Source organism: Streptomyces curacoi, from assembly GCF_001513975.1.
Lineage (GTDB): Bacteria > Actinomycetota > Actinomycetes > Streptomycetales > Streptomycetaceae > Streptomyces > Streptomyces curacoi.
The window spans coordinates 568,442-624,800 of the sequence record NZ_KQ947984.1; the positions used below are offsets into that span (position 1 = coordinate 568,442).

Consider the following 56,359-nt stretch of genomic DNA (forward strand, 5'->3'; position numbering starts at 1 on the left):
GGGCCCGATGCCCAAGGGCATGAAGCTGCCGAAGGGCGGGCCGAAGGCCCGCTGACTCTCCTCGTACGAGAAGGGGGGCGCCCGGTTCACTCCGGGCGCCCCCTTCGTCGTACGACCGTCAGAGGTCGTCGTGCGACCGCCGGCTGCCGTCGTACGACCGCTAGATGCGCACTTCCACGGTGCGGGCAAGCCGGTCGTGCAGGCCGCGGCCGTCGCGGTCCCAGATCAGGGCCGGGACGGCGAGGCACAGCAGGGCCGTGCGCAGCAGGGCGCGCAGCGGGTTGACCGTGCCGGTCTCCAGGGCCACCACGCGGAGGCCGAAGAGGCGCTTGCCCGGGGTGAAGCCGACCGTGCCGACGGTCAGGACGCTCATCACGAAGAAGAGGAGCAGGGCCCAGTTGCTGGTCGCCTGGCCGTAGCCGTCGGTGATGAGACCGTATGCGATCAAGAGGCAGACACCCCAGTCGACGGCGAGTGCGCCGAGCCTCCGCCCCGGGCGGGCGATCGACCCCGGCCCCTCCTCCGGCAGGCCGAGCTGCCGGCCCCGGTATCCGAAGTCGACACCGGCTTCCTCGGCGGCCGCGCGGGGGCCCGAGAGCCAGGATCCGATTGCTTGCCTCTTGTCCACGAGCCCACCGTACTGTGCCCGTTTTGCGATGTGGACAGGTGGGGTGAGGTACGGGATGTCCGGTTAACGTGTGCGAAACAAATGGGTCACGCCCGAGAAACCACCCGTCCCTAGGGTCGAGGTCAGCGTGTGCCACCGCACTGGCCGCACGAACGAACTACCACCCCGGCACGGACGGTCGGGAGTAGGAGGAGCTGGATGTTCCAGAACGCCGACGAGGCCAAGAAGTTCATCGCGGACGAGGACGTCAAGTTCGTCGACGTCCGCTTCTGCGACCTGCCGGGCGTCATGCAGCACTTCACGGTGCCCGTCGAGGCGTTCGACCCGGACGAGGAGCTCGCCTTCGACGGATCGTCGATCCGTGGTTTCCAGGCCATTCACGAGTCCGACATGGCGCTGCGCGCGGACCTGTCGACCGCCCGGGTCGACCCGTTCCGCCGTGACAAGACCCTCAACATCAACTTCTTCATCCACGACCCGATCACGGGCGAGCAGTACTCCCGTGACCCGCGCAACGTGGCCAAGAAGGCCGAGGCCTACCTCGCCTCCACCGGTATCGCGGACACCGCGTACTTCGGTCCGGAGGCCGAGTTCTACGTCTTCGACAGCGTGCGCTTCAAGACGTCCGAGAACGAGTCCTTCTACCACATCGACTCCGAGGCGGGCGCCTGGAACACCGGTGCGCTGGAGGACAACCGCGGTTACAAGGTCCGCTACAAGGGCGGTTACTTCCCGACCCCGCCGGTCGACCACTTCGCCGACCTGCGTGCCGAGATCTCCCTGGAGCTGGGGCGGGCCGGTCTGCAGGTCGAGCGTCAGCACCACGAGGTGGGCACCGCCGGCCAGGCCGAGATCAACTACAAGTTCAACACGCTGCTCGCCGCCGCCGACGACCTTCAGCTGTTCAAGTACATCGTGAAGAACGTCGCCTGGCGCAACGGCAAGACGGCGACCTTCATGCCGAAGCCGATCTTCGGTGACAACGGCTCGGGCATGCACGTGCACCAGTCGCTGTGGTCGGGCGGCTCCCCGCTCTTCTACGACGAGGCCGGTTACGCGGGCCTGTCGGACACCGCCCGCTACTACATCGGCGGCATCCTCAAGCACGCCCCGTCGCTGCTGGCCTTCACCAACCCCACGGTGAACTCGTACCACCGTCTGGTGCCGGGCTTCGAGGCGCCGGTCAACCTGGTGTACTCGCAGCGCAACCGCTCCGCGGCCATGCGTATCCCGATCACGGGTTCGAACCCGAAGGCCAAGCGCGTCGAGTTCCGCGCGCCCGACTCCTCCGGCAACCCGTACCTGGCCTTCTCGGCCCTGCTGCTCGCGGGCCTGGACGGCATCAAGAACAAGATCGAGCCGGCCGAGCCGATCGACAAGGACCTGTACGAGCTCGCTCCCGAGGAGCACGCGGGTGTCCCGCAGGTCCCGACCTCGCTCCCGGCCGTCCTCGACTCCCTTGAGGCCGACCACGAGTTCCTCCTCCAGGGCGACGTGTTCACGCCGGACCTGATCGAGACGTGGATCGACTACAAGCGCACGAACGAGATCGCGCCGCTGCAGCTGCGTCCGCACCCGCACGAGTTCGAGCTCTACTTCGACGTGTGAGCCGAAGCTCGCTCTGCCCCGCGGTGACGCCGGTCGGACTGCGCTCTGACCGAACCGAGGCCACCGGCCATGCGGAAACGCATGGCCGGTGGCCTTCGTCGTGCGGTGGTCACGCCAGGTCGGCCACCGTGTCCACGACGACCCCGTACCGGTCGGAGATCGTGGCGAGCGCAACGTCGTGCACATCGCGCGCCCTGATCACGCCGGTGACCGTACGGATGTCACGCGTGGCCGAAGCGCCCGCGACGACCACGGTGTGGTAGCCCTTCAGGGAGGCGTCCGCGGCGGTGTACTGCACGCACATATGGGTCATGAAGCCGGCGACCACGACGTTCTTCTTCCCGGTCCTCCTCAGCACCTCGCCGAGGTTCGTGCCCAGGAAGGCGCTGGGGGCCTCGGTCTTGGTCACCACGGTCTCGCCGGCGACCGGAGCGACGTCGGCGTGGATGCGGCCGATCTCGGCGTTCACGTCGTAGGGCGTGCCCTCGCCGCCGTCGTGCTGGACGTGGATGACCGGGGCGCCGGCCTCGCGGGCGGCCCGGAGCAGCTTCTCGGCCTCGGCCAGCGCCTCCTTCCAGCCCTCAAGCTCCAGGGCACCCCGGGTGTAGGTGTTCTGGAGGTCGACCAGCACCACGGCGGAGTCGGCGAGGGCGGGCGCGGAGGTGTTCAGGCCGAACATCTCGCGGAGGGTCGTGCCGGACATGTGGGTTCCTTTCGGAGGTGATCGCGTGCTCTCGACGCTACGTACCGTCCGGCGATGTCGGCAACGACGACTAACATGCAGATTCCGACATCCACAGAGTCAGGCGGGAGAGGCGCATGCTGCGGCGACTGGCGGTGATCGTCCTGTTCGACGGCGTCGACCTGCTCGACGTCACCGGGCCGCCCGAGGTCTTCGCGCTGCTCGACCGTGAACTCGGCCAGGAGTCCGGCTACCGCGTCCGGCTCGCCGCCGAGACCCTCGAACCGGTCCGCACGTTCGCCGGGGTCAGGGTCGTACCCGACACCACCTTCGACGACCTGGCCGGGCAGGACATCGACACCCTGCTGGTCCCCGGCTCCGTCGAGGTCGACCACCAGGGCCGCGTGCGCGCCCTGGCCGACCCGGACGTGGTCGACCGCGTCAAGCAGCTCGCCTCCACCGCCCGCCGGGTCGCCTCCGTCTGCGTCGGCGCCCACGTCCTGGCCGCCGCCGGGCTCCTGGACGGCAAGCGCGCCACCACCCACTGGTCGACCGCCGCCCAGCTCGCCGCCGACCACCCCGAAGTCACCGTCGACGCCGACCCGATCTTCATCCAGGACGGCGACATCTGGACCGGCGCCGGCATCAGCTCCTGCCTCGATCTCTCCCTGGCCCTGGTGGCCGCCGACTTCGGCGAGACCATCGCCCTGCGCGTGGCCCGCCAGCTGGTCATGTACCTCAAGCGGCCCAGCGGCCAGAGCCAGTTCTCCGTCCCCCTCCGACCGCTGTCCACCGCCCCCCGCATCGGCGAACTGCGCCACTACATCGCCGAGCACCTGGCCGGCCCGCTCACCGTCACCGACCTCGCCCGCCACGCCCGCATGGGCGAGCGGCAGCTCACCCGCGTCTTCAAGAGCGAACTCGGCACCACTCCCGCCGTCTACATCGAGTCGGCCCGGGTGGAGGTCGCCCGCCACCAGCTGGAGACCACCGACGCCACCCTGGACCGCATCGCCACCACCTGCGGCTTCGGCACCACCGACACCCTCGTCCGCGCCTTCCGCAGGCAGCTGGGCGTCACCCCGACCGAATACCGCAACCGGTTCCGCCACTGAGTCGGCCCCTCGGCCTCCGTCCGGACCCCCTGCTCCGGGAGAGCGTCGGCACTCCCGCCCGACCGTCGGCGGGGCGCGGGCGTATGTTCTATTCTGCCGATGGGACGACACGGGGGTGAACGGAATGCCGGAGCACGAACACGACGACCAGGAGCGCGAGTTCGACCTGAAGTGGGCGGACAACGCCGAGCACAAGGAGCCCTCGGCCCGGGCCCGTATGCTCGCCGCGCGCTGGAAGCACAACCCGCCCGGCCCGGTGCCGTTCCGGGCCGACCCCGATCATGTGGCACGGCGGCATCGCCGGTCGGGCTGGATGTCCACGGTCATCGTGCTCGGCTGCGTCGTCGGGGTGATCCTGCTGCTCGGCTACCTCAACTCCCGCGGGTCCTACTAGCCGCCCGCCGCACTGCGAGCCCCGGGCCTTTGCTGGTCCTGGGGCTGATCACGACCCTTTCATGGGCGTGGCCGGGTGCACACTGGGCAGTGGGACGAGTGCCTGAGTGCGCGGGGTGATGCGAGATGCAGAGCCGCTTCCGAAGTGATCGGCGGTTGACCGCCCGTATGGGGGTCACGCTGTTTCTGCTCGGGTTGTTGTATGTGGGCTTCGTCGCCGCGTTGATCGTGCTGCTGAAGTCCTGGGTGCTGGTCGTGGTCGTGGCGGCGGGGCTGCTGGGGGCTCAGTACTGGTTCTCCGACCGGGTCGCGCTGTTCGCGATGCGCGGGCGGGTCGTGGAGCGGGAGGAGTTTCCCGAGCTGCACGGGGTCGTCGACCGCTTGTGTGCCATCGCCGACATGCCCAAGCCGGTCGTCGCCGTGTCGGACATGGAGATGCCGAACGCGTTCGCCACCGGACGCAATCCCGATCACGCCGTGGTCTGTGTGACGACGGGGCTGCTGCGGCGGCTGGAGCCGGACGAGCTGGAGGGTGTGCTCGCGCACGAGTTGTCGCATGTCGCGCACAAGGACGTCGCCGTGATCACGGTGGCCTCGTTCCTCGGCGTGATCGCGGGGCTGATCGTGCGGTTCGCCTTCTACTCGCAGGTGTTCGGCGGCGGGCGCCGGGATCAGAACACCGCTGTCATCTTCGCCGCCGTGATGGGGGTGTCGGCGGCCGTGTACGCGATCAGCTTCCTGCTCATCCGGGCCCTGTCCCGGTACCGGGAGCTGGCCGCCGACCGGGCCGCCGCCCTGCTCACGGGGCGGCCCTCGGTGCTGGCCTCCGCGCTCACCAAGGTCTCCGGCGACATCGCCCGGATCCCGACCAGGGACCTGCGGACGGCGCAGGCCTTCAACGCCTTCTACTTCACGCCGGCCCTGGGCCGGGAGCCGAGCGTCGCGCGGCTGTTCTCGACGCATCCGAGCCTGGAGCAGCGGCTCGACCAACTGGCGCGGATCTCCGCGGAGTTGGGTGAGGCGGCGGCTCCCGGAGGAGGGTGAGCATGGGGCTGCTGGACATTCTGCTCGGTCGTACGAAGCCGGTCGCGCCCGATCTCGACCAGCTCTTCGGGCTGCCGTCGGCGGCCGTGACCCTTGAGGCCGCGGCGGGCTTCCGGCCGACCGGGAGCGGGGCGGTGTGTTTCGCGACGGTCGAGGGCGGCGCCTTCGAGCAGACCCACCGCGAGGTCCAGGCGCTGCTGGACGCGGACGCCGAGCGCGAGGGACCGCCGGTGCGGCTGTCGAGGGACGGGTACGGCTACTCCTGGCTGGTGTCCGAGCGCACCCCCGACCAGCTGCCGGAGCTGGTCAACGACCTGCACGCGGTGAACAGCGCGATGGAGGTCAACGGCTTCGGGCCGCAGCTGCTGTGCTCGCTCGCCGGGTTCGAGAACCTTGAAGGCCGCCGGCTGGCGCTGGTCTACCTCTACAAGCGCGGCACCTTCTACCCGTTCGCGCCGCTGCCCGGTGCGCAGCAGCGGCGCGACAACCCGCTGGAGCTGCGGGTGAAGGCGGCCCTCGGCGACGACCTGCGGATCGAGCAGGACCTGAACCGCTGGTTCCCGCTGTGGGGTGCCCCCGGCCTGTGACCGGGAGCACCTGGGGTCACCAGCAGATGTGGTCTCACTTGCTCTTCTCGCGCTCCTGACGACGGGCCTCGAAGGGGCGCTCGCGACGGTAGCGGCGCTCCCACTTGGCCTGCATGTCACGGCGCTCGCGGTAGGCGCGGTAGTCCGCGGGCGCGGCTGCTCCGGACGAGGCCCCTCCCCCGGCTCCTCCGCCCGACGCGGAGGAGCTCCGGCCGTACCGCAGGTAGAGGAAGAGCACGGCGACGGCGGCCAGCCAGTAGACGTGGTTTCCGAATCCCAGGATCACCAGGACGACTGTCCCGGACATGACGATGGTGCCCATCACGGGCCTCCGTGGGCGTGGGTTGGATCTGAGCGGTGATCGAATGTCCCCGACGGGCGCTGGGGGAAGGCGGCCGTCCGTCGGTGCGTAGAGAGTAGCCCCCAGTCCGCAGGGTGACGCCTGCCCTGCGGAAAGCGGCGGGGACAGCTCCGCAACGCGTGTCCAGCGTAGGGACACGGTCACTCGGGGTGCATCTCCTTTTCCCGCGGGCCCGAGTGGGGCCGGTGCCGTCCATGCGTGAATGGGGCGCATGACCGAGCTCTCCTCATTCACATGCGCCTACGACGGTGAACTGCTCAGCGGTGTGTACGGCGGTGCCGCCGACGGCCCGGAACCGGCCACCGCCGTTCTGCTGCACGGCGCGGGCAACGGCAGCAAGGAACGGCTGCTTTCGCTGCTCGCCGAGTTCGTGTCCCGTGGCTGCCGCGGGCTCGCCTTCGACTTCTCGGGGCACGGCGAGAGCACGGGCGCACTGCGGGAGTTGAGCCTGCGGCGGCGCTTCGAGCAGGCGGTCGCCGTCATCGACGCGCGGGTGCCGGACGGCGGCCCGCTGATCCTGGTCGGGTTCAGCATGAGCGGGCAGACGGTGGCGGACCTGGCCGGGCACTACGGGGAGCGTGTGGCGGCCGTGGGGCTGTGCGCGCCCGCGGTGTACGCGGCCGAGGCGTGGGATGTGCCGTTCGGCGAGGGGAACGGGCGGTTCAGCGAGATCATCCGCACACCGGACGGCTGGCGTACGGCACCCGCGCTCGATGTGCTGCGGGCGTACGAGGGACGGGCGGTGCTCGCGGTGCCGGGCACGGACGCGGTCATCCCGCCGGCCGTGACGGAGGCGGTGCAGCACGCGCTGGCCACCCGCGCGCGGTTCACCCGGTTCGAGGTGCCGGACGCGGAGCACGGGCTGGGGCTGTGGTTCCAGGAACACGCCGGGGACCGGCGGGAGTTCGTGACCGCGGTGCTGACCGGCCTGGGCGACCCGGGGTGGACGGCGACCCGGTGTACGGCGTTCGAGGGACGGGAGTGAACGGGCCTGCGGGGGCTGTCGGGTGAGCCAGGGCCCTTGGGCGGGGGCCGGGGGCGGGGGCCGGTGGGGAGGGCTGGCGGGGACCGTTGGGCGAGGGCTGTCGGGCGGGGCCGGTGTGGGCGGAGACCGGTGCGCGAGAACCAGTGGGCGAGAACCAGTGCGCGAGAACCAGTGCGCGAGAACCGGCGGGCAAGAACCGGCGGGCGACGACCAGTGCCCGGAGACCGTTGCGCGGAGACCGGTGCGTCAGGAGCGGTGGGCGAGGGCTGTTGGGCGGGCCGTTGTCAGTGGGGGCGGGGAAGATGCAGTCACGGGCGGTGTGACGGCATGACGTGGAGGCCGGGATGGGTGACGGGCTGCGGTACATCGGGGTGGCGGAGCGGCGGGCTCGGCTGGCGCTGCGGCACCGGCTGGCCGGATCGGCGCGGGCGGCGGGCCCGGCCGAGGTCGCCGAGTCGCTGGTCGCGTTGCACGGCACCGATCCGGCGACCGTGTACCTGGCCGTGGGCGCGCGGCTGACGGACCCGGCGAAGACCGTCGCGGAGACCGAGCGGGCGCTGTACGAGGACCGGGCGCTGGTCAGGATGCACGGCATGCGGCACACCGTGTTCGTGTTCCCCGTCGGGCTGACGGCCGTCGTGCACGCCTCGACCGGCCTCGCGGTCGCCGCGCGGGAGCGGGCGGCGCTGGTCAAGGACATGGCGAAGGCGGGGGCTCCGGACGCGGCCTGGCTGGCCGAGGTCGAGCAGTCGGCGCTGGCCGCGCTGGCGCGGCGCGGGCAGGCGACGGCGGCCGAACTCGCCGAGGACGAGCCGCGGTTGCGCGAGCAGTTCGTCTACGCGGCCGGGAAGAGCTACGAGGGGGTGCATACCGTCTCGACGCGGCTGCTGCGGGTGCTGGGAGTCGAGGGGAAGGTGGTGCGCGGACGGCCGCTGGGCTCCTGGACGTCCTCGCAGTTCCGGTGGGCGGTGGCGCCCGAGCATCCCGAGCTGGACGTGGCCGGGGCGCAGACGGAGCTGCTGCGGCGCTGGCTGGCGGTGTGCGGGCCGGCGACCGAGGCCGACCTCAAGTGGTGGACGGGGTGGCGGGTGACCGACGTACGCCGGGCGCTGGCGGCGATCGGGGCGCGGGCCGTCTCCCTCGACGAGGGGACGGGGTACGTCGTCGACGGCGACGTGGACCCGGTGGCCGAGCCCACCGAGCCGTGGGCGGCGCTGCTGCCCGGGCTCGACCCCACGGCGATGGGCTGGCAGCGGCGGGAGTGGTATCTGGCGCCGGAGCTGTGGCCGTCGCTGTTCGACCGGAGCGGCAACGTGGGGCCGACGGTGTGGTGGAACGGCCGTGTGGTGGGCGGGTGGGCGCAGCGCGCGGACGGGGAGATCGCCTGGCGGTTGCTGGAGGACTTGGGGGGCGTGGAGCGGCAGGCTGCGGAGGCGGCGATCTCGTGGGAGGCGGAGCGGTTGCGGGGATGGGTGGGGGCGGCTCGGGTGACGCCGCGCTTTCGGACGCCGTTGGAGCGGGAGTTGTCGGCGTAGGGCGCGCCGGGTGCGGCGCGGTGCCGGGTGCCCTCGACCACCGAGGGCACCCGGTGTCGCGGCTTACCTCGAATACCTCATGAGCGCCCGCACCATGTGACAGGTCGTCTCGGACGGCGGGTGCACGCCGATCATTTCCGCGGTGCTCCGGATCGTCTCGTTGCGGGCCTGGTTGGGCATGTAGACGCCCGAGTCCAGGAGGGCGATCGCGAGGCGCATGGCCTTCAGACGGCGGTTGTGCGTGATGTACCACTCGCGCGGACGGCCCGGCGGCAGCGGCCGCTTCTCCAGGGGCGCGTACGGCAGCTCCAGCAGGACCGGGTGCTGGGCGGTGGACTGGGTGGGCAGCGGCTTGCGGGTCGGCTTCGGCTTCAGTGCGGCAGCGGGCACAGGCATCCTCCTGTCGCGTACGAGCGCCGGCCGGGCTCCCCGGTGACGCTCTCGAACACTGCTTACATTCTAGTGCCCGGCACTGACATTCAAGGGGTCCAGGACGTCCATGAAATCCCCTGGTCAGGAAGGAAACTGTCGCTGTGTCACACACGATCCGGCAGGTGTGTCCGAGGCGGCATCAAATTCGAACACAGCCTCCTCCGTGGACACGACAGGACCCCGGCCGACAGGGGCCCGCCAGGTGCCGCGGGATACCGTGGGCCGCATGGAGATCTGGATCAATCCGGCCTGTTCCAAGTGCCGCAGCGCCCTCAGCCTGCTCGACGCCGAGGGGGCCGACTACACCGTCCGCCGCTATCTGGAGGACGTGCCGACCGAGGACGAGATCCGGGAGGTGCTCGACCGGCTGGGCCTCGAACCCTGGGACATCACCCGGACCCAGGAGGCCGTCGCCAAGGAGCTCGGCCTCAAGGAGTGGGCGCGGGACGCGAGTACGCGGGAGCGGTGGGTGAAGGCCCTGGCCGAGCACCCCAAGCTGATGCAGCGGCCGATCATCACCGCGGACGACGGTACGGCCGTGGTGGCCCGCACCGACGAGGCCGTACGGGGCGCCCTGTCCCGGTGATGTGACGCACGTTACTACGGTGACTCCTGTAAACCGCTGAGTAGCTTCGTTCGGTATCTCGTACATAGCGGCGTACGCTCCCCTATCTCTCAGGAGGCGCGCATGTCGCGCAGGAGAACGCTCAGCACGAAGAAGAAGCTCGCGCTGCTGGTGAGTGCGGCGACCGTGGCGGGAGGCGGTGCCTTCGTCATGGCGAGCACCTCGAACGCCGCGCCGCCGAAAACGGCCGCGGAGTCGAGTGTCTGCCAGGGCCTGGCCACCGCCCTCGGCAACAACCAGCGGTTCATCGAGGGGCAACGGGCCAATGCCGACGCGCAGTCGGAGGCACGGATCGCCAATCGCGAGGCCGTCATCGAGCAGATCAAGCGCCAGCAGGAGGCGTCCGGGTGCGTCGTCGGGGAGTCGGCTCAGGGCTCCCAGGCTTCACAGCCGGCGCAGGGCGGGCAGGATGGCGGCCAGCAGGCCGGACAGCAGGGTGGCGGCCAGCAGGGTGGCGGTCAGCAGGCGGGGGGTGCCGCGCCGTCGCAGAGTGCTCCTGTGGGGAACGGCGGCGGTGCCGCGGCCTCCGGCCGGCAGGTCTGCAACGGCTCCACCGTCACGCTCTCGGGTGAGGGCGGCGCCCCGGCCGCTTCCAGCAACCAGTTCCCGGCGGGCACGAAGCTGAAGGTCACCAACCTGGACAACAACAAGTCCACGACGGTGGAGGTCACTTCGGTCTCCGGCAGCTGTGCCCTGCTCAACAACGCGGCTTTCGAACAGGTCCGCGAGCCCGGCAAGTTCCTGATCCGCCGGGCCCTGATCGAGAAGGTGGGGTGATCCTCAGGAACCGAGGAAAGCGGTGAGGCGGCGGCCCGCCCCGGTCGCCACCTCGCACGTGAGGGAGGGTCCTGCTGTTCGCGGCCACGAGCAGCAGGACCGGCAGGGCATGCAGCAGGTACGCCGCCTTGTACCCGGCGAGGCACTGGGCCGGGTCCAGGAGGAACAGGCGGCGTACGCGGGCGGGGGTGGCGGCCGGCCTGGGCGTACCAGGACGCGGAGGTCGCTCCCCCGCCGCCCGGCAGCAGGGGCAGCGGGTGCCCGGCGCGCACCCTCCCCGTCACCGTCCTCATTCCCATCGCATACGAGCCGCCGGACCGGCCTGCCCGGCGGCACCGGATGTTTCCCTGTCGACTTTGTACGGCCGCTCACAGCGTGAGTCGCGCCACATCGCCCCCAGGTAACACGGGGTTCACATTCGAGCAATGACCGGGAAATCGCCTGTTGACAGGCTCGCGAGCAACAAAGGCGGCGCCCCAGTGCCGCAGCGCCGCAGCACCCGCAAACGCGCCTAGACCCACCCCCGAAGGATGTGGCCCGTGACCTTCAAGGCTGAGTACATCTGGATCGACGGCACCGAGCCGACGGCCAAGCTGCGATCGAAGACGAAGATCATCGCGGGCTCCCCCGCCGGTCTCGACGCGCTGCCGATCTGGGGCTTCGACGGGTCCTCCACCAACCAGGCCGAGGGCCACGCCTCGGACTGCGTGCTCAAGCCGGTCTTCACCTGCCCGGACCCGATCCGCGGCGGCGACGACATCCTGGTGCTGTGCGAGGTCCTGAACATCGACCTCACCCCGCACGTCACCAACACCCGCGCCGCGCTCGTCGAGGTCGCCGAGAAGTTCGCCGCTCAGGAGCCGATCTTCGGCATCGAGCAGGAGTACACCTTCTTCAAGGACGGCTACCCGCTCGGCTTCCCCAAGGGCGGCTTCCCGGCCCCGCAGGGCGGCTACTACTGCGGTGTCGGCGCGGACGAGATCTTCGGCCGTGACGTCGTCGAGGCCCACCTCGACAACTGCCTGAAGGCGGGCCTGGGCCTCTCCGGCATCAACGCCGAGGTCATGCCCGGCCAGTGGGAGTTCCAGGTCGGCCCGCTGGCCCCGCTGGAGGTCTCCGACCAGCTGTGGGTGGCCCGCTGGCTGCTCTACCGCACCGCCGAGGACTTCGACATCGCCGCGACGCTGGACCCGAAGCCGGTGAAGGGCGACTGGAACGGTGCCGGTGCGCACACCAACTTCTCCACGAAGGCGATGCGCGAGGGTTACGACGCGATCATCACCGCGTGCGAGGCGCTCGGTGAGGGCTCCAAGCCGCTCGACCACGTCAAGAACTACGGCGCCGGCATCGACGACCGTCTGACCGGCCTGCACGAGACCGCCCCGTGGGACAAGTACTCCTACGGCGTCTCCAACCGCGGCGCGTCCGTCCGCATCCCGTGGCAGGTCGAGAAGGACGGCAAGGGCTACATCGAGGACCGCCGTCCGAACGCCAACGTCGACCCGTACGTGGTGACCCGCCTGCTCGTCGACACCTGCTGCTCCGCGCTGGAGAAGGCCGGCCAGGTCTGATCCGCCCAGTAGCTCCCGAAGGGGCGCCCACCAGGACGGTGGGCGCCCCTTCGCGTTGCCGGTGATCGCGGTGGTCGGTGCTCGCGGTGGTCGGTGCTCGCGGTGGTCGGTGCCGGCGGTGGTCGGTGCCGGCGGTGGTCGGTGCCGGCGGTGGTCGGTGCTCGCGTCTGCCGCTGATCGCGTTGTCAGTGGGGCGTGCCATGGTGGGGGCATGGAGATCGACGGGGGGCATCTCGACATCAAGGTCGAGACCGAGAACTGGCAGACGCATGCGCGGATTCCGGCGGCGCGGCTGCGGGAACTGGTGGAGCGGATCGGGGGTGCCGGAGACCGGTTCCTGGTCGTCCAGCGGATACCGGACATCCCTGATGTGTTCGCTCAGGTGTGGCACGAGGAGGACGGGGACTACCGGCTGGAGCACCGGCTGGGCGAGGACGGGTTCTACGGCACGAATCTCGCCGCCGCCGGACAGGTGGCGGACCTCATGACCGGCTGGGCACGGCAGGACGCCGGCTGGGACGCGGGTGTGGTGTGGGAGCCGATCGACCTGGGGCCCCGGGATGAGGTGCCCGAGCTGCCGGACGCGGTGCGGGAGAAGGTCGAGGGGCGCGTCCGGGCGCGGCTGCGCTGCGGGTACGACAGCCGCAGGACGCTCGTCGAGATCGCCGAGGACTTTCTCGTCGACGGTGACGAGCGGCCGGTGTCCAGGGCCCAGGCGTGGCGGCTGGTGGACCGGCTGTGGCTGGAGCGGCTCACCGAGCAGGAGGCGTGGGAGGGCGTCACCGACCCGGAGCGGCTCACCGGAGCCTTCCGGGCGCTGGAGGCGAGCGGCATCACCGCCAGGGAGAACTTCGCGTGCTGCCGGGGCTGCGGGATGGCGGAGATCGGCGCCGAGCGGGAGGGCGCGCGGGGTTTCGTCTTCTTCCATCAACAGGTCACCGAGCAGGCGGCCGAGGGCTACGGGCTGAGCCTCTACTACGGCGGGTTCGACGGCTCGGAGGAGACCACCGCCGGCGTCGGACACGAGGTCGTCGCCGCGCTCCGTGCCGTCGGGCTGTCCGCGCAGTGGGACGGCTCCCCGGAGAAGGCGATCACCATCACACCCCTGACCTGGCACAGACGGCTGGAGGGATGACCAGCGGGGTCCCGCACCGGACAGGCGTCTGCTTCAATGGGGACATGGCCAGCTTCCAGAAGCACGACGCGACAGGTCGCCATGACCTTGAGCCCTTCTGGCCTTCCCGTCAGCACCACGACTTCGACCGGGTGTGTTGCCGCGCGGTGAACGCGCGGGCCCTGTAAAGCCGTATCCCCGGCCTTCGGCCAGCGCGAAAACGACGTACGTCCTCCACGTCCGACGGACCTCTCGCGCGAAAGAGCTGACCTCTCATGGCGACCACTCGTCCTCTGTCCACCGCCGCCACGCTCAACTCCCCTGCTCCGACCGGTTCACGGCATCATCTGCGTGCCGTGGACCGGGACGGGACGATCGACGTGGCCGACCTGCTGCCGCCGGGCGCCACCTGGCTGCCCGCACCGCAGCACTCCCTGCCCGCGCTGCCGGGGCAGCCGCCGATGATCGGCTACCTGGTGCTCGTCCCGGCCGACCAGCAGCCGCCGGTCCCGGGCCCGGCCCGGGGCGGCGACGGCGACCCGCTCGTCACCGTCGACACCGTGCGGCGCACCGCCTCGGTCGACGGACGTGAACTCGACCTCACCTACCTGGAGTTCGAGCTCCTCGCCCACCTGGTGGCCCACCCGCACCGCGTGCACACCCGTGACCAGCTGGTCACCACGGTGTGGGGGTACGGCCATGTGGGAGACGGCCGTACCGTCGACGTCCATATCGCCCGGCTGCGCCGCAAGCTGGGCGCCGAGCACCGGGACGCGATCCGGACGGTGCGGCGGGTGGGGTACAAGTACGCCCCGCCGGCCGGACGCTGATCCTCCGCAGGGGTTCGCCGCTCCCCCGGTCTTCTGCTGACGGCAGAGTCCTGTTCCGCGCCGCGCCCGCACCGGGCAGAGTCGACGGCATGAGACTTCTGGTGCTGGGTGGTACGGAGTTCGCGGGACGGGCCGTCGTGGAGGCGGCCCTCGGGCGCGGCTGGGAGGTGACCGTCTTCCACCGGGGACGGCACGAACCGCCGGCCGGGGTGCGGTCGCTGCACGGCGACCGCACCGCGCCCGACGGGCTCGCCGCCCTCGCCGAGCACACCGGCGAGTGGGACGCCGTCGTCGACACCTGGTCGGCGGCGCCCCGCGCGGTGCGGGACACGGCGCGGCTGCTGCGGGGCCGCGCCGGGCGGTACGTGTATGTGTCGAGCTGCTCGGTGTACGCGTGGGCCCCGCCCGCCGGGTACACCGAGGACGCGCCGCTGGTCGAGGGCGCCGCGGCCGACGCGGAGCACACCGACTACCCGCGCGACAAGCTGGGCGGCGAGCTGGCCGCCGCCGAGGCCTTCGGGGTGGACCGTTCCGTGCTGGTGCGGGCGGGCCTGCTTCTCGGACCGCACGAGAACGTCGGCCGGCTGCCCTGGTGGCTTGGCCGGATCGCGCGCGGTGGTCCGGTGCTGGCGCCGGGGCCACGGGACCTTCCCCTTGAGTACGTCGACGTCCGGGACCTCGCGGAGTGGATCCTGGGGGCGGTGGAACAGGAGCTGAGCGGGCCGTACAACCTGATGAGTCCGCAAGGGCACGCCACCATGGGTGAGTTGCTCGACGCCTGTGTGGCCACCGTCGGCGGCACCGCCGAACTGCGCTGGACCGAGCCCCAGGTGATCCTGGACGCGGGCATCGAGCCGTGGACCCAGCTGCCGGTGTGGGTGCCGCCGGGCAGCGACATGCACGACGCCCTGCACTCCGCGGACGTGTCCAGGGCCGTCGCGACGGGGCTGCGGTGCCGTCCCGTCACCGAGACCGTCGCCGACACCTGGCGTTGGCTCCAGGACATCGGCGGTACGGCGCCCATGCGGCCGGACCGGACCGCGAAGGGCCTCGATCCGGAGGTGGAGGCGAAGGTCCTCGCGGGCGCCGGGGGTGTATCCGGCACCACCTCCTGATCGGGGGCCTCGCCCCAGTGACCATCGCCGTGCCCTCGGCCAGACTGCCGCCATGACCAACGACACGACAAGCGGCCGCAGTCCGAGGACACGGGGCATGGGAGTCGCCGCGCTGCGGGGGCTGGCGCTGGCACTGGTGTCCCTGCCGGGGTCGGTCCTCTGCTTCGTCCTCTCCCTCGTGTCCATCGCGCTCATCCCGATCGGCGTGGGCATCGTCACCACGCCGTGGGTGCTGACGGGGGTACGGGCGTTCGCCGACTGGCGGCGGGTCCTGGCCGCCGAGTGGGGCGGGGTGCGGATACCGCCGGCGTACCGGCCGCTGCCGAAGGACACCAATCCGTGGACCCGCACCTTCGGGATGCTGGGCGATCCGGCGACGTGGCGGGATCTGCGGTGGCTGCCGGTGGACATGACCGCGGGGTTCGTCACCGCGCTGCTGCCGGCCGCGCTGCTGCTCTATCCGCTGGAGGGCTTCGCGATCGCGGCCGGACTGTGGCGGGTCTTCCCCGACGGGTACTGGTACGGCTTCCTGCCGGTCACCGGACTGGCGTCCGCGCTCGGCGCCGGTGCCCTGGCCCTCGTCCTGCTCTTCTTCGCGCACTTCTTCACCGCGCCCCTGCTCCAGGCCCACTTCCGGCTCACCAGGGCCGTCCTCGGCTCCGACCAGGGTGAACTCGCCGAGCGGGTACGCGTGCTGACCGAGACCCGACGGGACGCCGTCGACACCTCCGCCGCCGAGCTGCGCCGTATCGAGCGCGATCTGCACGACGGGGCGCAGGCCAGGCTGGTCGCGATGGGCATGGACCTGGGCACCGTCGAGATGCTGCTCGACAAGGACCCCGAGCGGGCCAGGCAGCTGCTCGCACAGGCCCGCAGGTCCTCCGCCGACGCACTCGCCGAGCTGCGCGACCTGGTGCGCGGCATTCACCCGCCCGTGCTCGCCGAGCGCGGACTCGGCGACGCGGTAAGGGCGCTGGCGCTGCGGCTGCCGGTCGCGACCGAGGTGAACGTGGAGCTGCCCGGCCGGGCGGAGGCGCCCGTGGAGTCGGCGGCGTACTTCGCGGTCAGCGAGGTGCTCACCAACGCCGTCAAGCACGCGGACGCCGAGCGGATCTGGATCGACCTGCATCACCTGGACGACGGCGCCGGCATGCTGCGCATCACCGTCACCGACAACGGCAAGGGCGGCGCGGTGATCGGAGCCGGTTCGGGACTCTCGGGTGTGGAGCGGCGACTGGGTACATTCGACGGCGTCCTGGCCGTCAGCAGTCCCGTGGGCGGTCCCACCATGGTCACCATGGAGATTCCTTGCGCGTTGTCCTAGCCGAAGACCTGTTCCTGCTGCGCGACGGGCTCGTCCGGCTCCTTCAGGCCTACGACTTCGAGATCGCGGCGGCCGTGGAGACGGGCCCCGAGCTGGCCCGGGCGCTGGCCGAGCTGGAGCCGGACGTCGCCGTCGTCGACGTACGTCTGCCGCCGACGCACACCGACGAGGGGCTGCAGTGCGCGCTTCAGGCCCGCCGCAGGAAGCCGGGGCTGCCGGTGCTGGTCCTGTCCCAGCACGTGGAGCAGCTGTACGCGCGGGAGCTGCTCGCCGACGGCAGCGGCGGGGTGGGGTATCTGCTGAAGGACCGGGTGTTCGACGCGGACCAGTTCGTGGATGCCGTACGGCGGGTCGCCGCGGGCGGGACCGCGATGGACCCGCAGGTGATCCAGCAGCTGCTGACCCGGCGCGCGGCCGACGACCAGCCGCTGGCGCGGCTCACGCCCCGCGAGACGGAGGTGCTGGAGCTGATGGCGCAGGGGCGGTCGAACGTGGCGATCGCCGAACGGCTCGTCGTCACGGAACGGGCGATCGCGAAGCACACCGCCAATATCTTCGCCAAACTGGGCCTTGAGGTCTCGGACGACGACAACCGTCGCGTGCTGGCGGTTCTCGCGTATCTCGACCACGGCCGCTGAAACCGGACCCGTCCGTTCACCCGCCGTGGGCGATCAACAACTCCTGGTGTTTCAGAGGCTGTTGAGAACACAGCGCGCTCACGAATCTCTCAACAATCTCCGAGACGGCTGAACACCCCTGGGACGCCCTCCGTATGAGAGGGAGCCGCTTCACTCCTGTCGGGCGCCTCGATGCCCCGAAAAAGGAAGTCAGAGGAGTTCCATGGGACGCAACACACGAAAACGCCGTACGCCGCTGGCCACCAAGGCCATAGCCGCATCGGCGGCCCTAGCGCTCGGTGGGGGCGGGCTTGTCTGGGCCAACTTCTATGCTTCGGCACACGAGGACAACTCTGGGTGGAACCAGACGAAGTCCACGAACGCCCAGGTCGCGACGATCAACTGCCCGGACGTCGGCCAGCAGCTGACGAGCGTGCCGGAACGCGCGCGCCAGGGCGTCGCCAAGGAGCTGGCGCTGCTCGACAGGCAGATCACGGACGCCTACACGCGTCTGGCGGAGACACGCCAGGCCCAGGCGGGGGATCCCGGCTTCGTCAACAACGCCATCCTCGGTCCGCTGAAGTCCAAGCGCGTGGCCACCCTCGACCGGATCGGCATCAACATCAACCGCGTCGGCGGCAAGGCTCCGCGCGGGCTGCAGGAGCTCGCCGAGTGCCAGGGCGTCCCGGCCGAGCAGCCGCAGACCAACGACGGCGGTGGTCAGGACCAGAACAACGACGGCCAGGACAACGACGGCCAGAACAACGACGGCCAGGACCAGAACAACGACGGTCAGGACCAGGGCCAGGACAACGGTCTCGACCCGGTTCCCGAGGGCAACGGGGGCCAGGCCGGCAACGGCCCGGTGGCCGACGACTTCATCAACATCGAGGACGTCCAGCCGGGCTCCCGCAACCTCCCGAACGGTCTGGCCGCCAACGGGGACACCGGTTCCACCGGTTCCTTCACCACGCAGTGCGGTGTGAACGAGAACAACGTGTTCAACACCGACAACCTGATCGTGGCCCCGGGTGTCGACAACGGCGCGCACCACACGCACGACTACGTCGGCAACCAGGACAACGACGCCTTCTCCAGCGACGAGGACCTCGCCAACGCGGACACGTCGTGCCAGAACCAGGCCGACAAGTCCACGTACTACTGGCCGGTGCTCAGGCTCCAGGACGGCACCGACGAGTTCGACGCCAACCAGGCCGGCGGTGGCGCCGAGGGCAACGTCGGCAAGATCCTGAAGGCCAGCCAGGCGGAGATCAAGTTCGTCGGCAGCCGCCAGGGCGACGTCGTCGCCATGCCGAAGTTCCTGCGCATCATCACCGGTGACGCCAAGGCGTTCACCAACGGCCTCGCCAACGCCAACACCTCGTTCAGCTGCACCGGCTTCGAGGACCGGCAGGTGACGGACAAGTACGTGATCTGCCCCGAGGGCAGCTCGGTGGTGCGGACGTCCAACTTCCAGAGCTGCTGGGACGGCCAGAACATCGACAGCGCCAACCACCGCACCCACGTGGCGTTCGTCCAGGCCGACGGCACCTGCCCGAACGGCTTCCAGGCCATTCCGCAGCTCCAGGTCCGCCTGGTGTACGACGTGCCGGCCCCGACCATCGAGAACGGTCAGGTGCAGAACCCGTACGCCGTGGACGGCTTCCCGGAGCAGCTGCACAAGCCGATCACCGATCACAACGACTTCATCAACGTGATGGACGAGAACCTGATGAACCAGGTGGTCCAGTGCATCAACAGCGGCCAGGACTGCCAGTGACACACTAGGCGTCAAGCCATGAAAGAGCCGGCGGTGGGATCTCCACCGCCGGCTCTCTCGTTTAGTGACCGGAGTGGTCGGTCCCCACCTCCAGAGTGCCGCCGAGCGTGTCGCGCAGCCCCGTCACGACGTCCTCGTGGCCCACGGCGACCCACTTGCGGCCGACGAGGTAGTACCCGCCGTAGTCCTTGGCCGTATTGATCCACTCGCGCTGGCCCCGGTCGGTGGCGAAGGTGGCGAGGATGTACTTCTCGTCGCCCTTCTTGCAGATGGCCTGGCGGATCTCGTCGGCGTCGGTCTGCATGTTCGGCCTGCACTTCGCCTCGGCGGCCAGCTTCTCCAGGCTGCCCGTCGCCGTCTTCGGCACCGCCGCCTCGCCGTCCCCCTCGGATCCGCAGCCCGCCAGTGCCAGGATCGCCGCCGCGCCGGCCAGCGCGAGCCTCGGTCGGGTCAACCTCATCTGTTCCTCCGGTCCCTTCCGGCGACATGCCGTACGGAGCCCCGGCGAGGGGCCCTCGTGTTCGATACGGCTCCGGCGCCCGGAGCGCTCAAAATACCGCTGCGATCCCGGACGGGGGTGTGCGAGGGTGAGCCGGTGAACCAGGACTGGGAAGAGCGCGTCACCGCCGCGTGGGCCACCTTCGACGGCTACGCGGAGACCGAGGCGGCCGAGTTCCGGGCGGTGATCGACGCCCTCGTCGCCGAACTGCCCGACGACAGCCCCCTGGGCCCCTTCGAGCAGGCCTGCGCCTGGGACTCCACGGGCCACTCGGACAAGGCGGTGCCGCTGTACCGGGAGGCCCTCGCCCGAGGGCTGACCGGCTACCAGGGACGGCGGGCCAAGATCCAGCTGTCCAGCTCGCTCAGGAACATCGGGCAGGCCGAGGAGGGCGTCAAGCTGCTGACGCCCGAACTGGACGCGCCCTCCGACGAACTCGACGACGCGGTACGGGCGACACTCGCCCTGTGCCTGTCGAGCCTCGGGCGGGACCGCGAGGGCCTCTCCCTCGTGCTGGGCGCCCTCGCGCCCCATCTGCCCCGCTACCAGCGCTCTATGGCGAACTACGCCCGAGCGCTGGTGGAGCCCGGCACCTGAGCCACCCCGCCGTACCGCCCCCGACCCCGTTCGGGCGCTGCCGAACCCAGCTGTCCTCGCTGGGGCCGCCGGCGGTCCCAGGGCTGGGTCCGCCCGGAAACGCCGCCGGGCGCTCCGGGTGACGGTGACCAACCGACGATTCGCTCGTTCTGCTGAACGTGCAGTCACAGGATGTAGCCCCGCGCCCCGCACCCGCCTCGGCCGATCCGGTCGTCGACGTCGAGCGGGCCGAGGCCGCTCTCGTCGAGCACTACCCGCGTCTCGTCCGGCTCGCCTACCTGGTGCTGCCGCCGAGCCTCGGCCGCAACCGGCGGGTCCTGACCGCGCACTCCCTCACCCAGCGCGCCCTGCCCCGGGGCCGGGCGGCGACTCCCGTGATCCCGGCCCAGTCGACCGGCCGTGACGGCGACCCGGGGTACGCCTTCCTGCGGCTGCGCATCCTGCGTGCGGCGCTGGAGGCGGGCCTGCCGCTCAGGCGCCTGGCCTGGCCCAAGCGCTCCCAGCTGCCGCCCCTGCTGCCCCAGGTCTGGGGCCTGCGCCTCTTCCCCAGGTCGGGCGGCGCCGACGAACTCGCCCTGGACCAGCGGCTGTCGGCGCTGTCCGGCCCGGCGCGGGCGGCCTATGTCCTGCGCGGCCTGGACAAGCTCCCGGACGGCGACCTGCGCGAGGTGCTGACGGCGGCCGGCGTGGAGGACGTGGACGACGCGCTGGAGGAGGCCGACACCCTCGCCGAGCAGTACGCGCTGCTCGACTCCCCCGAGTTCGACCCCTGCTCGCTCCAGGCCCGGCCCACCGACCTGATGCGGCGCAGGCAGCACGCGAAGGCCGCGCTGGCCGCCGGGGCCGCCCTCCTGGTGTGCGGGGCGCTGCTCGGCCTGCCCGGCGACGGCTGGGGCCCGGACGGTGCCGCCGCGCCCTCGTACGCGCAGAACCCGGCGGCCGAGGCCGCCCTCGACCCGGCCCAGTTGACGAGGGTCCCCCCGCTGGCCTGGCAGTCCTCCGCCCGCACCGACTTCTCGGTGTGGCCCGCGCGCGGCGACCTCACCGACGACTCGGCCCTGCTGCGCCGCGCCCTCGCCGTCTGGGCCCGCCCCGGCGAGACGGTCGCGGTCTCGGCGACCCCCGGCACCCCGTCGGGCGGCCCGGCCGGCGCGCCGCAGCTGCTGTACGCCGGGACCGTCGACACCGCGCGCGTGGTCCTCCTCTACGACGGCCTGCGCATCGCCCGCTACGCCGAACCGACGGACGGCACGGCCGGCGCCGCCCTGGACTTCTCCCGGGTCGACGGCGCGACCAGGGCGGAGGCGAGCGCCGTGGTGCTGAGCCGGGCCGACGGCAACGTCCGCTATCTGATGGCGCCCTGGGTGAAGAAGGCGGCCGAGCGAGACCTGCTGAAGCCGCGGGCCGGGGCGATGGACCTCACCGTCTCCGGCGGGGTCACCTCGCCGCTGGCGAGCCCCGTCACCCAGCAGACCGGCACCTGCACGTCGTGGAACGTACTGCAGGTGACCGACAGCACCGGTACCCGTCTGCTGACCGACCTCGCCGAACTGGTCCCGGCCCGCCTCACCGCCGGCCGTCCCGGGGCGGCCAAGGACGTGACCGGCGTAGCGGCGCTGACCCGCTGGGCGCCGTACTCCTGCTGGCTGGGCGCGATGCGCTCCGCCGGGGTGCGCACGGTCAACGCCTGGGCGTATGCCAGGCAGCCGCTGCCCGACGGGAGCGGCTCGGCGGACTGGATGTGCACGCGCGCCGAGACCTGGCGGGGCGGCGGAGAGCGGGTGCTGGCCCAGTTCCGTGCGCCGGGCACGGCGCGGGCGGCGGTGGCGGCGAAGGCCCAGAACGTGTCGGCGTGCGGGGCGCGGGACCCCCATGTGCTCGCCGGGGTGCTGTGGAAGGCGAAGGCGGGCGGCTGGTATCTGCTGGCGGCGGGGACCCGGGACACGGAGTCGATCCGGGCGACGGGCGGGGTCCGCGGCACCTCCCGGGGCAGCCTGCTGACCGTACGGGCCGAGCAGGGGGCACGGGCCGAGCTGAAGGGCACGCTGGAGAGCGGACGGTCGATCGACGGGCTTCAGTGAGACCCGGAGTCCCGCTGCTGACAAGAATGTAAATAAGGGCGTGCACGAGGGTTCACCTGAGCCCTACCCGTCAGTACATTGACGCCATGTCTAATACGCAGGACCGGGTGCACCTCAAAGCCCGCAAGGTGTCCTTCTCCTGGGAGGACACCCCGCTGCACTGGGTGCCCGGGGATCCGTTCACCACGCACACCATCAACGTGCTGCATCTGCTCCTGCCCGCAGGTGAGCGCTGGTTCGTGCACGTCTACAAGCAGGTGCTGCCGTACATCCGCGACGAGCGGCTCCGCGAGGACGTCATCGGGTTCATCGGGCAGGAGGCGATGCACTCGCAGGCCCATGACGAGGTGCTGCCGCATCTGCGGGACCAGGGGCTCGACCCGACGCCGTACACCGCCCAGGTCGACTGGCTCTTCGAGAAGCTGCTCGGCGACCGCACGCTCCCGCCGGGCCGCGCGCGCCGCTGGTGGCTGATGGAGCGGGTGGCGCTCATCGCGGCCATCGAGCACTACACCGCCTTCCTCGGCGACTGGGTGCTCAACGCCGAGGAGCTGGACCGCCGCGGCGCCGACCCGACCATGCTGGATCTGCTGCGCTGGCACGGCGCCGAGGAGGTCGAGCACCGGTCGGTCGCCTTCGACCTGTTCATGCACGTCGACGGGAGCTATCGGCGACGCGTGCGGACATGGGCCACCGCCTTCACGGCACTGGTGTTCCTGTGGCAGCGCGGGGCGCGCTTCTTCATGGAAAACGATCCGACGCTCGTCGACGGCCGGGCCACCTTCAGGGACTTCTACCTCCGGGGCAGGCGCGGCACGCTCCCCACGACCGGGGACATGCTCAGGTCCATCCCGCGCTACCTCAGCCACGCCTACCACCCCTCCCAGGAGGGCTGCACCGAGCAGGCCGTCGCCTATCTGGCCTCCTCCCCCGCAGCGACGGCCGCGGAGAAGGCCGGAGAGACAGCCGCAGAGAAGGGTGCCGCCTGATGCCGAAGCTCCGGACCGTCGCCGTCGTCGCCGGTGCCGCCCTGCTCGCCCGGCGGGCGATGCGGCGCCGTATCCAGACCTCGCCGCTGTGGCCCATGCCCGCCCTGGAGGAGCCGGTCTCCGGGCGGCCCAGGGCGCGGGCGCTGCGGCTGCTGGTGACCTCGCGCGAAGAGGTCGCCGACGGGGTCGTACAACTGCGGCTGGAGGGTCACGACCTGCCGCGCTGGGAGCCCGGCGCGCATCTCGACCTCGTGCTGCCGTCGGGGCTGGTACGGCAGTACTCGCTGTGCGGCGACCCCGAGGACACCTCGTCCTACACCGTGGCGACCAGGCTGGTCCCGGACGGGCGGGGCGGCTCGCGTGAGGTGCACGAGCAGGTGCGGGAGGGGACGGAGCTGGAGGTGCGGGGGCCGCGGAACCGGTTCCCGCTGGTGGCGGCCCCGTCGTACGTGTTCGTCGCGGGCGGCATCGGGATCACCCCGATCCTGCCGATGCTGCGGGCGCTGCCCGACGGCGTCGAGTGGCGGCTGCTGTACGGCGGGCGCAGCCGGTCCTCGATGCCGTTCCTGGAGGAGGTCGAGAAGCTGGGCGAGGACCGGGTGACCGTCGTGGAGGGGCTGCCCGACCTCGACGCGTTCCTCGCGGAGGTGCCCGAGGGTGCCGCTGTCTACTGCTGCGGTCCGGAGGGGATGCTGGCCGCGGTGGAGGAGCGGTTCCCGCGGGTCCACCTGGAGCGGTTCACGCCCCGCGCCTCGCAAGGCGGCTCCTTCGAGGTCGAACTCCGGCGCAGCGGACGGACGCTGACCGTCCCCGCCGACTCCACCGTGCTGGCCGCCGTACGCGCCGAGCTGCCCGACACGGCCTACTCCTGCGAGCAGGGCTTCTGCGGGACCTGTCAACAGCGGGTGCTGGAGGGCGAGGTGGACCACCGGGACGAACTGCTGACGGACGCGGAGCGGGCCGACTCGATGCTGATCTGCGTGTCACGGGCGCGAGGGGGCCGACTCGTACTGGACATGTGAACGCCTGCGACCGGTCCGGCCCGTTCGGGGCCGGATTCGATCGGTAAGGTGTTCGCATGACTACCGGGGTACGGCGAAGAATGGGAGTCGAGGAGCGGCGGCAGCAGTTGATCGGCGTCGCCCTCGAACTGTTCAGCCAGCGCTCGCCCGACGACGTCTCCATCGACGAGATAGCGTCGGCAGCGGGCATCTCGCGGCCGCTGGTCTACCACTACTTCCCCGGCAAACTCAGCCTGTACGAGGCCGCGTTGAAGCGTGCCTCGGAGGAACTGGCGGGCCGTTTCGTCGAGCCGCACGAGGGGCCGCTGGGGGCGCGGCTGCTGCGGGTGATGCGCCGCTTCTTCGACTTCGTCGACGAGCACGGTCCCGGTTTCTCGGCGCTGATGCGCGGCGGCCCGGCGGTCGGCTCGACCGCGACGAACGCGCTCATCGACTCCGTGCGGCAGGCCGCGTATGTCCAAATCCTTTCGCATCTGGACGTGGTGAACCCGCCCGCGCGGCTGGAACTGGTCATCCGCTCCTGGATCTCGCTCGCCGAGTCCACGGCGCTGATCTGGCTGGACGGCCGGCGCATCCCGCGCGCCGAGCTGGAGGCACAGCTGGTGCACGACTTCGCCGCGCTCACCGCCGTCAGCGCCGCCTATGACGACGAGATGGCCGCGCTGCTGCGCCGCATGCTGAAGGAGGAGCCGGCCGACGGTCCGTTCGGCGACCTGGTCGCCCGGCTGATCTCGCTGGCGTCCTGAGCAGCCCTGGCGGGTCTCAGCTCTCGAACTTCCGGTACGACGGATCCAGGTCCCGCACCTCGGCGGACGCGTGCAGCGCGAGCCCCTCGGCGGGCTTCACATACTGCCGCAGCAACTCCAGTACGGCTTCGGTGAGCCGGACCTTCGTCTCGTCCGTACGACCGGCCAGCAGGCCGAGGGTGACATGCACGACGGCGTGTCCGTCCGTGTCGTCGCCGACCGTGGTGTGCTCGCCGCGGCGGAACTGCGTCTTGCACGCCGGCGGCTTCGCCGCCGCGATCTCGACCACCGCGGCGTGCAGCGCCCGCGCGAAGCCGGGCCGGTCGAAGTCGTCCGCCAGCTGTTCCGAGTAGTCGACGGTGATCTGCGGCATGAGCACTCCTGTTCTACGGCGGCAACAGCGCTCACCCTAACCTCAGCGCCAGCATCGCGATGTCGTCCTCCTGGTCCCGTCCGAAGTGGTCCAGCAGGGTGTCGCACAGCGCCTCCACGCCGGACGGGGCGTCGGCGGCGGCCGTGCGGAGCTGCTCCAGACAGACGGCGAGGTCGACGCCGCGGCTCTCGATGAGGCCGTCGGTGACCATCAGCAGACGGTCCGCCGGGGTCAGCACCAGCTCGGTGGGCGCCGGCCGGTCCAGGCCGAGGCCGAGCAGCGGACCGCTCACCGGGACGTACTCGGCATCGCCCCCGTCCCGCAGGATCAGCGGCGGGATGTGGCCCGCGTTGGCGATACGGCTGCGCCCGGTGCCGGGGTCGACCAGGGCCAGGCAGACCGTCGCGGTGACGTCGGGGTGGTAGTGCTGGAGCATCCGGTCGAGCCGTTCGGCCAGCGCGCCCGGGTCGCTCTCCTCCACGCAGTAGGCGCGCAGCGCGTGCCGGATCTCGACCATGACGGTCGCCGCGTCCAGCGAGTGCCCGACGACGTCCCCGACCGCGGTGAGCACCCCGTCCCGGGTGCGCAGGGCGGCGTAGAAGTCCCCGCCGATCTCGGCCTGCGAGGACGCCGGAACGTACCGGACGACGACCTCCACCCCGGGCAGCGCGGGAAGACGGTACGGCTGGGGCAGGAAGCTGTGCTGGAGGGTGAGGGCGATGTGCCGCTCCGCCTGGTACATCAGCAGCGGCTCGGCGGCGAGCGCGGCGGCCTGGGCGAGCCGGGCGAGCAGATCGTCGGCGGCGGGCGCCGGCGCGAGGAGCGGCGTGGACCGGGGGTGCCGGGCGGACAGGGGGTGGTGGTCCGGATCCGGTACGGCGGCCGGGCGCACCGGAGCGGCGATGCACACCGGTGTCCGGCCCTCCTCGGTGAGCGCCAGCACCAGGCGGGCGTCCTCCCGGATGCCGGGCCGGAAGAAACCGGCGGGCCACAGCGAGGCGGGCACGACGGTGCTGTGCACCCCGGTCCGCCCGGTCCGGCCCTGAGCGATCCGGGTGATCAGCCGTGCCGCCGCCACCTGCGGGCCGGTGTCGGGCACCGCGGTGGGGGCTCCCGCGGGACGGGCGAAGCCATGACCGCGGGGCCGGTTCAGGGAGCTGCCCCAGTGCGGTTCGCCGTCCGGGCCGATGACGAAGACGACGGCGGGCGTGCCGGCCAGCCGGGCCGCGCCCGCGGCGGCCGCGTCGGCCAGCTCCCCCAGGCAGCGCGCGGTCTGCACGGTGACGATCGCCTCGGACAGCAGCGTCAGCCGGTGGGCGAGCGTCTCGGCGGCGGTGCGCCGGCGCGCCCGGCGGACGGCGGCCCGTACGACGGCCTCGATCTCGCTCGGCTCGGCCGGCACCGACAGAAAGGCGTCGGCGCCCGCGTCGAGGCCCCGGCACCGGTCCCCCGCCTCCACGGCCATGGCGGAGAAGTGGACGACGGGCAGCGCGGCCGTGGACGGCCGGGACTTGACCCGGCGGCACAGTTCGAAGCCGCTCATGTCGGGCAGCCCGACGTCGACGAGGGCGACATCGGGCAGGGCGCCCGCGCGCAGCCGCACATCCAGCTCGCTCAGCGCCTCGCCCGCGCTGCCGACCGGTACGACATCGTGGCCCGCACGGCGCAGCACGGCACCCATGGCGTAGCGGCTGGCCGGGACGTCGTCGACGACCAGCACGGTCGTCGCCGCGATCTTGCTGTAACCGTCCATCGTCCCACAGCCCTTGGATACGCAGGAGTGGGGCGGCCCGCTGACCGGGTCCGCCCCACTCAAAGTAGCGGGCGTATCAAAGGGCCCGGGAGAAGACGGCGACAGTGCGCCCCGGAACGGCGAACGTGCCCGTTTTCCCCTCGAAGGACGAGGACTTGACGATAGAGTCCGCCCCCGACGCCTGCACGGGATGCAGCCGGTAGCCCTCGTCGGCGAGCGAAACGATCCGCTGCTCCTGCTTCTCGGGCGTCGCGTTGAAGACGACGACCAGGTCACCGAGGCGCATGGTGATCACGCCGGGCGTCTCGTCCTTCCCGGACAGCGGGAACGACAGCTTCGACTGCACCTGGCCGGCCGTGTCGAGGGAGAAGGCGCTCTCCGTCGCACGGATCCGCAACAGGTCCCGGTACGCCGCCGAGGCGCCCTCGATCTGCTCGCAGCCGACCTTGACGGTGCTGAGCAGGGGCTTGGCGTACGGCCACTTGGCGGCGTTGTCGGCCGCCATCGGCAGTCCCCGCCCGAAGCCGTTGCCGTCGGCGCAGTTCCAGTGGATGGCGTTGAACCAGTCGCCGCTGTCGTAGGAGTTGCGGTCCAGCGACTTGGAGCGCAGCAGGTCGGTGCCCGCCTGGGAGAGCGCCGGGCCCTGCGAGAGGGTGGCCGTGGCCATGGCGAGGACCTGCATACGGGCCCGGTCGGCCGCGCTCGTCGACGCGGGCAGCTTGTAGGCGAGGGCGTCGAACAGCGACTCGTTGTCGTGCGCGTCGGCGTAGGCGAGGGCGTCGCCGGGGGCGTCCGCGTAGCCGGCGGGTGCGCCGTTGTAGTCGACCTCGGAGCCCTTGACCTCCTTGCCGCTGGTGTCGGTGAAGCGGTAGCCGGCGAGATTGCCGGACAGCCCGACCTTGATCAGGTCCTGGTAGTGCAGGAGCCGGGCCTTCTGCTCGGCCGGAGTGCCGTTGTTCGTCGAGGAGTTGGGCTCGGTGTACAGCCCGGACGCGAAGCCCTGGATGCCGGGGTCCTCGTCGAAGGGGCCGCCGCCGCGCACGGCGTCACGGGCCCGGTCGGAGAAGGTCGCGATGCCGGTGCCGGCCATGTTCTTCTGCGTGGCCTGCACGAACCGGGCGTCGTCGGCGACCTCGCCGAAGTTCCAGCCCTCGCCGTAGAGGATGATCTTCTTGCCGTCGACGCCGTCCTTCTCCACGGTCAGCGCGTCGAGGGCCTTCCTGACGGCCAGGATGTTGGCCTTCGGGTGGTGGCCCATGAGGTCGAAGCGGAAGCCGTCGACCTTGTACTCCTTGGCCCAGGTGACGACCGAGTCGACGACCAGCTTGCCCATCATGGCGTTCTCGGTGGCGGTGTTGGCACAGCAGGTGCTGTTCGCGACCGAGCCGTCCGCGAGAAGGCGCTGGTAGTAGCCGGGCACGATCCGGTCGAGGACGGAAGTGTCCGCCTGACCGCTCGCGGCGGTGTGGTTGTAGACGACGTCCATGACGACCCGCAGACCGTCGTCGTTCAGCGCCTTGACCATCTTGCGGAACTCGACCGTACGCGCGGTGCCGTCCGGGTCGGTGGCGTACGAGCCCTCGGGAACCGTGTAGTGGTACGGGTCGTAGCCCCAGTTGAAGGCGTCCTTCGCGGCGATCTTCGACACGCACTCCTGCTGCCGGTCGGAGTCGGCCGGGAAGGAGGCCAGGTCGCAGTCGACGGTCGCCTGCTCGGACTTCTTCTCCGGGATGGTGGCGATGTCGAAGGCGGGCAGGAGATGGACGTACGACGTGCCCGCCTTCGCCAGCTCGCGCAGGTGCCGGGAGCCGTCGCTCGCCTTGTCGGTGAAGGCCAGGTAGGTGCCCGGGTGCTTCGCCGTCCGGTCGGCGACCGAGAAGTCCCGGATGTGCAGCTCCTGGATCTGGGCGTCCTTCAGCGGCACGGCCTTGGGCTTGGTGTACGAGGACCAGCCGCTCGGCGCCAGGGACCTGTCGTCGAGGTCGACGACCAGGCTGCGCCGGGAGTTGGCGGTGAGGGCGACCGCGTAGGGGTCGGTCACCTTGTTGGTGACGACCTTCCGGACGCCGGGCGCCCAGACCTCGACGACGTACCGGTACGGCTTGTTCTTCCAGGACCTGGGGCCGGTGACCGACCAGACGCCGGTGGTGCCGTCCCGCTTCATGGCGACGGTGGAGTCACCGATCTCCAGCTCGACGGACTGTGCGGTGGGCGCCCACACGGCCAGGGTCGGACGGCCCTTGGCGAAGGTCGGGCCGAGGTCGGACTTCGTCGCCCCGGAGTACAGGTCGTCCAGCACGCCCGCGATCTGCACGCCGGTCGCGGCCAGCACGGCGCCGTTGGCGGCGCGCTGGGAGGCGACGAGCTGGCCCCTGACGGCCTCGCGGACCCGGTCGCGGTCACGTGGGTCGACGGACCAGGCGGCGTAGTCCTTCAGGTGCGGGAACTTCGCCTGCTGCGCGTCGGTGAGGGAGGTCCTGGACAGGCGGAGCCAGCGAGCGTCGTCACCGGTCAGCGCGCCGTCCTTCACCTCGATCGAGCCGGTGCGCGAGTACAGCAGCTGGGTGGAGGCAGCGCCCTCGGAGCCGTTCCAGGCGAGGGTGTTCCGGTCGATCCAGACCGCCTTGGAGGTGGTCAGGTCGAGCGCGGCGGCGGAGCCCGCGGGCTGCGGGAGCAGATACTTCTCCTGGCCGCTCACCAGCCACACCTCGTGGCCGTTCGCCGTGAGGTCCAGCGACTGGTCGGCGGGCAGGTCCTTCTCGTCGCCCTTGTGGATGATGTAGCTGAGGCTGGTGGCACCGTCGGTGAGCGGTACCTCGAAGACCGCACCATAGGGGTCAGTCTTGACCGGCTTCAGGGAGTTCGACCAGTCGGTGGGGTTCGCCGCGCCCGTCCAGACGTGCAGACCCCAGCCGTCGTAGTCGCCGTCGGCGCGGTGGTAGTGCAGGACGGCCTTGGTCTTGTCCGGCGCCGGGTAGTCCGCGGCCGGCCTCTCGGTGCGGACGGCCTCCTTGCCCTGCTCGATCCAGATCTCGCCCGTCCTGGTGACGTCGATCGTGCGGTCGGCGGAGACGTCCTTGTTGCCGTCCTTGTCGATGACGAGGAATCCGACACTGGAGGCACCGGGCTTCAGCTTGACGTAGGCGAAGGCGCCGTAGGCGTCACGGCCGATGAAGGGGTGGCTGTCCGGCCAGTTCGTGGACTCGCCGTCGGCGAGGTCGCCCCAGGCGTACAGGCCCCAGTTCGCGTAGTCGCCGTCGGTGCGCTTGTAGTGGACGATCGCGTGGTCGCGGGAGGAGGCGGTGGGGGTCTCGGGTGCGGGCGGGGTGCCGGTGGTGGAGGCCGCCGTGGCGCTCGCGGTGCGCCCGGCCGAGTCGATGACGACCGCCTTGTAGCGCAGGGCCGTTCCGGCCGGTACGTCCTTGCCGATGGTCTGGGTGACCTTGTACGGGGCGTGGTCGGCGGAGCCGAGGGTCTTCCACTTGCCGTTTCCGACCTGCGCGGCGAAGACGACACGGTTGAGCTGACCGCCGTCGACGTCGGCGCCGATCTCGACGGTGCCGGTGGCTCCCGTGGCCGGGGCCCTGAGGGTGAGCGTCGGCTCTGCGGCGGGCTCGGCGAGCCGGCCGGCTGCCTTGAGGACGATCGCCGAGCCGGCCGGGACGGTGACGGTGAGCTTCTTGTCGGCGTCGCTCCTCACCGAGTCGTCGGTGCCGTAGATGCCCTTGAAGGCCATACCGGCCGAACCGGTCGCGAAGGTCGCCGTCTTCGCCTCGTCGGCGTTGTTGAAGGCGACGACGTATTCGATGCCCTTCCTCGCGTCGGTGCGGGAGAAGGCGTAGACGCCGGCGCCGTCGGCCGCGTATCGCTCGGTCTGGACCCCGTCGGCGAGGGCGGGGTGGGCCTTGCGCAGCTTCGACAGGGCGCTGATCTGCCGGTAGAGCGGTGCGCTCGGGTCGTAGGCGTCACTCGCGTGGGTGCGGTCGGTGCCGAGCTGGTCGTCGTCGAGGTAGTCGGCGGTCTTCGAGGCGAACAGGGTCTGGCGGGCGTCCTTGTCGCCGCCGGCGCCGGTGAAGCCCTGCTCGTCGCCGTAGTAGACGACCGGGTTGCCGCGGCTGAGGAACATCAGCTCGTTGGCGAGCCTGTCCTTCTTCAGCAGTTCGGCGTCCGTCGCCTTCGGGTTGTCCTGGTTCAGGAAGTACCCGATGCGGCCCATGTCGTGGTTGCCGAGGAAGGTGACCTGCTCGTAGGCGTTGGCCTTGTCGGTCGTGTACTTGTAGTCGTCGCCGAAGACGCCCGCGAGCTTCCGCGCGCTGCCGCCCTGGGAGGCGTACTGCCGTGCCGCCTCCTGGAAGGGGAAGTCGAGCGTGGCGTCGAGGCGGCCCTGGGTGACGTACGGGGCGGTGACGTTCGTGTCGGCGGAGTAGACCTCGCCGAACATGAAGAAGTCGTCGCGGCCCTTCTTGGCCGCGTAGGAGTCGAGGGCCGTGGCCCACTGGGTCCAGAACTCCATGTTGACGTGCTTGACCGTGTCGATCCGGAAGCCGTCGATGTCGAAGTCCCGCACCCAGCGCTGGTAGATCTTCTCCATGCCGCTGACGACCTCGGGACGCTCGGTCCACAGGTCGTCGAGGCCGGAGAAGTCACCGTGGGCGGAGCTCTCACCGGCGAAGGTGGAGTCGCCGCGGTTGTGGTACATCGTCGGGTCGTTGAGCCACGACGGGACCTTGAGGTCCTTCTTCGCGGCGGGGGCGGCCGGGGTGCGCGGGAAGGAGTCGGCGTCGACCGCCGGGAACTTCCGCGTGCCGTCCGCGTAGTCGGCGTCGTCGAAGGGCCTGCCGTCCTTGGTCAGGTACGGGAAGGCGCCCTTGGAGAGGTAGTCGTAGGACTTCTCCTGGTAGTCGACGACGTCGGCGGTGTGGTTGGTGATGACGTCGAAGTAGACCTTCATGCCCTTGGCGTGGGCCTTGGAGATGAGGGTCTGCAGGTCCTTGTTGCTCCCGAAGTGTGGGTCGACCTGGGTGAAGTCGGTGATCCAGTAGCCGTGGTAGCCGGCGGAGGCGTTGCTCCCCGTGCCCTGTACGGGCTGGTTCTTGAAGATCGGGGCCATCCAGATGGAGGTGGTGCCCAGGCCCTTGATGTAGTCGAGCTTCCTGGTCAGGCCCTTGAGGTCGCCGCCCTGGTAGAAGCCCTTGTCGGTGGGGTCGTAGCCGGTGGCGAGGCGGGAACCGGTCAGGCCGCCCTTGTCGTTGCCGGTGTCGCCGTTGGCGAAGCGGTCCGGGAGCACGAAGTAGAACTGCTCGCGGGTGGAGTCGTGCCGGGCGGGCTCGGCCGCCAGCTTCGCGTCGGACGGGGGCGCGGGCGGAGTCTCCGCCCGCGCCGCGAGGGGCTGGACGAGCGCTGCGGCCAGCGCGGTCACGGTGACCGCGGCGACCCGTCCGGCATACGCGGTTCGGCGCCTGGACGGCACCGGCCATCTCGGTATCAAGATGTGGACTCCTTGCGGTGTACGGCTCTTCGGGTCCGACCCCGCGCGACCGTATCGCCGACGAAATGCTTTCAGCAAGAGTCCTGAAACGATCGGTAAGAACTTTCAGCAGGGGGAGTTCGTCTGCGTCAGCAGCCCCAGCCGCCAGGGCAGGGTGTTGTAGGGGCCGCTCGCCGAGGGGTTCATGCCCTGGTAGAGGAACTGCAGGCGGCACGGGTTGATGGTGAGGGTCTGGTTGTTGTAGTGGCGGACCATCTCGCCGTGGCTGATGTCCCGGGTCCAGGGGGTGCCGCTGAAGGCCACGTTGTTCGACCGCGCGAACGGGTTGGACTCGGTGTCGGCCAGCGGCGTCCAGCTGCCGTTGATGCGGTTCGACGTCCAGGACCGGAAGTACCGCTTGCCGTCGCCGCCGATCGCCTCGTTGAGCAGCAGATAGGTGTCGGAGTCCTTGAGCTTGTAGACGTTGGAGGCCTCCCACAGGCGGTACTTGTTGGAGTCCTGCAGCGCGATGACGGTGTTGGTGAAGCCGTTCGGGTAGTTGGCCAGCGTGGTCTCCGACCGGTAGAGATGCCCGTTGTCGTCGGAGGAGAACAGGTAGCACTTGGCGCTGTCGCAGATGACCCAGAAGTCGACCCAGTAGCCGCTGCCGATGTTGTCCTTGATGATCTGCGGCATGCCGTTCGCGTAGAACTTCTTCGGAGCGGTCCACGACCTGGGGTTGCTGATGTCCGTCGTGGTGGAGTACGCCGCGTTGTCACCGGTCTGGTAGACGAGGTACCACAGCTTCTGCGGCTCGAACCAGAACACCTGCGGCGCGGCCTTGTAGCCGGGGCCGATCGCGGTCTGGTCCAGGTAGTGGTGCTGCGCGGCGCCGGCCTCCTGCCAGCTGGGGAAGTTCAGGTAGACCATGCTGTAGGTGCCGTTGGTGGTCGTGGTGCTGGCGAACACGTGCCACCGGCCGTTGTGGTACACGACCGACGGGTCCTTGACCGCGCTGAGCTGGTGGCTCGCGTCGGACTTCGGGGAGATGAGCACTCCGCTCGAATTCCACTGGAAGCTGCCGGGTAACGGGGCCGCCGACGCCGGCGAGGCGGCCAGAGCGGTCAGGATCACACCCCACAGCAGGGCGAGCCCGCCGGCCAGGATCCCCGTACGTCTCGTCACACGCATCGATGTCGTGCCTCCTGTCATTTGATGGTGTAGGTGACCAGTGAGCGGGCCGGCACCGTGGCGGTCATCGAGCCCGCGGTGACCGCGACGGCCGGCTGCCGTGCGGTGCTGTGGGAGCCGTTGGTCAGGTGCGGGGTCGCCGTGCCGGTGGTGATGCCGGTGTTGCGCAGGCTGTACGACACCTGCTGGGCGCTGGTGGCCGCGTTGAGCGCCACGACCGTCAGGGAGCCGTCGGTGTTGCGGAACGCCGACAGCCTGAGGTCGGCGTCGGGCGTGGTGGCGCCGACCCGGACGGCTCCGGGGCGGATGAAGCGGCTGTAGTTGGCGATCGCCCACAGCCGCTTGGAGACATGGAAGGTGGCGCCGTCCATCTGGATCAGCCCGCGGGTGGCACCGACCGAGGCGCCGTACCAGTAGATGTAGCCGTTGGCGTTGCCCTTGGTGAGGGCGTCATGGACGGCCGAGGCGACGGTGAAGCCGTCGTAGCCGCTGCCGTCGTCCCAGTTCGCGTTCCAGGTGGTGCCGTTGGGGGACCACTCCGACATCCAGGTCCGCTTCGTGGTCGGCAGGGGCCCGTCGACCGGGCTGGCGTAGGTGTGGCCGGCGTGGGTGGCGACGAGGTTGCGTGCGGTGGCGTCGGCCTCGATCGCAGCGCTGTACTTCTTCTGCTGGTTCCAGCCGAAGGAGTCGCAGCAGACGACCTTGTATCCGGCCGAGTTCGCCACGGGGCCGAAGACCTTGGTGAACTCGACGGCCTGGGCGGGCGTGAGCCGCATGGAGTCGTAGGTGGCGGTCCAGTCGGGCTCGTTGGTGAACCCTATGTCGTTGATCCGGATGCCCTCCTGGCCGTAGAACTTCGCCCACTGGACCAGGTAGTTCGCATACGCCCGGCGCCAGTCGCCGCTCGCGCAGGTGGCACCCGCGAGGCCGCACAGGGTGCCGCCGTTCGCGTCGGTGCCGTTGGTCTTCATGTAGCCGGGCGCGGTCCAGGCGTCGGCGTAGAAGCGGGTCACGCCGTAGGCCTTGGCCTGCTGGGCCAGCCATACCTGGCCCTTGTCGCTGCGGTCCCAGACGTACTTGGGGGTGGCGTTCGGTCCGCCGGGGTCGGTCGGCTGGATGCCGGAGTCGATGCCGAGCCGCAGGATGCTCAGCCCGGCGCCGGTGGTGCGGCTCAGCAGCAGGTCCAGCAGCTCGCGTTGGCGCTCGGCGGGCAGGCCCTGCGAGCCGCGCATGATCTCGGCCCGTCCGAAGTGCTCGGAGAAGCCGAAGCCGTCGACGGGCTGGAGTCTGGTCGATCCGTCGATCGTCGCCGAGGTGGCCGTGGCCTCCGGCGGGGCGGCCGTGGTTTCCGGCGGGGTGGCCGCTGTGACACCGGCGACCGCCAGTAGGACAGCTGTGGACGTCAGGGTCCACTTCCTGAGTCTGCGCAGCATGATCCACCAATCGTGGGAGCGCTCCCAATCCACTGCGGAACGTAAGGTGGTGTCATGCAACCGTCAACCCCTGGAGTACCGCGCATTGTCAGCGGCAACAATGCGCGGTCCCGGAGCCGGGCTCAGCAGCTGGCCTTGCCGGCGTAGATCGCCAGGGCGGTGTTCGAGCCGAGAGTGGCCGTGAACTGCCCGCTGGAGTTCACCGTCACGGTCGTGTTGTTCTGCACGTTGCAGTACGTCCCCGCGGGCAGCGACGTCTGGTACGTCCGGCTCAGCGAGCCCGACTCGTGGTTGATGGCCACGAAGCCCTTGCTGCCCCGCCCGAACGCGATCGCGTCGCCGCCGTTGTCCCACCAGTTGGTGACCGCCGCACCGCGCGTGGCGTTGCGGAAGGCGACCATCGACTTGATCTCCGGCCAGTTGTGCTGGCACTTCCACCCGTCCTGCCAGCAGGCGTTGACCTGGCCGCCGTTCGGGGGGCCGGCGTCGTGGTCGGAGAACTCGTAGCCGGAGTTGATGTCGGGAGCGCCGTAGGGCCAGGCCAGCATGAAGACGTTGGCCAGGGTGTAGTTGGCGCCGTCCTTGTAGTTCAGGGTGGAGCCGTTGCGCTCGGTGTCGTGGTTGTCGACGAAGACGCCGGAGACACCGCTTTTCATGTAGCCCCAGCCCTCGCCGTAGTTCTTCAGATAGGCGAGGTTCTCGTTGTTGAAGACGCGCTTGAGGTCGTAGGCATAGCGGAATTCCTGGACGTCGCCGTTGCCCGTGTACTCGGTGGGCTGGACGGCCTCTCCGCTGCCGTAGATGACCTCCTGCTTCCAGTACACGGAGGGGTTGGTCAGCCGGGACTTGATGTTGGCGAGGTCGGCGGCGTCCATGTGCTTGGCCGCGTCGATGCGGAAGCCGTCGACGCCGAGCGAGAGCAGGTCGTTCATGTAGCCGGCGATGGCACCGCGGACGTAGGACTCGCCGGTGTCCAGGTCGGCCAGTCCCACCAGCTCGCAGTGCTGGACGTTCCAGCGGTCCTGGTAGTTGGAGATCTGGCTCGTGCAGTCGTCGAAGTCGTACGACGAGTACAGGCCCGGGTAGTTGTACTTGGTGTACGACGAGCCGCCGGTGCCGGTGCCGCTGCCCGCCGCCATGTGGTTGATGACGGTGTCGACGACGACCTTCACACCGGCCGCGTGGCAGGTGTTGACCATGTTCTGGAAGGCCGTACGGTCGCCGAGCCGGCCGGCGATCCTGTAGCTCACCGGCTGGTACGACGTCCACCACTGCGCGCCCTGGATGTGCTCGGCGGGCGGGGAGACCTGGACGTAGCCGTAGCCGGCGGGGCCGAGGGTGTTGGTGCACTCCTTCGCCACCGAGGCGAACTTCCACTCGAAGAGGACGGCGGTGACGTCCTTGGTGCCGGGCGGGGAGGCGTGCGCGGTGGTCGCGGGGGCCATGAGGGCTGCCGCCGTGGCGGCGAGCGCGGTCGCGCTGACGGACCATCTCGATATCACTGGCGTGAACTCCTTGCGATGACGGCCAGGCGTCGTTGCCGGGCGCCGGCGTGAACGTACCGCCGCGAAAGGTTTACAGCAAGAGAGTTGAAATTCATAGCAAGTAATTTCATCCGCAACCTTGACGTGCCCTTCGCAACTCCGCCACGCTCATGAGTCGTTGAAACCCTGACGGCTGAGTTCGCGGATCTGGCGCCCCGCCCGGGAGAGGTCGCGGGATCAGTGCGCGGCCTCTCCGGCTGTCGGCGTCGGCGGCTCGTCGGCGGTGATGCGGGCCAGCAGGGTGTGGACTTCCCGGATACGAGGGTGGTCGGGATGCAGGAACCGCTCGCAGTCGGTGAGCGCCTGACGCGCTGCCGCCTCCGCCTCGTCGAGGCGCCCGAGGCCATGCAGGGCGCCGGCCGTGGCCAGGCCCAGGCTGCCGCTCTGCCCCCGGTCCCACCGCGGGACGAACCGGCGTGCCTCGGTCAGCGCTTCGTCGTGCCGCCCCTGGCCGCTCAGGCTGCGCACCAGGGTGCAGTGCAGGGAGGCGAGCGCGGCACCTTCGGCGCGGGGCAGGTTCCCCCGGGCGATGGCCTCGGCCTCCTCGTAGCGGGCCTGGTCGTACAGCGCGTCCGCCAGGTTGCCCAACGCGCACAACTCGATGTCCCACACCGATGCCAGATGCTTGAGGCGGGCCAGTTCGCGCAGCAGGTCCAGTCCCGCCGCCTCCGCCTCGCGGTACCGCCCCAGATGGCCGAGGACCATCATGTGATTGTTCCGGACCATGAGCAGCAGCGTCCGCCCGGATCCGGTCGCCCCCTTCAGCTCCGCCGCGAGGGACTCCAGTTCGGCCAGCACCTGCGCCCCGCGCCCATGAGCACAGGCCGCCGCCGTGGCCAGCGCCTTGGCGTGCCACTCCACGGCGAGCCCCCGCGCCCGCCGGCGCCGGCGCGCCGCCTGCGCCTCAAGCGCCCTTGCCCCGGCCTCGACCTCCTCGTACTCACCCTGCTGCCACAGGTGATGGAGACGGTGGAGGGCGACCGCGGCCCGCGAGCGGCGCCGTATCAGCCGTGTCATCCGTGCGATCTTCACGGGCCGTGAGAGTACGTGAAGACACCTGTCAAGAACAGATTCGGCCGCCTCTCGAACAGAGGCGGGGCCCGCCGCCCGGAAACGGACGACGGGCCCCGACATCAGGACGTGGGCGAGCCTTGGGTGTTACACCCGAACCCACCACACCGTGGTGTCGCCCGGCACCTTCACCTCGCCGCCCGCCTCGCTCACCTCACCGCTGGTCAGCAGCAGACGCCCGTACGCCGGAGTCGTCACCGACTCCTGGCCGGTGTTGGCGACGCACACGAACTCCCCGCGCCGGAAGGCGAGGGCGCCCTCGGGTGCCTTCAGCCACTCCACCGAGTCGCCGGCGCCGAGGTCGGGCTGCTCGCGGCGGACGGCGAGGGCGGCGCGGTACAGCTCCAGGGTCGAGGCCGGGTCGCCGGTCTGGGCCTCGACGCTCAGCTCGCCCCAGCCCTGCGGCTGCGGCAGCCAGCTGCCACCCGCGCCGAAGCCGTACGACGATCCCGTGCGCGTCCACGGGATCGGCACCCGGCAGCCGTCACGGAAGCCGTCCTGGCCCTCGCCGCGGAAGTACGCGGGGTCCTGGCGTACCTCGTCCGGCAGGTCGACGACGTCCGGCAGGCCGAGCTCCTCGCCCTGGTAGATGTAGGCCGAACCGGGCAGGGCCAGCATGAGCAGGGTCGCCGCCCGTGCCCGCCGCAGACCGAGTGCGCGGTCGCCCGGCGTGCGGATCTGGGTGCCCAGGCCCGGCGGGTTCGCGAAGCGCGTCGCGTGGCGGGTCACATCGTGGTTGGACAGGACCCAGGTCGCCGGGGCGCCCACCGGGCGCATCGCCTCCAGCGTGCGGTCGACGACCTTGCGCAGTTCCTCCGCGTCCCAGTCCGTCGACAGGTACTGGAAGTTGAAGGCCTGGTGGAGCTCGTCGGGGCGGACGTAGTTCGCCGTGCGCTCGACCGTCGGGGTCCAGGCTTCGGCCACGAAGATCCGTTCACCCGCGTACTCGTCCAGGATGCGCCGCCACTGCCGGTAGATGGCGTGCACGCCGTCCTGGTCGAAGAACGGCATGACATCGTTGCCCAGCAGCTTGAGCTGGTCGTGGGAACCGAGGTCGGGCAGGCCCTCCGCCTTCACCAGGCCGTGCGCCACGTCGATCCGGAAGCCGTCGACGCCCATGTCGAGCCAGAAGCGGAGGATGGAGCGGAACTCGTCGCCGACGGCCGGGTGCTCCCAGTTGAAGTCCGGCTGCTCGGGGGCGAAGAGGTGGAGGTACCACTCGCCGGGGGTGCCGTCCGGTTCGGTGACCCGGGTCCAGGCCGGGCCGCCGAAGATGGACTCCCAGTCGTTGGGCGGGAGTTCGCCGTCCGCGCCCTTGCCGGGGCGGAAGTGGTAGCGGTCCCGGAGCGGGGAGCCGGGGCCTTCCGCGACCGCCCGCTTGAACCACTCGTGCTGGTCGGAGGAGTGGTTCGGGACCAGGTCGACGATGATCCTCAGGCCCAGCTCATGGGCGTCGCGGATCAGCGCGTCGGCGTCGAGCAGGTTGCCGAACATGGGGTCGACGGCCCGGTAGTCGGCGACGTCGTAGCCGGCGTCGGCCTGCGGGGAGGCGTAGAAGGGGCTGAGCCACACGGCGTCCACGCCGAGGTCGCGCAGGTACGGCAGGCGGGAGCGTACGCCTTCCAGGTCGCCCATGCCGTCGCCGTTGCTGTCGGCGAAGCTGCGCGGATAGACCTGGTAGATCACCGCGTCCCGCCACCAGTCGCGGCGCTTGACGACGGTGGCGACGGCGGAGTTCGGTGCCGGGTCGGCGGAGTGCTGGCTCATGGCGTCCTTGGTACGTAACGGAGTTGAGGTCATGGGCGTGCGTGTACGACGTCGGGTGACGAGGCGGCCGCGGTGACAGCGGGGTCGGATGGGCACCGCGGCCGCCACCCGCGCGGCGAGCGCGCGGGAGTCTCGGGAAGGGGCGGTCAGCCCTTTGTGCCGCCCGCGGTGAGGCCGGTCACCAGGTTCTTCTGCACGAGGTAGAAGAACGCCGAGGCGGGTATCGCGATCAGCACGGCGGTGGCGGCCATCAGGTTGCGCTGGGCGTCGTGCTCGCTGACGAAGGTCTGCAGACCGACGGCGAAGGTGTACTTGGTGTCGGACAGCATGAACGTCGAGGCGAACGCGACCTCGCCGAAGGCCGTGAGGAAGGTGTAGAAGGCGGCGACCGCGAGGCCCGGCCTGGCGAGCGGCAGGATCAGTCGGGTGAACGTGCCGAAGGGGCTCAGTCCGTCGACGCGCCCCGCCTCGTCGATCTCGAACGGGATGGTGTCGAAGTAGCCCTTCATCAGCCACGCGCAGTACGGGACGACGGTCGAGCAGTAGACGAGGATGAGGCCGAGATAGGTGTCGATGAGCTGCAGGCTCGACAGGATCTGGTACATCGGCACCATGAGCACGGCCACCGGGAACATCTGGGTCACCAGGAGTACCCACATGAACTTCCGGTAGCCCGGGAAGCGCATCCGCGAGACCGCGTAGCCGGTGGTGGCGGAGATGATCACGCCGATGAGCGTGGTGCCGAGCACGACGACCATCGTGGTCAGCAGCCAGTCGAGGAACTTCGTCTCCTGGAGCACGAACGTGTAGTTGGCGAACGTCATCTTGCCCCAGATGCCGCCCGGGTGGAGGTAGTCGTCCTTGTCCGGGCCGAGGGACAGGAAGACCAGCCAGGCGACCGGGAAGAGCGCGATGAGGCTCGCCACGATCAGTACGGCGTGGGAGACGAGGGACGTGCCGAGGCTGTTCTCGCCGCGCCGGCGCGGGCGCAGCCGGAAGGAGGCGAGGACCTGCGGGGTCACCGGGCGGTCGGCCTTGATCTCGGGGGGCGTAGCGGTGCTCATGGTGACTCCTGCCTCAGATCGCGAGCTGCTGGTCATTGCGGTTCAGCCAGCGGCGGTAGAAGGAGGTGAAGACGATCAGGATGGCCAACAGCAGGATGCCGTAGGCGGCCGACTGCGCGAAGTCGCGCGGCTGCTGTCCGAAGCCGAGGTAGTAGGCCCAGGTGACGAGGATCTGCGCGTCGGGGGCGGTGTTGCCGAACAGCAGGAAGATGATGGCGAACTGGTTGAAGGTCCAGATGATGCCGAGCAGCACGACGGTGGAGCTGACGGTCCGCAGGCCCGGCAGGGTGACATACCTGAAGCGCTGCCAGGCGCTGGCGCCGTCCATCTCGGCCGCCTCGTACAGCGAGCCGTCGATGGACTGCAGTCCGCCGAGCAGCGACAGCATCATGAAGGGCACGCCGCACCAGGTGTTGACCATGATCGCGGCGAACCGCTGCCAGAAGGTGTCCTCCAGCCACAGCGGTGTCGGCAGGTGCAGGGTCTCCAGGGCGGAGTTGATGATGCCGCCGTCCGCGAGCATGAACCGCCAGCCGAAGACGGTGACGAAGGTGGGCACGGCCCACGGCAGGACGAGGATGATCCGGTAGAGGGTCCGGCCGCGCAGCTTCTGGTTGAGCAGCAGGGCGAGGCTCAGGCCGATCGTGTAGTGCAGGGTGACGCAGGCGGCCGTCCAGACGATCGTCCAGATGAAGTGCGACCAGAAGCGGTCGTACGCCGTCTCGCCCCACAGGATGTCGGCGTAGTTGTCGAAGCCGATGAACTTGTAGGTGGCCTCGATCTCGTTGACGCCGATGGTGCGGGCGCTGTTGAGGCTGTTGGCGTCGGTGAGGGTGAGATAGAAGCCGTACACCAGCGGGTAGATCACGAGGACGCCGAGGACGATCACGACCGGGGCGATCATCGCATATGCGTACCAGTGCTTCTGGTAGCCGTGCTTGAGGCGCTGGAGCGGCCCGGGGCGGGGTCCGCGGTCACCTCGGGTTTTCCCTGTCGCACGGTCGATGGCGACTGTCATGGTTCGACAACCTTCTCGAAGATCAGCAGATCAAGGGGTGTACGGCGCGCAGGCCGGTGACCACCGGATCGCTCCCCCCATGATTCAGGGCGATCCGGTGGTCACTCGGGGTCACTTGCTGAAGTCCGGCACCAGCTTGGCGATGGCGACCTCGGCGTTGCTCAGGCCCTTGTCCAGGGACTCCTTGCCGCCGGCGACCTTCAGCAGCTCGGTGTCCAGCGGGCCCCACAGGGAGCTGTACTCGGGCAGGGCCGGGCGCGGCTGGGCGGCGCCGAGGACGGTCTGGTAGCCGGCGATGCCCGGGTCGGCCTTGACCTTGGCGGTGTAGGCGTCGTCGCGGGTGGGCAGCGTGGAGTTCTTCAGGGCGATGGTCTCCTGGGCCTTCGCCGAGGTCATGAACTTCACGAACTTCAGCGCGGCCTCCTGGTGCGCCTTGTCGGAACCGGCGTACACGGAGAGGTTGTGGCCGCCGGTCGGGGCGCCCGCCTTGCCGGCGGAGCCGGCCGGGACGGTGGCGATGCCGAGGTTGTTCTTGTCCTTGAACGCCGAGCCCTTGTAGAAGTTGGTGATCTCCCACGGGCCCTGCATGATCGCGGCGACCTTGCCGTTGACGAACGCCTCCTGGATGTGGGCGTAGGCGTCGGCGGTGGTGTCGGCCTTGTGCAGGCCCTTGCCGTCGAAGAGGCTCAGCCAGGTCTGGTAGCCCTTCTTGGCCTCGGGCGAGGCGACGGTGATCTTCTTGGCGTCGGCGTCGACGGTGTCGGTGCCCTCGCCGTAGAGGAACGTCTGGGCGTAGTAGGCCTGGGTGGAGCCCCAGTAGCCGTCGACGCCGGTCTTGGCCTTGATCGTGGCGGCGGCCTTCTTCAGGTCGCCCCAGGTCTTGGGGGCCTCGACGCCGGCCTTCTCGAACAGTTCCTTGTTGTAGACGAGGGCGAGGGTGTCCGTGGTGAACGGAACCCCGTAGACCTTGTCCTCGTACTTGGCCTGCTCGATCAGGTTGGGCTTGAACTTGTCCTGCTCGGCGAGGGCCTCGGTGCCGTCCAGCGGCAGGAAGAAGCCCTTCTTGGCGAAGGCGGGCGTCCAGCCGACCTCGGAGCGCAGGATGTCCGGGGCGCCCTTGGAACCGGCGGCGGTGTCGAACTTGTTCTGGGCCTGGTCGAAGGGGACGTTGACGTACTTGACCTTGATGTCCTTGTTGGCGGCCTCGAACTCCTTGACCAGGGCCTGGTACGTCGGCGCCTCGTTGGTGGCGTTGGAGGTGTCCCACCAGGTGATGGTGACCGGCCCGTCGGCACTGTCGCCGCTGTCACTTCCGCCGCAGGCCGTCGCCGCGAGAGCGAGGGACGCCACCAGCGCGGTGGCCGCTATGCCACGCCGCATGAGTTCTCCTTGAGGGTGAAAGCCCGTGTGTGCAGGGGCGGCCCCGTCTGCCTGACCCTGCTGTATTGCCGACCGCGCCGTTGCCGCCGCCGGGCGACGTGAACGTAACAGCGATGCAATCCTTGCGAAAGACCTTGCAGAAAAAAAGTGCAAGAGATCTCCGAAGTTATCCGTGCGTGACCTGTCGGCGACCGTCGTGAGACGCTTCTTTTCAGGGGTGGAGCGGTACGGGGCCGGTTGTGCAAGACTCTGCAAGCTCTTGCCATCACTTTCACGAGGGAGCGCGATGACACAGCAGTCCGGGCCGGGCCGGTCAACAGGTCGCCCACGGCGTCCGATTGGTGTGCAAGGCGAGACCTGGCCGGTACAGTCCCACCCTGTGACCACACGGCTTGCCGACATCGCTGCTCAGGCGGGGGTGAGCGAAGCGACCGTCAGCCGCGTCCTCAACGGGAAGCCGGGCGTCGCCGCCACCACTCGCCAGTCCGTGCTGGCCGCACTCGACGTGCTGGGCTACGAGCGTCCGGTGCGGCTGCGGCAACGCAGCGAGGGCCTGGTGGGCCTGATCACCCCCGAGCTGGAGAATCCGATATTCCCGGCGCTGGCCCAGGTCATCGGCCAGGCCCTGACCCGGCAGGGCTACACCCCGGTGCTGGCCACCCAGACGCCGGGCGGCTCGACGGAGGACGAGCTCACCGAGATGCTCGTCGACCGCGGAGTGGCCGGCATCATCTACGTCTCCGGACTGCACGCGGACACCACCGCCGACATGCAGCGCTACGAGCGCCTGCGCGCGCAGGGCGTGCCCTTCGTCCTGGTGGACGGCTTCTCCCCCAAGGTCCAGGCGCCGTTCATCTCGCCGGACGACCGAGCGGCCATGACCCTGGCGGTCACCCACCTCGCCTCCCTGGGCCACACCCGCATCGGCCTCGCGCTCGGCCCCAAGCGTTTCGTCCCGGTCCAGCGCAAGATCGAGGGCTTCGTCCGCACGATGCAGGACCAGCTGAACCTGCCGGCGAACGTCATAGAGACCGAACTGATCCAGCACTCCCTGTACACGCTGGAGGGCGGCCAGGCCGCCGCCACGGCCCTCATCGACCGCGACTGCACCGCGGTCGTCTGCGCCAGCGACATGATGGCCCTGGGCGCGATACGGGCGGCCCGGCAGCGCGGCCTGGAAGTCCCGACGGACATCTCGGTCGTCGGCTTCGACGACTCCCCGCTGATCGCCTTCACCGACCCTCCCCTGACCACGGTCCGCAAGCCGGTGCCGGCGATGGGGCAGGCGGCGGTGCGCACGCTGCTGGAGGAGATCGGCGGGACCCCGGCCCCCCACAGCGAGTTCGTGTTCATGCCGGAGCTGGTGGTGCGCGGATCGACGGCTTCGGCACCCGGCAACAAGAAACAAGCCTGAGTCGTCCCTAAGACGGAGGCCCCGCACCGCCACCCCTGCCCCGGTAGGAGGATGGGGGTATACGCCGGCTGTAGAACATGCGTCCTGAACCCAACCGGGGGATGATCGGTCGGGGAAGGCTTTTCTGGCAGACTCTGTGCCCATGGGTGACACGACCGTGACGACACTGGGAGGCCGCGAAGCGGCCGTTCCTCCTCCCGTCGCGGACGAGACGGGGCAAAACCCCCTGCGCCGACCGCGCACCCCGCGCCGCCCTCGCCTCTGGTTCGAGATCCTGCTGATCGCGGTGAGTTACTGGACGTACTCACTCATTCGCAACGCGGTACCGGAGCAGAAGGCCGAGGCTCTGCGCAACGCCGACTGGCTCTGGAAGCTCGAACACCAACTGGGCATCGCCGTCGAGGAGTCGATCAACCACACCGTGAACTCGGTGACTTGGCTCATCGTCGGCATGAACTACTACTACGCGACGCTGCACTTCGTCGTGACCCTCGGCGTCCTGGTCTGGCTCTACCGCAGCCACCCCGGCCGCTACGCGGCGACCCGCCTGGTCCTCTTCGCCACCACGGGTGTGGCCCTGGTCGGTTACTACCTGTACCCGCTCGCTCCCCCACGGCTGATGGTCGGCGGCGGCTTCATCGACACGGTGCTGGTCCACGACACCTGGGGTTCGATGGCCTCGGGCGACCTGAAGAACATGTCGAACCAGTACGCCGCGATGCCGTCCATGCACATCGGCTGGTCGGTCTGGAGCGGCCTGACGATCTTCGCCCTGGCGAGGATCCCCTGGGTCCGCGTCCTGGGCGTGCTCTACCCGGCGGCCACCCTCGTCGTGATCGTCGCAACGGCCAACCACTTCTGGCTGGACGCGGTGGGCGGCATCCTCTGCCTGGCCTTCGGCTACACGGTGGCACGCCTCTGGTACGGAGCGCTGCCGCACGCCCTCCCGAAACGGGTGGGCACGCGCCCGCACCCGCCCACGGCGGAGAGGGAACGCGCCGGGGGGCGTCCGCCCGCAGCGGCCGACGTCAACGCCGAGCCCCCCACCGAGGAACCGAGCCACCGGACCGAGGACGGACACCCCCCCGCGCGGCCCCGCCCCACGACCCACGCGTAGGCGCTACGCGCGGCCCCACGGAACCCCCGCACGGACCGACGCAGGCATCGACGCGCACTCCCACGCACCGCGCAGGCCGCCGCACGCATCGCGACCCCCACGCACCGCGCACAGCCCGCCGCACGCATCGCGACCCCCACGAGCCGCGCACCGGACCGCCGCAGGCATAGCGCGCACCCACCGTCCCCGCACCGGCGGCGCGGGCTCGCGCGCACCCCACGGAACCGCAGCCTCACGCCCCGTAGAACAGCTCCTCCACCACGCCCCGAGCCCGACGCGCGGTACGCCGGTAGGCGTCGAGCATGTCGCCCACGTGACCGGGCCCGTACCCCAGGTACCGCCCCACCGCCGCGAGCTCCCGCCCGTCGGACGGGAAGGTGTCCCCGGCCCGCCCCCGCACCAGCATCACCGCGTTGCGCACCCGCGTCGCCAGCACCCACGCCTCGTCCAGGATCGCCGCCTCCTCGGCCGGGATGAGCCCGGCCGCACAGGCGGCGGCGAGGGCCTCCCGCGTCCGTGTGGTCCGCAGGCCCGGCTCCGCCCAGCCGTGCCGGAGCTGCAGCAGCTGGACCGTCCACTCGACGTCGGACAGACCGCCGGGCCCCAGCTTGGTGTGCAGCTTCGGGTCGGCGCCGCGCGGCAGGCGCTCGGACTCCATACGGGCCTTCAGGCGCCGGATCTCCCGCACGGCGTCCTCGCCGAGGCCCTCGGCGGGATACCGCAGCGGGTCGACCAGCTCGATGAAACGGCGGCCCAGATCCTCGTCCCCCGCGACCGGCTCGGCCCGCAGCAGTGCGTGCGACTCCCAGACCAGGGACCAGCGGCGGTAGTAGGCCGCGTACGACTTCAGTGTGCGCACCAGCGGCCCCGACTTGCCCTCCGGGCGCAGACCGGCGTCGATCAGCAGGGGCGGGTCCGAACTCGGGATCTGCAGCAGCCGGCGCATCTCCTCGACCACCCGGTTCGCGGCCGCCGCGGCCTCCTGCTCGTCCGCCCCCTCGCGCGGCTCGTGCACGAAGAGGACGTCCGCGTCGCTGCCGTAGCCCAGCTCGTGCCCGCCGAAGCGCCCCATGCCGATGATCGCGAACCGGGTGGGCAGAGTCTCCCCCCAGCCGTCCCGCACCACCGCCCGCAAGGTCCCCGCGAGGGTCGCCGCCGTCAGGTCGGACACCGCCGCGCCGACCCGGTCGACCAGGGCGCCCTGGTCGGCCTCGGCCGGCTTCGTCTCGGTGCCGTAGGAGTCGACGATGTCGGCGGCGGCCGTACGGAAAAGCTCCCGTCGCCGCACGCCACGCGCCGCCGTGACCGCCTGTACGGCACCGTCCGCGCGCCGCACCGCGGCGAGGATCTCCTGCTCCAGGTGCCCGCGCGAGCGCGGCTCCAGACCGCTGCCGCCGTCGCCGTCACCGAGCAGCGCCACCGCCTCCGGTGCCCGCATCAGCAGATCGGGGGCGAGACGGCCCGCCGACAGGACACGGGCGAGGTTCTCGGCCGCGGCGCCCTCGTCCCGCAACAGCCGCAGATACCAAGGGGTCTTGCCGAGCGCGTCCGACACCTTGCGGAAGTTCAGCAGGCCCGCGTCCGGGTCCGCGGAGTCCGCGAACCAGCCCAACAGGACGGGCAGCAGGGTGCGTTGGATGGCCGCCTTGCGGGTGACGCCGGAGGCCAGTGCCTCCAGGTGGCGCAGGGCGGAGGCCGGGTCGGCGTAGCCGAGCGCGACCAGCCGTTCCCGCGCCGCCTCCGCGCTCAACCGTGCCTCGCCGGGGGCGAGTTGGGCGACCGCGTCGAGCAGCGGGCGGTAGAAGAGCTTCTCGTGCAGCCGCCGTACGACGCTCGCGTGCCGTTTCCACTCGCGGTTCAGCTCGGCGACCGGGTCGGCGCGCAGGCCGAGGGAGCGGCCGATGCGGCGCAGGTCGGCCTCGTCCTCGGGAACCAGGTGCGTGCGCCGCAGCCGGTAGAGCTGGATGCGGTGCTCCATGGAGCGCAGGAAGCGGTAGGCGGCGTCGAGTTGGGCGGCGTCGGCGCGGCCGACGTAGCCTCCGGCGGCGAGGGCCTGGAGGGCGTTCAGCGTGGTCCCGCTCCGCAGCGACGCGTCGGCCCGCCCGTGCACCAACTGCAGCAGCTGTACGGCGAACTCGACGTCCCGGAGACCGCCCGGGCCCAGCTTGAGCTGCCGGTCGAGTTCGGCGACGGGGATGTTCTCCACCACCCGGCGGCGCATCTTCTGCACGTCGGCGACGAAGTTCTCCCGCTCGGCGGCCTTCCAGACCAGGGGCTCCAGCGCGGCGACGTACTCCTCGCCCAGCTCGATGTCGCCCGCCACCGGGCGGGCCTTGAGCAGCGCCTGGAACTCCCAGGTCTTGGCCCAGCGCTGGTAGTAGGCGAGGTGGCTGCTGAGCGTGCGCACCAGGGGGCCGTTGCGGCCCTCGGGGCGCAGATTGGCGTCGACCGGCCAGATCGAGCCCTCGACGGTGGTCTCGGAGCAGATCCGCATCATGTGCGAGGCGAGCTTGGTGGCCGACCTGAGCGCCTTGCCCTCGTCGGCGCCTTCGACGGCCTCCCCGACGAAGATGACGTCGACGTCGGAGACGTAGTTGAGCTCGTGGCCCCCGCACTTGCCCATGGCGATGACGGCGAGCCGGCACAGGGCGGCGTCCTCCGGCGCGGCGGCGCGGGCGATGGCGAGGGCGGCGCGCAGGGTCGCGGTGGCGAGGTCGGCGAGCTCGGCGGCCGTCTGGGCCACGTCGGTGGTGCCGCAGACGTCGCGCGCGGCGATCGACAGCAGGCAGCGCCGGTAGGCGACGCGCAGGGACACCGGGTCGGTGGCCTCGGCGAGGCCCCGCTCGAACTCCTCCACCTCCGGGTGCAGGTCCTGCGGCTCGTACCTGACCAGGGCCTGCCAGTCGCCGGCGTGCCTGGCGAGGTGGTCGGCGAGCGCGGCCGAGGCACCGAGCACGCCGAGCAGCCGGTCGCGCAGGGGCTTGGCCGCTATCACCGTGTCGAGCAGTTGCCGCTGGGTGACGGGGTCGGGCTGGGCTTCGAGCAGCCGTACGAGGCCGTGCAGGGCCAGGTCCGGGTCGGCGGTGGCGCCCAGGGCCTCCAGCAGCACCGGGTCGTTCCTGATCGGGGCGAGCTCGACGCTGTCCAGGAGCCGCTCGGCGGCCGACGCGTCGGTGAATCCGTGCCGCAGCAGCCGTGTGAAGGTACTGCTCCTGCGCCCCGGCCCCGTCATCTTCGGCCTCCCGTCCGATCAAGGTCGTACGCGATCGAGCCTAACCGCAGTACCTGGGAGTGGCCCCGATGAGTTCCGGTGGCCCGCGCGGTCTGCCTTGTGGAGCGACACGTCTGGAGGGCGTCCGATGACCGAGAAGCAACCGCAGACCCGGCTGGATGCGCGCTACAGCGACGAGCGGGCCACCGCGACCCCCTGGGCCGAGGCTGAGAAACTGCTGGCCGGGGCGGAGCTGTTCTGGATCTCGACGGTACGACCGGACGGGCGGCCGCATGTGACCCCGCTGCCGGCGGTGTGGTCGGAGGACGCGCTGCATTTCTGCACGGGCCCGGAGGAGCGCAAGGCGAGGAACCTGGCGGAGAACCCGAACGTCGTGCTGACGACCGGCACGAACACCTGGAACCAGGGCTTCGACCTCGTGGTCGAGGGCGAGGCGGTGCGGATCACCGACGACGCCCGGCTGCGCGAGCTGGCCGCCGCGTGGGAGGCGAAGTACGGCAGTTTCTGGCACTTCGAGGTACGGGAGGGGTATTTCCACCACGGTCCGGGACGGGCTGCCGTCTTTTCGGTGGCACCGCGCACGGTTTTCGGCTTCGGTAAGGGAGAACCGTTCAGCCAGACCCGTTGGCGTTTCACCTTGGAGGATCAGCAATGGACTTCACGCTCGAAGTGATCCCGCTGCCCGTGAGCGACATCGACCGGGCCCGCGACTTCTACCGGGACAAGGTCGGTTTCCACGTCGACATCGACCAGGAGGTCATGCCGGGCATGCGGATCGTCCAGCTGACGCCTCCGGGCTCGGGCTGTTCGATCGCCCTCGGCGACAGCATCTGGGACATGGCCCAGGGCGAGACCAAACCCGAGCCCGGCTCCTACCAGGGCCTCCAGCTCTGCGTCGCCGACATCAAGGCGGCCCGTGCGGAGCTGGTCGAGCGCGGCCTCGACGTCTCGGAGCCGGTCCAGTACTCCCCCGACGACGGCGCCACCTTCATGTACTTCAAGGACCCCGACGGCAACGGCTGGTCCGTCCAGGAGTACCGGCGCAGGAGTGAGGAGCCGCTCCACCGGCTCCTGTCGGAGCAGGCGGCGCGGCGGGACTGATCATCAGGTACGCCCGCTCTGTGTGAAGGGGCACCCTTGCAACCGCCGGTGCCACCACCGCAGCCGCCGGTCGGCGAGCGGATCCGGCAGGGTACGGGCGCGGTACTCCGCGTCCAGCGCGGCGACGGTCCGCGCCAGCTCGGCACGGTCCCGCGGGGGCAGGTTCCGCAGGACGGTGCCGAGCACGTCGCGAGCGTGCCGGACGTCCCGGAGGGAACAGCCGCGGCAGCCGCAGTCGTCGCCGTACGGATAGCGCGGCTTACGCCCCGCGGGCCTCAGAAAAGCCTCGTATCTCCGCAGGGCATGGTCGGTGACGCCGGGGAAGACGAAGTAGTCGGCCGAGAGCGCCTCATGGCGGTGTACGGCGAGGCTGGTACGGGCGGAGAGCCCGTGGATGCGGTCCGGGGCGGGCGTGTCCCACCAGCGCGCCCCCTGTCGAAGCCACTGCGCGGCGCGCAGCGAACCGGGCCGCCTACGCGGCATCGGCCTTTCGTGATGGCGAGTTCATGAGGATCAGTATGCCGCCGTGCGCCCTGGGTGCTGGGTAGGCCGGGAGGCGAGTCGTTCAGGCATTCGATTCTAAGGGCTGTGCCGTAAGTGTGGTTGCGGACAGCCACTGTGACTGAGCACTCCAATTGGCCCTTTCGCGCTTGAGTCGGCCCCGCTGAGCGTCGGAGTTGCCCCGCAGGGCGACGGCCGTGAGCCTGACCGGGGATTTCACGGAAGGAGGTACGAGTCAGCGCTCGCAATGTAGGAGGTCACGGGCTCCCCACAGTGTGGTGCGCAATGTGCGTGCGTCCGAGTACGGTCCCGTACCGTCCACCATCGGCGCGTCATACGGCCTCTTACGGGTGACGGAAAAGCGTTTCGCCAGGGCATCCATGTCTGGTGGCATCGCACGGAGGGGAGGGCGCGGACACAGGCACCTGCTGTGAGAGGACTGGCAGTGAGCGATCCGTGTGTGAGCAGATCCGAATCGTCGTACCGGGACGTGCAGGAGGCGGCCTTCCGGCGGGTGTGCGACGCCATGGGCAGTCACGATCTGGATGCCTTGGTGTCCGTCTACACCGAGGACGTCCACTTTGTGGACAAGACGCTCCGGTGGGACCTGCACGGCCGTGACGAGCTCCGTGACCACTTCGGACTCTGGTTCGCCGCCACCTCCAGGCTGGGCATGTCCGCTCTGGACAGAGTCCATGCTGCGGGCCGGGCCGCCTTTCTGTGGCGCACCTTCGGAACCGTTCTCTCCGGCCAGCGGTTCGACGTCCCAGGAACAAGCCTGTTCACCTTCACCGCCGCCGGACAGATCAGTCACGAGACCGTGCAGTGGAACCTCGCAGACCTGCCTGACCAGGCCGCAAGGGACATGGGCCTGCGTCCCGCTGCCGCCTCCGAACTGTTCGTTGCGCCGGTGGCCAATGGACGGGGCACGGAGGCGGCGAGGCTGGTGGAGCGCCACCGGGCTCGACGAAAGGGCATCCCGGAACACCATCAGGGGTAAGCCCGCCGGGCGCGGCCCTGCACGTGCGGGTAGTCGACGGTGATGCCGCCTCGCCGCGTCCCCGAACACTCGGCTCGGCATCCGAGGCCGGGCCATTGCCCTTCTCCCTGGCCAACTCGTCTGCTGACCCATTGGGCCAACCGCAGCACTCAACCGGGCCAACTCAGCCGCTCAGGGGCCAACTCAAGTGCTCGGTCACAGCCACGGCCTCATCAGTTGCTCAGGTTCCTCCACAGATGCCGCTCCTCCAGGGTCCCGAACCGCACGTCGCCGCGTTCGAGGTCGACGAGGATGGGCCAGCAGTCCAACAGCTGCTCCCTCACGTCACGCGAAGCGAGGTACTGCACAGAGTTGTAAGGCACGATCAGGAGGCCGTTGTGCTCGCGGACTCGTTCCATGTCTATGGCAAGAGGAGGCTCGTCATCGCGCTGGCTGTCGGCGAGAAACGCCACTGCGAGCTGTAGAGCGTCGTCCTGCTTCATCATTCGTCTCCAGTCCGTAGGCCAACCACCAGGTCGTCCTCGTAAGAGCTCTCCGGCGCGAAGGCCGCCGTCGGTAAGACGACAGTGATCGCGGATGACGGCTACCGGGGCACCGGCCGTGTCATCCCGCACCGCCGCGAACGCGGCCAGGCCGAACTCCCGGCCCGGATCCGAGACTGCCGGCCAAAAGGCGACAGCGCCCAACACGCCATGCTCGGATTCGCCCGCCTCCGCAACCTCGTCCTCAGCGGCTGACCGAGAAGCGAGACGAGCGAGCAGACGACCAACAGGCACGTCTCCGATCACTTACGGGACAGCACTTAGGAGCAGGCTGCCCGCGCCCCACAGTGATCCGGCTCGGACGGCCCAGAGACCACCCAGGGCCAGTGACGGGTGTTCGGGGCCGACATCTCGGCCGTCGGCCCCAACCGCCGAGTCAGCAGAAACGCTGCTCTGGCCTGCCCCTACAGCACCGGCAGATTCTTCCGCAGCTCGAACGCGGTGACCTCGCTGCGGTACTCCTCCCACTCCTGCCGCTTGTTGCGCAGGAAGAAGTCGAAGACGTGCTCGCCCAGCGTCTCGGCGACGAGGTCGCTGCGTTCCATCAGGGTCAGGGCCTCGCCGAGGTTCTGTGGCAGCGGCTCGATGCCCATGGCGCGGCGCTCGGCGTCGGAGAGCGCCCACACGTCGTCCTCGGCGCCCGGAGGCAGCTCGTAGCCCTCCTCGATGCCCTTGAGGCCGGCGGCGAGCAGGACGGCGTAGGCGAGGTAGGGGTTGGCGCCCGAGTCCAGCGAACGGACCTCGACGCGGGCCGAACCGGTCTTGCCGGGCTTGTACATCGGGACGCGGACCAGGGCCGAGCGGTTGTTGTGGCCCCAGCAGATGTACGAGGGGGCCTCGCCGCCGGCGCCGGCGGTGCGCTCGGTGCCGCCCCAGATGCGCTTGTAGGAGTTGACCCACTGGTTGGTGACCGCGGAGATCTCCGCCGCGTGCCGCAGCAGGCCCGCGATGAAGGAGCGGCCGACCTTGGAGAGCTGGTACTCGGCGCCGGACTCGTAGAAGGCGTTGCGGTCGCCCTCGAAGAGCGACAGGTGGGTGTGCATGCCGCTGCCCGGGTGCTCGGAGAAGGGCTTGGGCATGAAGGTCGCCTGGACGCCCTGCTCCAGCGCGACCTGCTTCATGACCAGGCGGAACGTCATGATGTTGTCAGCCGTGGAGAGCGCGTCGGCGTAGCGCAGGTCGATCTCCTGCTGGCCGGGCGCGCCCTCGTGGTGGGAGAACTCCACCGAGATGCCCATCGACTCCAGCATGGTGATCGCCTGGCGGCGGAAGTCCATGCCGATGTTCTGGGGGGTGTGGTCGAAGTAGCCGGAGTTGTCGGCCGGGGTCGGGCGGGAGCCGTCGAGGGGCCTGTCCTTCAGCAGGAAGAACTCGATCTCCGGGTGGGTGTAGAAGGTGAAGCCCAGGTCGGAGGTGCGGGCCAGGGCGCGCTTGAGGACGTAGCGCGGGTCGGCGAAGGACGGGGAGCCGTCCGGCATGAGGATGTCGCAGAACATGCGGGCGGTGCCGGGGGCCTCGGCGCGCCAGGGCAGGATCTGGAAGGTCGACGGGTCCGGCTTGGCGATCATGTCGGACTCGTAGACCCGGGCGAAGCCCTCGATCGCCGAGCCGTCGAAGCCGATGCCCTCGTCGAAGGCCTGCTCCAGCTCGGCCGGGGCCACGGCCACGGACTTGAGGAAGCCCAGCACGTCCGTGAACCACAGGCGTACGAACCGGATGTCGCGCTCCTCCAAGGTCCGGAGCACGAACTCCTGCTGCTTGTCCATCTTCCGCTTCCCCATCCTTGCTGGTCAGGCCGCCTGTCTCCGGTACCGCGGGAGGCGGTCGGGCACCTGAGCATCCCACCACAACAGCATTTCATGCGCGTTGCGGACCTTGATCGCCTCGGCGATCCCGGGCTGAACGCCTCGCGTACGTCAGGTGTACCGCGCACGAGCAGGTGTTCTCCTCCTCCGCCCATCTTGCCTGCTCGGACCGACATCCGTAATGCCCGGCCCGAACGGCCCACGGACGACGGCCTCTTTAATTTGCATCTCAAATGCAAGTTTTAATGCCGTGCCGCCCAGTCGAGCCCCGAGCTGCTGAGGGACCTGTTCAACCGCGGCGACCAGGCGGCCGGCACCCAGCGGCAGGCCCTGGCGGGCTCCATCGCCGCCTTCGCCACGCACCTCCTGGACCACCCTGAGCAGCGGCCCGACGTGCTGCTGGGCCGCATCGCCCACAAGCACGCCTCACTCGGCGTCACGGCCGAGCAGTACGGAACCGTCCACGAGCACCTCTTCGCCGCCATCGCCGACGTGCTCGGCGAGGCCGTCACGCCCGAGGTCGCGGCCGCCTGGGACGAGGTCTACTGGCTGATGGCGAACGCGCTCATCGCCCTGGAGAAGCGGCTGTACGAGGAGCGGGGCGGTGCCGAGTGGCGGGAGTGGGAGGTCGTCGCGCGCGTCGAGGAGACCGCCGACGTCGCCACCTTCCGGCTGCGCCCGGCCGACGGCCGCCCGGCGCCCGGCTTCCGGGCCGGACAGTACGTCTCCGTCCAGGTGGAGCTGACGGACGGGGCCCGGCAGATACGCCAGTACAGCCTCTCCGCCGCACCCGGGTCACCGGTACGCCAGATCAGCGTGAAGCGGGTGCGCGGCGGCACCGCACCCGACGGCGAGGTCTCGAACCACCTCCACGCGCGCGTGCGGGCCGGCGACCGGCTGCGCCTGTCGGCGCCGTACGGCGATCTCGTGCTCGGCGACACCGACACCGACACCGGCACCGGCACCGGCACCCCGCTGCTCCTCGCCTCCGCCGGCATCGGCGTCACCCCGATGGTCGCGTTGCTGGGTGAGCTCGCGGACACCGGGTACCAGGGCCCGGTACTCGTCGTGCACGGCGACCGCTCCCCCGCCGAGCACGCCCTGCGCGCCGACCACGAGGCATACGCGAAGAAGCTCGCGCACGCGTCGGTCCACTTCTGGTACGAGACGCACGCCGACGCCGACGAGGAGTCCCACCGCACCGGCCTGGTCGACCTGACCGGCATCGCCGTACCGCGGGGCACGCGCGCGTACCTGTGCGGTCCGCTGCCCTTCATGCGGGCGGTGCGGGCGCAGCTGATCGAGAAGGGTGCGGCACCGGCCGACATCCACTACGAGGTGTTCGGGCCGGACCTCTGGCTGGCGCAGGAGGGCTGAGGCCGGGCCGGCCTCAGGGCGCCCGGCCGATCCGGAGCAGCAGCGGCCCCGTGGGGTCGGCCGTCACATCGGCCACCGTCAGCGGGTCCAGCGAGGCGTAGAAGGCCTCCTGGGCCCGGCGCAGGGCGCCCCGCAGCCGGCACCCGGAGTTGAGCGGGCAGGGGTGGTCGCCCTCGCAGTCGACGACGTCACCGTCCCCTTCGAAGGCGCGCACGATGGCGCCGACCGACGCGGTACGGCCCCTGTCGCTGAGCGAGAGGCCGCCGCCGCGGCCCCGGCGGGCGTCGACCAGGCCCATGTACTGGAGCTCGGCGACGACCTTGGCCGCGTGTGTGTAGGGCACCTCCATGTCCGCCGCGACCTGCCGGGTCGTCGGCGTGGCGTCGCCCAGGACGGCGAGGCGCATGAGGAGCCGGAGTGCCAGGTCGGTGGAGCGCAGCAGCCGCATGGGCGCAGCGTAGATAATGCGCATATGAGGCTCCAAATATTGGTTGGACGGCCCCGGAGCGCCGACGCCTCGCGCCGGACGGCGCATCGTTCTGATCCGGTCTTTCCTGCGGCCTCCCTACAAGAGGTCACACCTTCCCCATTACGATCAGCGGACCCGACCGTCCCTTTCCCCGAAGGACAACACTCATGGGCTCGGCCAAGAACAAGGACAGCGCGGCCCGCAAGGCGCGAATAGAGGAGATGCGGCGCGCCGAGCGTGCCCGTGAGCAGCGCAACCGGATCCTCACGATCGCGGCCAGTGTGGTGATCGTCGTCGGCCTCGTGGTCGGCGGTGTCGTCCTCGTGCAGTCGCAGTCCGGCAAGGACGACGAGGCGACCGACGCGAAGACCACCGGGAAGCTCGTCGCCGGCGAGGACGGTGTGAGCACCTGGAAGGGGACGCTGGGGCGCACCCACGTCAAGACGTCCGTGAAGTACCCGCTGGAGCCCCCTGTCGGTGGCAACCACCACGACGCGTGGATGAACTGCAACGGCGACGTCTACACCAAGGAGCTGGCGAACGAGAACGCCGTGCACTCCCTGGAGCACGGCGCGGTGTGGGTGACGTACACCTCCAAGGCACCCAAGGCCGACATCGAGGCGCTGGCGGCGAAGGTCAAGCAGACGCCGTACACGCTGATGAGCCCGGACGAGAAGCAGAAG

48 protein-coding genes and 3 pseudogenes (2 of these 51 cut by a window edge) are annotated in these 56,359 nt (G+C 70.3%); 30 read left to right on the forward strand and 21 right to left on the reverse strand.

All coding sequences use genetic code 11. From position 1 onward, the window contains the following. Nucleotides 1-55 carry the final stretch of a DUF4191 domain-containing protein gene (locus tag AQI70_RS02535; RefSeq protein WP_004001810.1) on the forward strand. The gene continues 647 nt to the left of window position 1, outside the view, so the window shows 55 of its 702 coding nt (coding positions 648-702); its start codon lies beyond the left edge, outside the window; the stop codon is at nucleotides 53-55. Nucleotides 56-160: 105 nt separating this feature from the next. Here the strand turns inward: AQI70_RS02535 and AQI70_RS02540 are convergent, their stop codons facing one another. Next, complete coding sequence (locus tag AQI70_RS02540; RefSeq protein WP_062143433.1) at nucleotides 161-628, reverse strand: RDD family protein; 468 nt, start codon at nucleotides 626-628, stop codon at nucleotides 161-163. A gap of 198 nt (nucleotides 629-826) precedes the next feature. Between AQI70_RS02540 and glnA (AQI70_RS02545) the strand changes: the two genes are divergently transcribed. Beyond that, the gene (gene glnA, locus AQI70_RS02545; RefSeq protein ID WP_062143436.1) at nucleotides 827-2,236 is read left to right on the forward strand and encodes a type I glutamate--ammonia ligase; all 1,410 of its coding nucleotides are present in this window, start codon (nucleotides 827-829) and stop codon (nucleotides 2,234-2,236) included. A 109-nt stretch (nucleotides 2,237-2,345) separates the two neighbouring features. Here glnA (AQI70_RS02545) and AQI70_RS02550 read toward each other — a convergent pair whose 3' ends face one another. Then, complete coding sequence (locus AQI70_RS02550) at nucleotides 2,346-2,939, reverse strand: cysteine hydrolase family protein (protein WP_062143439.1); 594 nt, start codon at nucleotides 2,937-2,939, stop codon at nucleotides 2,346-2,348. A 116-nt stretch (nucleotides 2,940-3,055) separates the two neighbouring features. Here AQI70_RS02550 and AQI70_RS02555 point away from each other — a divergent pair, with 116 nt between their 5' ends. The 4 genes from AQI70_RS02555 to pspAB all read left to right on the forward strand — a co-directional run bounded on the left by AQI70_RS02555 (nucleotide 3,056) and on the right by pspAB (nucleotide 6,057). Further along, nucleotides 3,056-4,033, forward strand: coding sequence for a GlxA family transcriptional regulator (locus tag AQI70_RS02555; RefSeq protein ID WP_062143442.1), 978 nt, complete (start codon nucleotides 3,056-3,058; stop codon nucleotides 4,031-4,033). A 124-nt stretch (nucleotides 4,034-4,157) separates the two neighbouring features. After that, the gene (locus AQI70_RS02560) at nucleotides 4,158-4,427 is read left to right on the forward strand and encodes an SCO2583/SCO2584 N-terminal domain-containing protein (protein ID WP_004001804.1); all 270 of its coding nucleotides are present in this window, start codon (nucleotides 4,158-4,160) and stop codon (nucleotides 4,425-4,427) included. A gap of 125 nt (nucleotides 4,428-4,552) precedes the next feature. Further along, entirely contained in the window at nucleotides 4,553-5,470 is a 918-nt protein-coding gene (gene htpX / locus AQI70_RS02565) for a zinc metalloprotease HtpX (protein ID WP_062143445.1), read from the forward strand. A gap of 2 nt (nucleotides 5,471-5,472) precedes the next feature. Next, nucleotides 5,473-6,057, forward strand: a complete 585-nt coding sequence (gene pspAB / locus AQI70_RS02570; RefSeq protein ID WP_062143448.1) for a PspA-associated protein PspAB — start codon at nucleotides 5,473-5,475, stop codon at nucleotides 6,055-6,057. A gap of 34 nt (nucleotides 6,058-6,091) precedes the next feature. Here pspAB and AQI70_RS02575 read toward each other — a convergent pair whose 3' ends face one another. Then, nucleotides 6,092-6,379 carry a hypothetical protein gene (locus AQI70_RS02575; RefSeq protein ID WP_062143451.1) on the reverse strand — a complete coding sequence of 96 codons (288 nt, stop codon included), beginning with the start codon at nucleotides 6,377-6,379 and terminating at the stop codon, nucleotides 6,092-6,094. A gap of 250 nt (nucleotides 6,380-6,629) precedes the next feature. Here AQI70_RS02575 and AQI70_RS02580 point away from each other — a divergent pair, with 250 nt between their 5' ends. Both AQI70_RS02580 and AQI70_RS02585 read left to right on the forward strand, forming a co-directional pair. After that, a complete protein-coding gene (locus tag AQI70_RS02580) occupies nucleotides 6,630-7,403 on the forward strand; it encodes an alpha/beta hydrolase (RefSeq protein WP_062143454.1) in 774 nt (257 codons plus the stop codon). A 344-nt stretch (nucleotides 7,404-7,747) separates the two neighbouring features. Next, nucleotides 7,748-8,938, forward strand: coding sequence for a winged helix DNA-binding domain-containing protein (locus AQI70_RS02585; RefSeq protein ID WP_062143457.1), 1,191 nt, complete (start codon nucleotides 7,748-7,750; stop codon nucleotides 8,936-8,938). A gap of 63 nt (nucleotides 8,939-9,001) precedes the next feature. Here the strand turns inward: AQI70_RS02585 and AQI70_RS02590 are convergent, their stop codons facing one another. After that, nucleotides 9,002-9,328, reverse strand: a complete 327-nt coding sequence (locus tag AQI70_RS02590; RefSeq protein WP_004001798.1) for a hypothetical protein — start codon at nucleotides 9,326-9,328, stop codon at nucleotides 9,002-9,004. 268 nt (nucleotides 9,329-9,596) lie between these two features. Here AQI70_RS02590 and AQI70_RS02595 point away from each other — a divergent pair, with 268 nt between their 5' ends. The 9 genes from AQI70_RS02595 (at nucleotide 9,597) to AQI70_RS02635 (ending at nucleotide 19,123) form a co-directional block, all read left to right on the forward strand. Further along, the gene (locus AQI70_RS02595; protein WP_062143460.1) at nucleotides 9,597-9,956 is read left to right on the forward strand and encodes an arsenate reductase family protein; all 360 of its coding nucleotides are present in this window, start codon (nucleotides 9,597-9,599) and stop codon (nucleotides 9,954-9,956) included. A 102-nt stretch (nucleotides 9,957-10,058) separates the two neighbouring features. Beyond that, nucleotides 10,059-10,772 (forward strand): RlpA-like double-psi beta-barrel domain-containing protein, encoded by a 714-nt coding sequence (locus AQI70_RS02600; protein ID WP_062143463.1) that lies wholly within the window; start codon nucleotides 10,059-10,061, stop codon nucleotides 10,770-10,772. A gap of 539 nt (nucleotides 10,773-11,311) precedes the next feature. Further along, entirely contained in the window at nucleotides 11,312-12,343 is a 1,032-nt protein-coding gene (glnII, locus tag AQI70_RS02605) for a glutamine synthetase (protein WP_062143467.1), read from the forward strand. Nucleotides 12,344-12,554: 211 nt separating this feature from the next. Continuing rightward, nucleotides 12,555-13,478, forward strand: a complete 924-nt coding sequence (locus AQI70_RS02610; protein ID WP_062143469.1) for a DUF6891 domain-containing protein — start codon at nucleotides 12,555-12,557, stop codon at nucleotides 13,476-13,478. A gap of 254 nt (nucleotides 13,479-13,732) precedes the next feature. After that, nucleotides 13,733-14,287, forward strand: coding sequence for a winged helix-turn-helix domain-containing protein (locus AQI70_RS02615; RefSeq protein ID WP_062143472.1), 555 nt, complete (start codon nucleotides 13,733-13,735; stop codon nucleotides 14,285-14,287). A gap of 89 nt (nucleotides 14,288-14,376) precedes the next feature. Continuing rightward, on the forward strand, nucleotides 14,377-15,402 hold the full coding sequence (locus tag AQI70_RS02620; RefSeq protein ID WP_062143475.1) for an SDR family oxidoreductase: 1,026 nt from the start codon (nucleotides 14,377-14,379) through the stop codon (nucleotides 15,400-15,402). Nucleotides 15,403-15,454: 52 nt separating this feature from the next. Continuing rightward, nucleotides 15,455-16,726, forward strand: coding sequence for a sensor histidine kinase (locus AQI70_RS02625; RefSeq protein ID WP_062143479.1), 1,272 nt, complete (start codon nucleotides 15,455-15,457; stop codon nucleotides 16,724-16,726). Next, nucleotides 16,711-17,364, forward strand: coding sequence for a response regulator (locus AQI70_RS02630; RefSeq protein WP_004001788.1), 654 nt, complete (start codon nucleotides 16,711-16,713; stop codon nucleotides 17,362-17,364). Before AQI70_RS02625 ends, AQI70_RS02630 begins: the two co-directional genes overlap by 16 nt. Nucleotides 17,365-17,566: 202 nt before the next feature. Further along, nucleotides 17,567-19,123 (forward strand): DUF1996 domain-containing protein, encoded by a 1,557-nt coding sequence (locus AQI70_RS02635; RefSeq protein ID WP_062143482.1) that lies wholly within the window; start codon nucleotides 17,567-17,569, stop codon nucleotides 19,121-19,123. A gap of 61 nt (nucleotides 19,124-19,184) precedes the next feature. Here the strand turns inward: AQI70_RS02635 and AQI70_RS02640 are convergent, their stop codons facing one another. Further along, nucleotides 19,185-19,583, reverse strand: coding sequence for a hypothetical protein (locus tag AQI70_RS02640; RefSeq protein ID WP_062143485.1), 399 nt, complete (start codon nucleotides 19,581-19,583; stop codon nucleotides 19,185-19,187). Nucleotides 19,584-19,718: 135 nt separating this feature from the next. Here AQI70_RS02640 and AQI70_RS02645 point away from each other — a divergent pair, with 135 nt between their 5' ends. The 5 genes from AQI70_RS02645 (at nucleotide 19,719) to AQI70_RS02665 (ending at nucleotide 25,057) form a co-directional block, all read left to right on the forward strand. Beyond that, the gene (locus AQI70_RS02645) at nucleotides 19,719-20,219 is read left to right on the forward strand and encodes a tetratricopeptide repeat protein (RefSeq protein WP_244181431.1); all 501 of its coding nucleotides are present in this window, start codon (nucleotides 19,719-19,721) and stop codon (nucleotides 20,217-20,219) included. Between the two features lie 158 nt (nucleotides 20,220-20,377). Continuing rightward, nucleotides 20,378-22,300, forward strand: coding sequence for a hypothetical protein (locus tag AQI70_RS02650; protein WP_062143492.1), 1,923 nt, complete (start codon nucleotides 20,378-20,380; stop codon nucleotides 22,298-22,300). An 86-nt stretch (nucleotides 22,301-22,386) separates the two neighbouring features. Continuing rightward, on the forward strand, nucleotides 22,387-23,289 hold the full coding sequence (locus tag AQI70_RS02655; protein WP_062143495.1) for a metal-dependent hydrolase: 903 nt from the start codon (nucleotides 22,387-22,389) through the stop codon (nucleotides 23,287-23,289). Then, on the forward strand, nucleotides 23,289-24,311 hold the full coding sequence (locus AQI70_RS02660; RefSeq protein WP_062143498.1) for a PDR/VanB family oxidoreductase: 1,023 nt from the start codon (nucleotides 23,289-23,291) through the stop codon (nucleotides 24,309-24,311). Before AQI70_RS02655 ends, AQI70_RS02660 begins: the two co-directional genes overlap by 1 nt. Before the next feature lie 56 nt (nucleotides 24,312-24,367). Then, nucleotides 24,368-25,057, forward strand: coding sequence for a TetR/AcrR family transcriptional regulator (locus AQI70_RS02665; RefSeq protein ID WP_086026045.1), 690 nt, complete (start codon nucleotides 24,368-24,370; stop codon nucleotides 25,055-25,057). Nucleotides 25,058-25,073: 16 nt separating this feature from the next. Here AQI70_RS02665 and AQI70_RS02670 read toward each other — a convergent pair whose 3' ends face one another. From AQI70_RS02670 to AQI70_RS02720, 11 genes and pseudogenes are all read right to left on the reverse strand, one after another. Further along, on the reverse strand, nucleotides 25,074-25,430 hold the full coding sequence (locus AQI70_RS02670) for a 5-carboxymethyl-2-hydroxymuconate Delta-isomerase (RefSeq protein WP_037889453.1): 357 nt from the start codon (nucleotides 25,428-25,430) through the stop codon (nucleotides 25,074-25,076). Nucleotides 25,431-25,461: 31 nt separating this feature from the next. Continuing rightward, nucleotides 25,462-27,183, reverse strand: coding sequence for a fused response regulator/phosphatase (locus AQI70_RS02675; RefSeq protein WP_062143501.1), 1,722 nt, complete (start codon nucleotides 27,181-27,183; stop codon nucleotides 25,462-25,464). A 76-nt stretch (nucleotides 27,184-27,259) separates the two neighbouring features. Continuing rightward, entirely contained in the window at nucleotides 27,260-32,671 is a 5,412-nt protein-coding gene (gene pulA, locus AQI70_RS02680) for a pullulanase-type alpha-1,6-glucosidase (RefSeq protein ID WP_062143504.1), read from the reverse strand. A gap of 105 nt (nucleotides 32,672-32,776) precedes the next feature. Then, nucleotides 32,777-33,775 (reverse strand): annotated as a pseudogene (locus AQI70_RS02685) (glycoside hydrolase family 62 protein); the annotation flags it as partial. An 83-nt stretch (nucleotides 33,776-33,858) separates the two neighbouring features. Further along, nucleotides 33,859-35,274: a glycoside hydrolase family 30 protein gene (locus AQI70_RS02690; protein ID WP_062143507.1), complete on the reverse strand. Its 1,416-nt coding sequence runs from the start codon at nucleotides 35,272-35,274 to the stop codon at nucleotides 33,859-33,861. Nucleotides 35,275-35,396: 122 nt separating this feature from the next. After that, nucleotides 35,397-36,719, reverse strand: coding sequence for an alpha-amylase (locus tag AQI70_RS02695; RefSeq protein WP_425264601.1), 1,323 nt, complete (start codon nucleotides 36,717-36,719; stop codon nucleotides 35,397-35,399). A 276-nt stretch (nucleotides 36,720-36,995) separates the two neighbouring features. Next, a complete protein-coding gene (locus tag AQI70_RS02700) occupies nucleotides 36,996-37,850 on the reverse strand; it encodes a tetratricopeptide repeat protein (protein ID WP_244181432.1) in 855 nt (284 codons plus the stop codon). A 126-nt stretch (nucleotides 37,851-37,976) separates the two neighbouring features. Next, nucleotides 37,977-39,656: a glycoside hydrolase family 13 protein gene (locus AQI70_RS02705; RefSeq protein WP_062143513.1), complete on the reverse strand. Its 1,680-nt coding sequence runs from the start codon at nucleotides 39,654-39,656 to the stop codon at nucleotides 37,977-37,979. Between the two features lie 146 nt (nucleotides 39,657-39,802). Next, a complete protein-coding gene (locus tag AQI70_RS02710) occupies nucleotides 39,803-40,720 on the reverse strand; it encodes a sugar ABC transporter permease (RefSeq protein ID WP_062143516.1) in 918 nt (305 codons plus the stop codon). Between the two features lie 13 nt (nucleotides 40,721-40,733). After that, on the reverse strand, nucleotides 40,734-41,738 hold the full coding sequence (locus tag AQI70_RS02715) for a carbohydrate ABC transporter permease (protein ID WP_062143518.1): 1,005 nt from the start codon (nucleotides 41,736-41,738) through the stop codon (nucleotides 40,734-40,736). 111 nt (nucleotides 41,739-41,849) lie between these two features. Then, nucleotides 41,850-43,118 carry an extracellular solute-binding protein gene (locus AQI70_RS02720; protein WP_062143521.1) on the reverse strand — a complete coding sequence of 423 codons (1,269 nt, stop codon included), beginning with the start codon at nucleotides 43,116-43,118 and terminating at the stop codon, nucleotides 41,850-41,852. A 379-nt stretch (nucleotides 43,119-43,497) separates the two neighbouring features. Between AQI70_RS02720 and AQI70_RS02725 the strand changes: the two genes are divergently transcribed. Both AQI70_RS02725 and AQI70_RS02730 read left to right on the forward strand, forming a co-directional pair. After that, on the forward strand, nucleotides 43,498-44,532 hold the full coding sequence (locus AQI70_RS02725) for a LacI family DNA-binding transcriptional regulator (RefSeq protein ID WP_062143524.1): 1,035 nt from the start codon (nucleotides 43,498-43,500) through the stop codon (nucleotides 44,530-44,532). 142 nt (nucleotides 44,533-44,674) lie between these two features. Continuing rightward, nucleotides 44,675-45,649, forward strand: coding sequence for a phosphatase PAP2 family protein (locus AQI70_RS02730; protein ID WP_062143527.1), 975 nt, complete (start codon nucleotides 44,675-44,677; stop codon nucleotides 45,647-45,649). Between the two features lie 232 nt (nucleotides 45,650-45,881). Here the strand turns inward: AQI70_RS02730 and AQI70_RS02735 are convergent, their stop codons facing one another. After that, nucleotides 45,882-48,881, reverse strand: a complete 3,000-nt coding sequence (locus tag AQI70_RS02735; protein WP_062143530.1) for a bifunctional [glutamine synthetase] adenylyltransferase/[glutamine synthetase]-adenylyl-L-tyrosine phosphorylase — start codon at nucleotides 48,879-48,881, stop codon at nucleotides 45,882-45,884. Between the two features lie 127 nt (nucleotides 48,882-49,008). Here AQI70_RS02735 and AQI70_RS02740 point away from each other — a divergent pair, with 127 nt between their 5' ends. Together AQI70_RS02740 and AQI70_RS02745 are read left to right on the forward strand one after the other, a co-directional pair. After that, on the forward strand, nucleotides 49,009-49,554 hold the full coding sequence (locus tag AQI70_RS02740; protein WP_062143533.1) for a pyridoxamine 5'-phosphate oxidase family protein: 546 nt from the start codon (nucleotides 49,009-49,011) through the stop codon (nucleotides 49,552-49,554). Further along, a complete protein-coding gene (locus AQI70_RS02745; protein ID WP_062143536.1) occupies nucleotides 49,533-49,982 on the forward strand; it encodes a VOC family protein in 450 nt (149 codons plus the stop codon). Before AQI70_RS02740 ends, AQI70_RS02745 begins: the two co-directional genes overlap by 22 nt. A gap of 3 nt (nucleotides 49,983-49,985) precedes the next feature. On the opposite strand, the gene AQI70_RS02750 is transcribed toward AQI70_RS02745, so the two are convergent. Then, a complete protein-coding gene (locus AQI70_RS02750) occupies nucleotides 49,986-50,465 on the reverse strand; it encodes a hypothetical protein (protein ID WP_062143539.1) in 480 nt (159 codons plus the stop codon). A 508-nt stretch (nucleotides 50,466-50,973) separates the two neighbouring features. Between AQI70_RS02750 and AQI70_RS02755 the strand changes: the two genes are divergently transcribed. After that, nucleotides 50,974-51,483 (forward strand): nuclear transport factor 2 family protein, encoded by a 510-nt coding sequence (locus AQI70_RS02755; protein WP_215153646.1) that lies wholly within the window; start codon nucleotides 50,974-50,976, stop codon nucleotides 51,481-51,483. Between the two features lie 212 nt (nucleotides 51,484-51,695). On the opposite strand, the gene AQI70_RS02760 is transcribed toward AQI70_RS02755, so the two are convergent. After that, nucleotides 51,696-51,965, reverse strand: coding sequence for a YrhB domain-containing protein (locus AQI70_RS02760; protein ID WP_244181433.1), 270 nt, complete (start codon nucleotides 51,963-51,965; stop codon nucleotides 51,696-51,698). Nucleotides 51,966-52,010: 45 nt separating this feature from the next. Here AQI70_RS02760 and AQI70_RS36965 point away from each other — a divergent pair. Continuing rightward, nucleotides 52,011-52,220 (forward strand): annotated as a pseudogene (locus AQI70_RS36965) (IS5/IS1182 family transposase); the annotation flags it as partial. A gap of 209 nt (nucleotides 52,221-52,429) precedes the next feature. On the opposite strand, the gene glnA (AQI70_RS02765) reads toward AQI70_RS36965, so the two are convergent. Continuing rightward, nucleotides 52,430-53,791 carry a type I glutamate--ammonia ligase gene (gene glnA / locus AQI70_RS02765; RefSeq protein WP_037889433.1) on the reverse strand — a complete coding sequence of 454 codons (1,362 nt, stop codon included), beginning with the start codon at nucleotides 53,789-53,791 and terminating at the stop codon, nucleotides 52,430-52,432. Nucleotides 53,792-54,097: 306 nt separating this feature from the next. Between glnA (AQI70_RS02765) and AQI70_RS02770 the strand changes: the two are divergent. After that, a pseudogene (locus tag AQI70_RS02770) lies at nucleotides 54,098-55,207 on the forward strand (globin domain-containing protein); the annotation flags it as partial. A gap of 13 nt (nucleotides 55,208-55,220) precedes the next feature. On the opposite strand, the gene AQI70_RS02775 reads toward AQI70_RS02770, so the two are convergent. Beyond that, nucleotides 55,221-55,655, reverse strand: a complete 435-nt coding sequence (locus AQI70_RS02775) for an Rrf2 family transcriptional regulator (protein ID WP_062143547.1) — start codon at nucleotides 55,653-55,655, stop codon at nucleotides 55,221-55,223. 188 nt (nucleotides 55,656-55,843) lie between these two features. On the opposite strand from AQI70_RS02775, the gene AQI70_RS02780 reads away from it, so the two are divergent. Then, nucleotides 55,844-56,359: the 5' portion of a DUF3105 domain-containing protein gene (locus AQI70_RS02780; protein WP_062143550.1), read on the forward strand. The gene runs 147 nt beyond the window's last position; the window shows 516 of its 663 coding nt (coding positions 1-516); it begins with the start codon at nucleotides 55,844-55,846; its stop codon lies beyond the right edge, outside the window.

Excerpts from the sequence above, each read along its gene's own strand:
- glnA (WP_062143436.1), top strand. The coding sequence starts at position 827 with ATGTTCCAGAACGCCGACGAGGCCAAGAAGTTCATCGCGGACGAGGAC.
- AQI70_RS02550 (WP_062143439.1), bottom strand. The coding sequence starts at position 2,939 with ATGTCCGGCACGACCCTCCGCGAGATGTTCGGCCTGAACACCTCCGCG.
- AQI70_RS02555 (WP_062143442.1), top strand. The coding sequence starts at position 3,056 with ATGCTGCGGCGACTGGCGGTGATCGTCCTGTTCGACGGCGTCGACCTG.
- AQI70_RS02560 (WP_004001804.1), top strand. The coding sequence starts at position 4,158 with ATGCCGGAGCACGAACACGACGACCAGGAGCGCGAGTTCGACCTGAAG.
- htpX (WP_062143445.1), top strand. The coding sequence starts at position 4,553 with ATGCAGAGCCGCTTCCGAAGTGATCGGCGGTTGACCGCCCGTATGGGG.
- pspAB (WP_062143448.1), top strand. The coding sequence starts at position 5,473 with ATGGGGCTGCTGGACATTCTGCTCGGTCGTACGAAGCCGGTCGCGCCC.
- AQI70_RS02575 (WP_062143451.1), bottom strand. The coding sequence starts at position 6,379 with ATGGGCACCATCGTCATGTCCGGGACAGTCGTCCTGGTGATCCTGGGA.
- AQI70_RS02580 (WP_062143454.1), top strand. The coding sequence starts at position 6,630 with ATGACCGAGCTCTCCTCATTCACATGCGCCTACGACGGTGAACTGCTC.
- AQI70_RS02585 (WP_062143457.1), top strand. The coding sequence starts at position 7,748 with ATGGGTGACGGGCTGCGGTACATCGGGGTGGCGGAGCGGCGGGCTCGG.
- AQI70_RS02595 (WP_062143460.1), top strand. The coding sequence starts at position 9,597 with ATGGAGATCTGGATCAATCCGGCCTGTTCCAAGTGCCGCAGCGCCCTC.
- AQI70_RS02600 (WP_062143463.1), top strand. The coding sequence starts at position 10,059 with ATGTCGCGCAGGAGAACGCTCAGCACGAAGAAGAAGCTCGCGCTGCTG.
- AQI70_RS02610 (WP_062143469.1), top strand. The coding sequence starts at position 12,555 with ATGGAGATCGACGGGGGGCATCTCGACATCAAGGTCGAGACCGAGAAC.
- AQI70_RS02615 (WP_062143472.1), top strand. The coding sequence starts at position 13,733 with ATGGCGACCACTCGTCCTCTGTCCACCGCCGCCACGCTCAACTCCCCT.
- AQI70_RS02620 (WP_062143475.1), top strand. The coding sequence starts at position 14,377 with ATGAGACTTCTGGTGCTGGGTGGTACGGAGTTCGCGGGACGGGCCGTC.
- AQI70_RS02625 (WP_062143479.1), top strand. The coding sequence starts at position 15,455 with ATGACCAACGACACGACAAGCGGCCGCAGTCCGAGGACACGGGGCATG.
- AQI70_RS02635 (WP_062143482.1), top strand. The coding sequence starts at position 17,567 with ATGGGACGCAACACACGAAAACGCCGTACGCCGCTGGCCACCAAGGCC.
- AQI70_RS02640 (WP_062143485.1), bottom strand. The coding sequence starts at position 19,583 with ATGAGGTTGACCCGACCGAGGCTCGCGCTGGCCGGCGCGGCGGCGATC.
- AQI70_RS02655 (WP_062143495.1), top strand. The coding sequence starts at position 22,387 with ATGTCTAATACGCAGGACCGGGTGCACCTCAAAGCCCGCAAGGTGTCC.
- AQI70_RS02660 (WP_062143498.1), top strand. The coding sequence starts at position 23,289 with ATGCCGAAGCTCCGGACCGTCGCCGTCGTCGCCGGTGCCGCCCTGCTC.
- AQI70_RS02665 (WP_086026045.1), top strand. The coding sequence starts at position 24,368 with ATGACTACCGGGGTACGGCGAAGAATGGGAGTCGAGGAGCGGCGGCAG.
- AQI70_RS02670 (WP_037889453.1), bottom strand. The coding sequence starts at position 25,430 with ATGCCGCAGATCACCGTCGACTACTCGGAACAGCTGGCGGACGACTTC.
- AQI70_RS02675 (WP_062143501.1), bottom strand. The coding sequence starts at position 27,183 with ATGGACGGTTACAGCAAGATCGCGGCGACGACCGTGCTGGTCGTCGAC.
- AQI70_RS02690 (WP_062143507.1), bottom strand. The coding sequence starts at position 35,274 with ATGCTGCGCAGACTCAGGAAGTGGACCCTGACGTCCACAGCTGTCCTA.
- AQI70_RS02695 (WP_425264601.1), bottom strand. The coding sequence starts at position 36,719 with ATGGCCCCCGCGACCACCGCGCACGCCTCCCCGCCCGGCACCAAGGAC.
- AQI70_RS02705 (WP_062143513.1), bottom strand. The coding sequence starts at position 39,656 with ATGAGCCAGCACTCCGCCGACCCGGCACCGAACTCCGCCGTCGCCACC.
- AQI70_RS02710 (WP_062143516.1), bottom strand. The coding sequence starts at position 40,720 with ATGAGCACCGCTACGCCCCCCGAGATCAAGGCCGACCGCCCGGTGACC.
- AQI70_RS02715 (WP_062143518.1), bottom strand. The coding sequence starts at position 41,738 with ATGACAGTCGCCATCGACCGTGCGACAGGGAAAACCCGAGGTGACCGC.
- AQI70_RS02720 (WP_062143521.1), bottom strand. The coding sequence starts at position 43,118 with ATGCGGCGTGGCATAGCGGCCACCGCGCTGGTGGCGTCCCTCGCTCTC.
- AQI70_RS02730 (WP_062143527.1), top strand. The coding sequence starts at position 44,675 with ATGGGTGACACGACCGTGACGACACTGGGAGGCCGCGAAGCGGCCGTT.
- AQI70_RS02735 (WP_062143530.1), bottom strand. The coding sequence starts at position 48,881 with ATGACGGGGCCGGGGCGCAGGAGCAGTACCTTCACACGGCTGCTGCGG.
- AQI70_RS02740 (WP_062143533.1), top strand. The coding sequence starts at position 49,009 with ATGACCGAGAAGCAACCGCAGACCCGGCTGGATGCGCGCTACAGCGAC.
- AQI70_RS02745 (WP_062143536.1), top strand. The coding sequence starts at position 49,533 with ATGGACTTCACGCTCGAAGTGATCCCGCTGCCCGTGAGCGACATCGAC.
- AQI70_RS02750 (WP_062143539.1), bottom strand. The coding sequence starts at position 50,465 with ATGCCGCGTAGGCGGCCCGGTTCGCTGCGCGCCGCGCAGTGGCTTCGA.
- AQI70_RS02760 (WP_244181433.1), bottom strand. The coding sequence starts at position 51,965 with ATGAAGCAGGACGACGCTCTACAGCTCGCAGTGGCGTTTCTCGCCGAC.
- glnA (WP_037889433.1), bottom strand. The coding sequence starts at position 53,791 with ATGGACAAGCAGCAGGAGTTCGTGCTCCGGACCTTGGAGGAGCGCGAC.
- AQI70_RS02775 (WP_062143547.1), bottom strand. The coding sequence starts at position 55,655 with ATGCGGCTGCTGCGCTCCACCGACCTGGCACTCCGGCTCCTCATGCGC.